Source organism: Paenacidovorax caeni (assembly GCF_001298675.1).
GTDB lineage: Bacteria > Pseudomonadota > Gammaproteobacteria > Burkholderiales > Burkholderiaceae_C > Paenacidovorax > Paenacidovorax caeni.
Genome location: NZ_CYIG01000006.1, coordinates 1 through 57,671 on the forward strand (window position 1 = coordinate 1; position 57,671 = coordinate 57,671).

General features: G+C 65.1%; 50 protein-coding genes and 1 pseudogene (1 of these 51 running past the window's edge). 25 read left to right on the forward strand and 26 right to left on the reverse strand.

Annotation, left to right across the window (positions count from 1 at the left end; genetic code table 11):
- The 4 genes and pseudogenes from BN2503_RS03635 to cobA form a co-directional block, all read right to left on the reverse strand.
- Positions 1–1,152: IS256 family transposase (locus tag BN2503_RS03635; protein ID WP_054255290.1), on the reverse strand; the 1,152-nt coding region annotated here is incomplete at its 3' end.
- Positions 1,153–1,222: 70 nt separating this feature from the next.
- Positions 1,223–1,834, reverse strand: a pseudogene (locus BN2503_RS03640) (IS5 family transposase); the annotation flags it as partial.
- A gap of 298 nt (positions 1,835–2,132) precedes the next feature.
- Complete coding sequence (gene rng / locus BN2503_RS03645; RefSeq protein ID WP_054255291.1) at positions 2,133–3,620, reverse strand: ribonuclease G; 1,488 nt, start codon at positions 3,618–3,620, stop codon at positions 2,133–2,135.
- A gap of 136 nt (positions 3,621–3,756) precedes the next feature.
- Positions 3,757–4,593 carry a uroporphyrinogen-III C-methyltransferase gene (cobA, locus tag BN2503_RS03650; protein WP_054255292.1) on the reverse strand — a complete coding sequence of 279 codons (837 nt, stop codon included), beginning with the start codon at positions 4,591–4,593 and terminating at the stop codon, positions 3,757–3,759.
- A 213-nt stretch (positions 4,594–4,806) separates the two neighbouring features.
- On the opposite strand from cobA, the gene BN2503_RS03655 reads away from it, so the two are divergent.
- From BN2503_RS03655 to BN2503_RS03725, 15 genes are all read left to right on the forward strand, one after another.
- Complete coding sequence (locus BN2503_RS03655) at positions 4,807–6,525, forward strand: nitrite reductase (RefSeq protein WP_054255293.1); 1,719 nt, start codon at positions 4,807–4,809, stop codon at positions 6,523–6,525.
- A 26-nt stretch (positions 6,526–6,551) separates the two neighbouring features.
- The gene (locus tag BN2503_RS03660; protein ID WP_054255294.1) at positions 6,552–6,908 is read left to right on the forward strand and encodes a c-type cytochrome; all 357 of its coding nucleotides are present in this window, start codon (positions 6,552–6,554) and stop codon (positions 6,906–6,908) included.
- Entirely contained in the window at positions 6,908–8,116 is a 1,209-nt protein-coding gene (locus BN2503_RS03665) for a cytochrome D1 domain-containing protein (RefSeq protein WP_054255295.1), read from the forward strand. Before BN2503_RS03660 ends, BN2503_RS03665 begins: the two co-directional genes overlap by 1 nt.
- A gap of 25 nt (positions 8,117–8,141) precedes the next feature.
- On the forward strand, positions 8,142–9,155 hold the full coding sequence (gene ahbB, locus BN2503_RS03670; protein WP_054255296.1) for a siroheme decarboxylase subunit beta: 1,014 nt from the start codon (positions 8,142–8,144) through the stop codon (positions 9,153–9,155).
- A gap of 53 nt (positions 9,156–9,208) precedes the next feature.
- Complete coding sequence (locus BN2503_RS03675) at positions 9,209–9,694, forward strand: Lrp/AsnC family transcriptional regulator (protein WP_054255297.1); 486 nt, start codon at positions 9,209–9,211, stop codon at positions 9,692–9,694.
- Positions 9,684–10,163 carry a siroheme decarboxylase subunit beta gene (gene ahbB / locus BN2503_RS03680; RefSeq protein ID WP_054255298.1) on the forward strand — a complete coding sequence of 160 codons (480 nt, stop codon included), beginning with the start codon at positions 9,684–9,686 and terminating at the stop codon, positions 10,161–10,163. The genes BN2503_RS03675 and ahbB (BN2503_RS03680) overlap by 11 nt, the downstream gene beginning before the upstream one ends.
- Positions 10,164–10,167: 4 nt before the next feature.
- On the forward strand, positions 10,168–11,388 hold the full coding sequence (gene nirJ, locus BN2503_RS03685) for a heme d1 biosynthesis radical SAM protein NirJ (protein WP_054255299.1): 1,221 nt from the start codon (positions 10,168–10,170) through the stop codon (positions 11,386–11,388).
- Positions 11,381–12,970 carry a nitrite reductase gene (locus tag BN2503_RS03690; protein ID WP_054255300.1) on the forward strand — a complete coding sequence of 530 codons (1,590 nt, stop codon included), beginning with the start codon at positions 11,381–11,383 and terminating at the stop codon, positions 12,968–12,970. The genes nirJ and BN2503_RS03690 overlap by 8 nt, the downstream gene beginning before the upstream one ends.
- Complete coding sequence (locus BN2503_RS03695; protein ID WP_074930178.1) at positions 12,967–13,578, forward strand: cytochrome c oxidase subunit 3; 612 nt, start codon at positions 12,967–12,969, stop codon at positions 13,576–13,578. Before BN2503_RS03690 ends, BN2503_RS03695 begins: the two co-directional genes overlap by 4 nt.
- Positions 13,579–13,647: 69 nt before the next feature.
- Positions 13,648–13,917: a cytochrome C oxidase subunit IV family protein gene (locus tag BN2503_RS03700; protein ID WP_054255302.1), complete on the forward strand. Its 270-nt coding sequence runs from the start codon at positions 13,648–13,650 to the stop codon at positions 13,915–13,917.
- A gap of 112 nt (positions 13,918–14,029) precedes the next feature.
- Positions 14,030–14,464, forward strand: coding sequence for a c-type cytochrome (locus BN2503_RS03705; protein ID WP_054255303.1), 435 nt, complete (start codon positions 14,030–14,032; stop codon positions 14,462–14,464).
- A 16-nt stretch (positions 14,465–14,480) separates the two neighbouring features.
- The gene (locus tag BN2503_RS03710) at positions 14,481–15,971 is read left to right on the forward strand and encodes a cbb3-type cytochrome c oxidase subunit I (protein WP_074930179.1); all 1,491 of its coding nucleotides are present in this window, start codon (positions 14,481–14,483) and stop codon (positions 15,969–15,971) included.
- A gap of 77 nt (positions 15,972–16,048) precedes the next feature.
- Entirely contained in the window at positions 16,049–16,855 is an 807-nt protein-coding gene (locus BN2503_RS03715; RefSeq protein WP_054255304.1) for a CbbQ/NirQ/NorQ/GpvN family protein, read from the forward strand.
- Positions 16,856–16,930: 75 nt separating this feature from the next.
- Complete coding sequence (locus tag BN2503_RS03720) at positions 16,931–18,772, forward strand: nitric oxide reductase activation protein NorD (RefSeq protein WP_054255305.1); 1,842 nt, start codon at positions 16,931–16,933, stop codon at positions 18,770–18,772.
- Positions 18,773–18,979: 207 nt separating this feature from the next.
- Positions 18,980–19,723 carry a Crp/Fnr family transcriptional regulator gene (locus BN2503_RS03725; RefSeq protein ID WP_054255306.1) on the forward strand — a complete coding sequence of 248 codons (744 nt, stop codon included), beginning with the start codon at positions 18,980–18,982 and terminating at the stop codon, positions 19,721–19,723.
- 6 nt (positions 19,724–19,729) lie between these two features.
- Here the strand turns inward: BN2503_RS03725 and BN2503_RS03730 are convergent, their stop codons facing one another.
- The 6 genes from BN2503_RS03730 to BN2503_RS03755 all read right to left on the reverse strand — a co-directional run bounded on the left by BN2503_RS03730 (position 19,730) and on the right by BN2503_RS03755 (position 24,861).
- Complete coding sequence (locus tag BN2503_RS03730; RefSeq protein ID WP_054255307.1) at positions 19,730–20,335, reverse strand: Maf family protein; 606 nt, start codon at positions 20,333–20,335, stop codon at positions 19,730–19,732.
- Positions 20,336–20,468: 133 nt separating this feature from the next.
- Positions 20,469–20,936 (reverse strand): 23S rRNA (pseudouridine(1915)-N(3))-methyltransferase RlmH, encoded by a 468-nt coding sequence (rlmH, locus tag BN2503_RS03735; protein WP_054255308.1) that lies wholly within the window; start codon positions 20,934–20,936, stop codon positions 20,469–20,471.
- 25 nt (positions 20,937–20,961) lie between these two features.
- Positions 20,962–21,717, reverse strand: coding sequence for a ribosome silencing factor (gene rsfS / locus BN2503_RS03740; RefSeq protein ID WP_054255309.1), 756 nt, complete (start codon positions 21,715–21,717; stop codon positions 20,962–20,964).
- A 180-nt stretch (positions 21,718–21,897) separates the two neighbouring features.
- Positions 21,898–22,842, reverse strand: coding sequence for an oxygen-dependent coproporphyrinogen oxidase (gene hemF, locus BN2503_RS03745; protein ID WP_054255310.1), 945 nt, complete (start codon positions 22,840–22,842; stop codon positions 21,898–21,900).
- Complete coding sequence (gene purD, locus BN2503_RS03750; protein ID WP_054255311.1) at positions 22,842–24,122, reverse strand: phosphoribosylamine--glycine ligase; 1,281 nt, start codon at positions 24,120–24,122, stop codon at positions 22,842–22,844. Before purD ends, hemF begins: the two co-directional genes overlap by 1 nt.
- Before the next feature lie 19 nt (positions 24,123–24,141).
- The gene (locus BN2503_RS03755; protein ID WP_054255312.1) at positions 24,142–24,861 is read right to left on the reverse strand and encodes a YebC/PmpR family DNA-binding transcriptional regulator; all 720 of its coding nucleotides are present in this window, start codon (positions 24,859–24,861) and stop codon (positions 24,142–24,144) included.
- A gap of 78 nt (positions 24,862–24,939) precedes the next feature.
- Between BN2503_RS03755 and BN2503_RS03760 the strand changes: the two genes are divergently transcribed.
- The 3 genes from BN2503_RS03760 (at position 24,940) to BN2503_RS03770 (ending at position 28,579) form a co-directional block, all read left to right on the forward strand.
- Positions 24,940–26,451, forward strand: a complete 1,512-nt coding sequence (locus BN2503_RS03760; RefSeq protein ID WP_054255313.1) for a helicase HerA-like domain-containing protein — start codon at positions 24,940–24,942, stop codon at positions 26,449–26,451.
- Between the two features lie 95 nt (positions 26,452–26,546).
- Positions 26,547–27,296 (forward strand): LytR/AlgR family response regulator transcription factor, encoded by a 750-nt coding sequence (locus tag BN2503_RS03765; RefSeq protein WP_054255314.1) that lies wholly within the window; start codon positions 26,547–26,549, stop codon positions 27,294–27,296.
- Positions 27,296–28,579 (forward strand): GHKL domain-containing protein, encoded by a 1,284-nt coding sequence (locus BN2503_RS03770; protein ID WP_233495003.1) that lies wholly within the window; start codon positions 27,296–27,298, stop codon positions 28,577–28,579. Before BN2503_RS03765 ends, BN2503_RS03770 begins: the two co-directional genes overlap by 1 nt.
- 77 nt (positions 28,580–28,656) lie before the next feature.
- On the opposite strand, the gene BN2503_RS03775 is transcribed toward BN2503_RS03770, so the two are convergent.
- Positions 28,657–30,042 (reverse strand): metallophosphoesterase, encoded by a 1,386-nt coding sequence (locus BN2503_RS03775; RefSeq protein ID WP_054255372.1) that lies wholly within the window; start codon positions 30,040–30,042, stop codon positions 28,657–28,659.
- Positions 30,043–30,342: 300 nt separating this feature from the next.
- Between BN2503_RS03775 and BN2503_RS03780 the strand changes: the two genes are divergently transcribed.
- Genes BN2503_RS03780 through BN2503_RS03790 form a run of 3 tightly spaced genes read left to right on the forward strand, consistent with a single transcriptional unit; the run spans position 30,343 to position 33,746 of the window.
- A complete protein-coding gene (locus tag BN2503_RS03780; RefSeq protein WP_054255316.1) occupies positions 30,343–31,317 on the forward strand; it encodes a threo-3-hydroxy-L-aspartate ammonia-lyase in 975 nt (324 codons plus the stop codon).
- 35 nt (positions 31,318–31,352) lie between these two features.
- Positions 31,353–31,982: a uracil phosphoribosyltransferase gene (gene upp / locus BN2503_RS03785; protein ID WP_054255317.1), complete on the forward strand. Its 630-nt coding sequence runs from the start codon at positions 31,353–31,355 to the stop codon at positions 31,980–31,982.
- Between the two features lie 30 nt (positions 31,983–32,012).
- On the forward strand, positions 32,013–33,746 hold the full coding sequence (locus tag BN2503_RS03790) for a Na/Pi cotransporter family protein (protein ID WP_054255318.1): 1,734 nt from the start codon (positions 32,013–32,015) through the stop codon (positions 33,744–33,746).
- A gap of 155 nt (positions 33,747–33,901) precedes the next feature.
- Here BN2503_RS03790 and yoaA read toward each other — a convergent pair whose 3' ends face one another.
- Positions 33,902–35,878 (reverse strand): DNA repair helicase YoaA, encoded by a 1,977-nt coding sequence (yoaA, locus tag BN2503_RS03795; protein WP_054255319.1) that lies wholly within the window; start codon positions 35,876–35,878, stop codon positions 33,902–33,904.
- A 110-nt stretch (positions 35,879–35,988) separates the two neighbouring features.
- On the opposite strand from yoaA, the gene BN2503_RS03800 reads away from it, so the two are divergent.
- The gene (locus BN2503_RS03800) at positions 35,989–36,786 is read left to right on the forward strand and encodes a PP2C family protein-serine/threonine phosphatase (protein ID WP_054255320.1); all 798 of its coding nucleotides are present in this window, start codon (positions 35,989–35,991) and stop codon (positions 36,784–36,786) included.
- Between the two features lie 27 nt (positions 36,787–36,813).
- Here the strand turns inward: BN2503_RS03800 and BN2503_RS03805 are convergent, their stop codons facing one another.
- From BN2503_RS03805 to BN2503_RS03825, 5 genes are all read right to left on the reverse strand, one after another.
- Positions 36,814–37,509, reverse strand: a complete 696-nt coding sequence (locus BN2503_RS03805) for a hypothetical protein (protein ID WP_074930181.1) — start codon at positions 37,507–37,509, stop codon at positions 36,814–36,816.
- A gap of 37 nt (positions 37,510–37,546) precedes the next feature.
- Entirely contained in the window at positions 37,547–38,644 is a 1,098-nt protein-coding gene (zapE, locus tag BN2503_RS03810; protein WP_054255322.1) for a cell division protein ZapE, read from the reverse strand.
- 82 nt (positions 38,645–38,726) lie between these two features.
- The gene (lpdA, locus tag BN2503_RS03815) at positions 38,727–40,154 is read right to left on the reverse strand and encodes a dihydrolipoyl dehydrogenase (protein ID WP_054255323.1); all 1,428 of its coding nucleotides are present in this window, start codon (positions 40,152–40,154) and stop codon (positions 38,727–38,729) included.
- A gap of 84 nt (positions 40,155–40,238) precedes the next feature.
- Positions 40,239–41,504: a 2-oxoglutarate dehydrogenase complex dihydrolipoyllysine-residue succinyltransferase gene (gene odhB / locus BN2503_RS03820; RefSeq protein WP_054255324.1), complete on the reverse strand. Its 1,266-nt coding sequence runs from the start codon at positions 41,502–41,504 to the stop codon at positions 40,239–40,241.
- A gap of 52 nt (positions 41,505–41,556) precedes the next feature.
- Positions 41,557–44,433 (reverse strand): 2-oxoglutarate dehydrogenase E1 component, encoded by a 2,877-nt coding sequence (locus BN2503_RS03825; RefSeq protein WP_054255325.1) that lies wholly within the window; start codon positions 44,431–44,433, stop codon positions 41,557–41,559.
- Positions 44,434–44,640: 207 nt separating this feature from the next.
- Here BN2503_RS03825 and BN2503_RS03830 point away from each other — a divergent pair, with 207 nt between their 5' ends.
- Positions 44,641–45,702, forward strand: a complete 1,062-nt coding sequence (locus tag BN2503_RS03830; RefSeq protein ID WP_054255326.1) for an AI-2E family transporter — start codon at positions 44,641–44,643, stop codon at positions 45,700–45,702.
- A gap of 25 nt (positions 45,703–45,727) precedes the next feature.
- Here the strand turns inward: BN2503_RS03830 and BN2503_RS03835 are convergent, their stop codons facing one another.
- The 5 genes from BN2503_RS03835 to BN2503_RS03855 form a co-directional block, all read right to left on the reverse strand.
- A complete protein-coding gene (locus BN2503_RS03835) occupies positions 45,728–46,228 on the reverse strand; it encodes a GNAT family N-acetyltransferase (RefSeq protein ID WP_082366491.1) in 501 nt (166 codons plus the stop codon).
- A 5-nt stretch (positions 46,229–46,233) separates the two neighbouring features.
- Positions 46,234–47,568: a phosphoglucosamine mutase gene (gene glmM, locus BN2503_RS03840; protein ID WP_054255328.1), complete on the reverse strand. Its 1,335-nt coding sequence runs from the start codon at positions 47,566–47,568 to the stop codon at positions 46,234–46,236.
- Positions 47,565–48,416: a dihydropteroate synthase gene (gene folP, locus BN2503_RS03845; RefSeq protein WP_054255329.1), complete on the reverse strand. Its 852-nt coding sequence runs from the start codon at positions 48,414–48,416 to the stop codon at positions 47,565–47,567. The genes glmM and folP overlap by 4 nt, the downstream gene beginning before the upstream one ends.
- A 71-nt stretch (positions 48,417–48,487) precedes the next feature.
- The gene (gene ftsH, locus BN2503_RS03850; protein ID WP_054255330.1) at positions 48,488–50,410 is read right to left on the reverse strand and encodes an ATP-dependent zinc metalloprotease FtsH; all 1,923 of its coding nucleotides are present in this window, start codon (positions 50,408–50,410) and stop codon (positions 48,488–48,490) included.
- Positions 50,411–50,532: 122 nt separating this feature from the next.
- Entirely contained in the window at positions 50,533–51,186 is a 654-nt protein-coding gene (locus BN2503_RS03855) for an RlmE family RNA methyltransferase (protein ID WP_054255331.1), read from the reverse strand.
- Positions 51,187–51,218: 32 nt separating this feature from the next.
- On the opposite strand from BN2503_RS03855, the gene BN2503_RS03860 reads away from it, so the two are divergent.
- Positions 51,219–51,692 (forward strand): YhbY family RNA-binding protein, encoded by a 474-nt coding sequence (locus BN2503_RS03860; RefSeq protein WP_054255332.1) that lies wholly within the window; start codon positions 51,219–51,221, stop codon positions 51,690–51,692.
- A complete protein-coding gene (locus tag BN2503_RS03865) occupies positions 51,692–52,453 on the forward strand; it encodes a hypothetical protein (protein ID WP_054255333.1) in 762 nt (253 codons plus the stop codon). Before BN2503_RS03860 ends, BN2503_RS03865 begins: the two co-directional genes overlap by 1 nt.
- Positions 52,454–52,757: 304 nt before the next feature.
- Here the strand turns inward: BN2503_RS03865 and BN2503_RS03870 are convergent, their stop codons facing one another.
- The 4 genes from BN2503_RS03870 to carA form a co-directional block, all read right to left on the reverse strand.
- A complete protein-coding gene (locus BN2503_RS03870; protein ID WP_054255334.1) occupies positions 52,758–53,168 on the reverse strand; it encodes a DUF4149 domain-containing protein in 411 nt (136 codons plus the stop codon).
- A gap of 16 nt (positions 53,169–53,184) precedes the next feature.
- Positions 53,185–53,661, reverse strand: coding sequence for a transcription elongation factor GreA (gene greA / locus BN2503_RS03875; protein ID WP_054255335.1), 477 nt, complete (start codon positions 53,659–53,661; stop codon positions 53,185–53,187).
- A gap of 130 nt (positions 53,662–53,791) precedes the next feature.
- Positions 53,792–57,037: a carbamoyl-phosphate synthase large subunit gene (carB, locus tag BN2503_RS03880; RefSeq protein ID WP_054255336.1), complete on the reverse strand. Its 3,246-nt coding sequence runs from the start codon at positions 57,035–57,037 to the stop codon at positions 53,792–53,794.
- Positions 57,038–57,671: the 3' portion of a glutamine-hydrolyzing carbamoyl-phosphate synthase small subunit gene (gene carA / locus BN2503_RS03885; protein ID WP_054255373.1), read on the reverse strand. Its footprint extends 530 nt past the window's final position; the window shows 634 of its 1,164 coding nt (coding positions 531–1,164); its start codon lies off the right edge, out of view; the stop codon is at positions 57,038–57,040.

The window sequence follows — 57,671 nt, forward strand, 5'->3', positions numbered from 1 at the left end:
GGTCCACTTCTGGCTGATGTTGCGCAGGGCCAGGTAGAACAGCTTGGTCAGCGCCTCGTCGCTGGGGAACGAGCCCCGGTTCTTGGTCAGCTTCCTCAGGCTCATGTTCACCGACTCGATGGCATTGGTGGTGTAGATGACCTTGCGGATTTCCGGCGGGTAGTCAAAGAACGGGGTCAAGCGGCTCCAGCTCCTGCGCCAAGACTGACCGATGGGCAGGTACTCGGCATCCCAGCGGTCCTCGAATTCACCGAGCATCAGCTCGGCCTCTTCGGCGGTGGCGGCCGTGTAGATGCGGCGCAGGTCGGCAGCCACCTCTTTGCGGCGCTTCCATGAGACGTAGTTCAGGCTGTGGCGCACCATGTGAACGATGCACAGTTGCACCACCGCCTTGGGAAAGACGGCCTCAATGGCGTCAGGAAAGCCCTTGAGCCCATCGACGCAGGCAATGAAGATGTCCTGCACGCCCCGGTTGCGCAGTTCGGTCACAACCTGCAGCCAGAACTTGGCACCCTCGGTCTGCGCCAGCCACAGGCCCAGCACCTCCTTGTCGCCCGTCATGGTGATGCCGATGGCCAGGTACACCGCCTTGACCCGCACCGCGCCCTCGCGCACCTTCACATGGATGCAGTCCAGATAGACGATGGGGTAAATCGGCTCCAGCGGCCGGGCCTGCCAGGCCTTGACCTCATCGGCCACGGCGTCCGTCACCGAGGAAATCAGACTGGGCGAAACTTCGGTGCCGTACATCTCTTCGAGGTGAGCCTGTATCTCGCGCACCGTCATGCCACGGGCGTACAGCGAGATGATTTTGTCGTCGAAGCCGGCCCAGCGGGTCTGGTGCTTGGGGATGAGCTGGGGCTCGAAGCTGCCGTGACGGTCGCGAGGCACCTCGATGGGCAACTCGCCGAAATCGCCCTTGAGGGTCTTCCTGCTCTTGCCGTTGCGGGTGTTGCCAGCGGGGTTGGCCACCGCCTCGTTGCGTTCATGGCCCAGGTGCTCAGTCAGCTCAGCGTCCAAAGCTCGCTCGACCAGCAGCTTGGTCAGTTGCTTGAGCAGGCCGTTCTCGCCGATGAGGTCTTCAGGCTTCTTGTAGTTAGCCAGCAGGCCAGACAGCAGTTCTTCGGGTACGTCGTGTTTCTTGGTACTCATGGTGCTTACGGACAGGCCGACTTGCGTCGGCGTTGGATTGACCGTTTACACAAAATTCTGCACACCCTCTGCGCACGGCCCGGCGCATGCGCTTGAACTGCTTGGCGTGTGCGTAGCGCCCGATCTGCGCGGCCAGCCGTGGGGCCACGCGGTTGTAGATCTGGCGCAGCTTGAGGCCGTTGTCCTCGGCCGCCTTGACCAAATGCTGGCGGCTCTTGTCTAGCAGCCGGCTGTCGGTGGGGTGCGCCACGGCCTTGGGCATGACGGTGGTGTCCACTATGACCCGCTGCACGCTGGCCTTGTTGATCAGCCCCGCAGCCCTGGCGGCCTCGATGGTTATCGCCAATAGCACCTCCACGCCTTCCTCGCCGATGCGCTGGCGCCAGCGCGTCACGCTTCTGGGATCGATGGGCAACTCAGTCTGCAGGTAGGTCTCGCCGCAGAAGAACTGCCAGTACGGGTTCTCCACCCAGGTGTTCACAACTGCCTCGTCAGAAGCATCGTTGGCGTGCTGCAAGTACAGCAAGCCGGCGACCAGACGCGGCGCCAGCGGCGGGCGGCCGCGGCCCGAGGTGAAGTGGCTGGCAAAGTGCCGCTCGATCTGCTCCCAGTCCATCAAGCCAGCCAGGCGTACCAGCGGGTGGCGCATGTTGATCTGCTCGTCCAGGCGCGGGCGGAACAACTCGCCGCTCTAGGGCTGGGAAGGCTTCGGGCGCATCGGACTCCTCGGAGGAATTTGCAAGAAAACAGGTACTGGCAAAACCATACCTTGCAAGTCCTGCGCCCATCAATCAGCAAAACTACGTGTCAGATCAACGGCTTGCGCGTTGTTCAGGGCGGACTAGCTACTCATGCAGCTACACATTTTAGGCTGAATGACAGTACATCAAAGCGCACCACATTGGATAGTTAATTTCACAAGCCAATGATTTAAAAGGAATTTTTTAGAAAAAATAGAACGTCACTGCACGTTAAAAAACTCACAGCAGCACAATGTCGTACTGCTCCTGCCCCATTGAGCTTTCGGCCTGCAGCGAGATAGGCTTGCCAATGAAGTCCGACAGCCCGGCCAGGTGCTGGCTTTCCTCGTCAAGGAACAGCTCCACCACCTTGGGCGAGGCGATGACGCGGAATTCGCGCGGGTTGAACTGGCGCGCCTCGCGCAGCACCTCGCGCAGGATGTCGTAGCACACGCTGCGCGCGGTCTTCACCTCACCGACGCCGTGGCAGGTGGGGCACGGCTCGCACAGCATGTGCGCCAACGATTCGCGCGTGCGCTTGCGCGTCATTTCCACCAAGCCGAGTTGCGAGAAGCCGCCCACCATGGTTTTGACGCGGTCGCGCGCAAGCTGCTTCTTGAACTCGGCCAGCACGGCGCTCTTGTGGTCCTCGCGCAGCATGTCGATGAAGTCGGCAATGACGATGCCGCCCAGGTTGCGCAAGCGCAGCTGGCGCGCGATGGCGCCCGCGGCTTCCAGGTTGGTCTTGAAGATGGTGTCGTCGAAGTTACGCGCACCCACGTAGCCGCCGGTGTTCACGTCGATGGTGGTCAGTGCCTCGGTTTGGTCCACGATCAGGTAGCCGCCCGACTTCAGGTCCACGCGCCGCCCCAGCGCGCGGGCGATTTCCTCGTCGATGGCGAACAGGTCGAAGATCGGGCGCTCCCCCTTGTACAGCTGCAGCTTGGCCGTCGCGGCAGGCATGAACTCGCGCCCGAACTGCTGCAGCGCAGCGAACTGCTCGCGCGAGTCGATGCGAATGCTCTGCGTCTCCTCGCTGGCGATGTCACGCAGCACACGCTGCAACAGGTTCAGGTCCTGGTACAGCAGCGACAGCGGCGGCAGGCGCATAGCGGCCTGGCGAATGCCGGCCCAGGTCTTGCGCAGGTAGGCGATGTCCTCGGCCAGTTCCTCGTCGCTGGCGTCCTCGCCATTGGTGCGCAGGATGAAGCCCCCGCCGCCGCCCGTGGCCTTGTCGCCGACCAGCGCCTGCAGGCGCGCGCGCAGCGCGTCGCGTTCAGCGGGTGGGATCTTTTGCGACACGCCCACGTGGTCGTCCTGCGGCAGGAACACCAGCAGCCGCCCAGCGATGCTGATCTGCGTGGACAGGCGCGCGCCCTTGCTGCCGATGGGGTCCTTGATGACCTGTACCATGAGCGACTGGCCCTCGAACACCTGCTTCTCGATGGGCACGGATGGCTCCCCCTTGCGCGCGAACATCGGCGCCTCGCCGCCCTCCTGGCGCTGCCACACGTCGGCCACATGCAGAAAGGCCGCGCGCTCCAGGCCAATGTCGATGAACGCCGACTGCATGCCCGGCAACACACGCGAAACCCTGCCCAGGTAGACGTTGCCGACCAGGCCGCGCTCCAGCGTGCGCTCGACGTGCAGTTCCTGCACCGCGCCGCTTTCGACCACCGCGACGCGCGTTTCCTGCGGGGACCAGTTGATGAGAATGTCTTGTTGCATGGCGGCGGAATTCCTTGAAGCAGCCATGATGCCTCAAAGCGTTGCGCCGCACGGGCCCGCAGAAAAATTAGGCACCCAATCGGCCTCCAGCCCTTTCTAGGAAAGCGCTGGCAGCTATCGAAAGAGAAGTACCCTGTTACAACGCCAGCGGCTGCGCCAGGCCGCGCATGCCGTGCAGCAGTTGCGGCTGCAGCGCGACCACGCCGCCGATGACGATGAGCGCCGGCGGGCGCACGCGGTGCTCCTGCGCCAACGCGGGCAGCGTCTGCAGAGTGCCGGTGATACAGCGCTGCGTGGGCAGCGAGGCCTGTTCGACCAGCGCCGCCGGCGTGTCGGCAGGCAGGCCGTGGCGCGCCAGCTCGGCGCAGATGGTGGGCAGCGTGCCGATGCCCATGTAGATCACCACGGTCTGGCGCGGACGTGCCAGCAGCTCCCAGTCGAGCGCCACCTCGTTGTCGCCGCGCAGGTGGCCGGTGGCGAACACCAGCGTGGCCGCGTGGTCACGGTGCGTGAGCGGGATGCCGGCGCAGGCCCCCGCGCCCTGGGCGGCCGTAATGCCGGGCACCACGTCGAACGGAATGCCCGCCTCGGCCAGGGCCTGGGCCTCCTCGCCGCCGCGGCCGAAGATGAAGCCGTCGCCGCCCTTGAGCCGCACCAGAGGACGGCCGCTGCGCGCCAGGCGCACCATCAGGTCGATGATCGACTCCTGCGGCAGCGTGTGGTGCGATGACTCTTTGCCGACGTAGATCAGGTCGGCATCCTCGGCCACGTAGCGCAGCACCTCCTTGCCGACGAGGTGGTCGTACAGCACCAGGCGCGCGCCGCGCAGCGCCTTGACGGCGCGCAGCGTGAGCAGCTCGGGGTCGCCCGGCCCGGCGCCGACCAGGCTCACGCGCCCGGGCGGCAGAGGGGTGTTGGCGCATTCCTCGCGGGGCGGGGCACGGAACCAGCGCGCATCTTCAACGAACTTCATGGCGGCCTTTCTTTGTCGGCATCGTGGTGCAGGCATTGTTCGGGCGCATGCATGGCGCCGTCCTTGAACCAGTTCAAGGACAGCCAGGCCCACCCCCAGCGACGATGCGGTTACTCGCAAGAAGAGGGGAATGGACAGCGACCTCGCGAGAAGTGCCGCGGCATCCGCCACGGACACTACCCATGTGCTGATCCCTGACGCAGAGGACCCACAATGACCGCAAAAAGAATTGCCAGGCTGGTCGCGCTAGCGGCCGCCACCCTGGTGTCGGCCACCGCCATGGCGCAAAAGCCTGTCGCGGAGGCGGAGAAGAACTACCAGGCCGGCGGCTCGCCGCTGGCCGAGGTGCCGATGTACCAGAGCACGAACCCCAAGGCGCCCAAGATGACGCAGGCCGAGTTCGACCGCGCGCGCCAGATCTACTTCGAGCGCTGCGCCGGCTGCCACGGTGTGCTGCGCAAGGGCGCCACCGGCAAGCCGCTCACCCCGGACATCACGCTGGGCAAGGGCACGGACTACCTGAAGGTCTTCATCGCCTACGGCTCGCCCGCCGGTATGCCGAACTGGCAGACCTCGGGCGAATTCGACGAGGCAACCGTGGACCTAATGGCGCGATATATCCAGCAAGACCCCCCCACCCCCCCCGAGTGGAGCCTGGCAGACGCCAAGAACACCTGGAAGGTCATCGTGCCGCCAGAGAAGCGTCCGACCAAGAAGATGAACAAGTACAACTTGGAAAACATCTTCTCCACCACGCTGCGTGACACCGGTGAGGTGGCGCTGATCGACGGTGATACCAAGGAAATCATCAACATCGTCAAGACCGGCTACGCGGTGCACATCTCGCGCATGTCGGCCTCGGGCCGCTACCTGTTCGTGATCGGCCGCGACGCCAAGATCAACATGATCGACCTGTGGATGGAAAAGCCCGACAACGTGGCCGAAATCCGCGTGGGCCTGGAAGCACGCTCGGTCGACACCTCCAAATTCAAGGGCTACGAAGACAAGCTGGCGATTGCCGGTTCGTACTGGCCGCCCCAGTTCACCATCATGGACGGTGACACGCTGGAGCCGCTGAAGATCGTCTCCACCCGTGGCATGGTCGTGGGCACACAGGAATACCACCCTGAGCCGCGTGTGGCGTCCATCGTGGCCTCGCACTACAAGCCCGAGTTCCTGGTGAACGTGAAGGAAACCGGCAAGACGCTGCTGGTGGACTACTCCAACCTGAAGGCATTGAAGATGACCGAGATTGGCTCGGCCCCCTTCCTGCATGACGGCGGCTGGGACTCCTCCAAGCGCTACTTCATGGTGGCGGCCAACAACAGCAACAAGATTGCTGCGATTGACGCCAAGGACGGCGAACTGGCCGGTCTGGTCGAAGTGGGCAAGATTCCCCACCCGGGCCGTGGTGCGAACTTCGTGCACCCCACCTATGGTCCGGTGTGGGCCACAGGTCACCTGGGCGATGAAACCATCTCCCTGATCGGCACCGACCCCAAGAAGCACAAGCAATATGCCTTCAAGGAAGTCGCCAAGATCAAGGGCCCGGGCGGTGGCGCTCTGTTCGTCAAGAGCCACCCCAAGTCCAAGAACCTGTGGTCTGACGCACCCCTGAACCCGGATCCGAAGGTGTCTCAGTCCATCGTGGTGTACGACATCAACAACCTGGACAAGGGCTACAAGACCCTGCCGATCGCCGAGTGGGCCGGCCTGCCCGACGATGGCGGCGCCAAGCGCGTGGTGCAGCCCGAGTACAACAAGGCGGGTGATGAAGTGTGGTTCGCCGTCTGGTCGGCCAAGGACAAGGCCAGCGCCCTGGTCGTCGTGGACGACAAGACGCTGAAGCTGAAGAAAGTCATCAAGGATCCGCGCCTGATCACCCCGACTGGCCACTTCAACGTGTACAACACCCAGCACGACGTCTATTGATGTAATGCTGCGATTGGAGACCTGACATGCCACGTTCCGCCGTCCTGTCCCTGGCTGGGGTGCTGCTGGCCACGGCGGCTGGCGCGCAAACCGCGCCAGCGCCCGTGCCTGGCCCCGAGCGCACCGCGCAGCTCGTGCGCATGGTGCGGCAGGACTGCGGCTCATGCCATGGCATGCGTCTCACCGGCGGCCTCGGGCCGGCGCTCACGCGCCAGGCCCTGGCCGGCAAACCCCCGGACTATCTGGCCGCAGTCATCCTGCACGGCATCCCCGGAACGCCCATGCCCCCCTGGAGTGCCATGCTCCAGGGCGCCGAGGCGCGGTGGATCGCCGAGCAACTGGCCAGCGGCTTCCCCGAAGAAAACAGGAGCTCCGCCCCATGATGAACCGGCGCACCCTGCTCTCCCTCAGTGCCAGCGCGCCGCTGCTCGCCAGCGGCTGCGCGGCCCCCTCTTCCCTGGCCACGTCCGCCCCGGCCCCTGCACTGCAGGGCACGGGTGATTTGGGCGTGGTCATCGAGCGCGCCCAAGGCGCGCTGACCCTGGTCAACACCAGCCGCCGCGAAGCCATTGGCCGCGTGACCGGCCTGGGCGACCTCTCGCACGCCTCGGTGGTGTTCTCGCGCGACGAGCGCTTCGCCTACGTCTTCGGCCGCGACGGCGGGCTGACCCAGGTGGACATCCTGACACAGCGCATCACCGCCCGCGTCATGCAGGCGGGCAACTCGATTGGCGGCGCCATCAGCGCCGACGGCAGCTTGGTCGTCGCGCAAAACTACACGCCCGGCGGCATCAAGGTGTTCGACGCCGCCACGCTGGAACTGCTGGCCGACCTGCCCGCCCTCACCCCCAGCGGCGAGCGCTCGCGCGTTGTGGGCCTGGCCGACCTGCCGCAGCGCCGCTTCATCTACAGCCTGTTCGATGCCGGTGCCATCTGCATCGCCGACTGTGCCGACCCGCGCAAGCCCCGCGTCACCACGCTGGAAGGCATCGGCAAGCAGCCCTACGACGCCCTGGTGTCACCCAACGGCCGCCACTACATCGCGGGTCTGTTCGGCGAAGACGGCCTGGCCATGGTGGATCTGTGGGAAGAGTCGCCACGCGCGCGCCGTATCCTGGGCGGCTACGGGCGCGGCCAGCAGCCCCTGCCCGTGTACAAGATGCCGCACCTACGCGGCTGGGCCGTGGCCGGGCGCCACGCTTACCTGCCCGCCATCGGGCGCCACGAGGTGCTCATCGTCGACACCGCCACCTGGGCCGAGGTCGGGCGCATCCCGGTCGCGGGGCAGCCGGTCTTCGTCATGGCACGCCCTGACGGGCGCCAGGTCTGGGTCAATTTTTCGGTCCCCGACTACAACCGCGTGCAGGTCATCGACACCCCGAGCCAACGCGTAGTGCAAACGCTTGAGCCCGGCAAGGCCGTGCTGCACATGGAATTCACGCCGCGCGGCGAATCGGTATGGATCAGCTGCCGCGACGACAACCGCGTGCAGGTCTACGACACGCACACGCTGCAAACGCAGGCCACGCTGCCTGTTGATGCCCCGAGCGGCATCTTCTTCACCGCACGCGCACAACGCATGGGGTTCTAACGACGATCTTCACATTGGGGCACGCATGCGCATTCATCCCCCCGAGCAGGCCCTGGACCTTGCCCTGCTCAACCCCTGGCAGCGCGGCTTTCCGCTGTTGCCCGAGCCGTTCGCGGCGATTGGCGCGCCCCTGGGCCTGGGCGCCGCCGAGGTTCTTGCCCACTACGCGCGGCTGCAGCGCGAGGGTACGCTCAGCCGCATCGGCGCGGTGTTCGCCCCCGGTGCGGGCGGCGCCTCGCTGCTCGCCGCCATGGCGGTCCCCCCCGAGCGGCTCGAGGCAGTGGCCGCCAGCGTCTCCAGCCATGCCGGCGTGAACCACAACTACGAACGCGAGCACACCACCAACCTGTGGTTCGTGGCCACCGGGCGCGACGACGCGCAGGTAGAACAGTTGCTGCGCAAGATCGAGGCCGACACCGGCCTGCCCGTGCTGCGCCTGCCCATGCTGCGCCCCTACCGCATCGACACCGGCTTCGACCTGCGCGCCAGCCAGTCCCAGGCCACGGGTGCCACGCACTGGGCGGCCACGCCGCTGCAGCCGCACGAGCAGCCCCTGGCAGCGTTGGCAGAACACGGCCTGCCGCTGACCGAGCGCCCCTACGACCTGTGGGCCGGACAGCTGGGCCAGAGCGTCGATGCCGTGCTGGCGCAGTTGCAGCGCTGGCTGACGCAGCGCACCCTGGCCCGATTCGGCGTGGTGGTGCGCCACCATGAGCTGGGTTACACCGCCAACGCCATGACCGTGTTCGACGTGCCCGACAGCGCCGTCGATGCCTGCGGCGAGGCACTGGCGCAGGTGCCCGGCGTCACGCTGGCCTACCAGCGCGCGCGGGCACCGGGCTGGCGCTACAACCTGTACTGCATGGTGCACGGCCGCGACCGCCAGGCCGTGCGCGCCACCGTGGCCCAGGCCACCGCGCAGGCCGGGCTAGCCAGTCGGCCCCAGGCGCTGCTGTTCTCGCTACGCCGCTTCAAGCAGACCGGGGCGCGCCGCTTTGCCCACCTGGCACCCTCAAATTCGATAGCTGCCAGCGCTTGACCAGCAAGCCCTAGAAGCCAATTTGACCCAAAAAATCAACCAAGGAACCCACGATGCTCACCCCAGAAGACGCCCGCCTCATCGACCGGCTGCACGGCGGCTTCCCGCTCGTGGACCGGCCTTTTGCCGCCGTCGGCGCGGAGCTTGGCTGGAGCGAGGAGCGCGTGATTGAGCGCCTGCACCAGCTGCTGGCGCAAGGCGTGCTCACGCGCTTCGGGCCACTGTTCCAGATCGAGCGCGCGGGCGGGCAGTTCGTGCTCGCCGCCATCGCCGTGCCCGAGGAACGCTTCGACGCCGTGAACGCCGTGGTCAACAGCTTTCCCGAAGTCGCGCACAACTACCGGCGCACGCACGCGCTCAACATGTGGTTCGTTGTCGCCGCCGAATCCCCCGCGCAGGCCGACAGCGCCCTGGCGCGCATCGAGGAGGCCATCGGCCTGCCCGTGCTCGCTTTCCCGAAGGAGCAGGAGTATTTCGTCGAGCTGCGCCTGCCCGCACTGGCCACCGCTGCCGCACCAGGAGAACACCATGGCGCTTGATGCCTTTGACCGCGCGCTGATCGCGGCCACCCAGGGCGGCCTGCCGCTGGTAGCGCGCCCCTACGAAGCCGTGGGCGCCATGCTCGGCGTGCCCGGCGAACAGGTACGCGAGCGCCTGGCACACATGCTGGCCCAGGGCCTGGTGCGCCGCATTGGCGCCGTGCCCAACCACTACCGCCTGGGCTACACCGCCAACGGCATGAGCGTCTGGGACGTGGCCGACGAACACGTGGCCACGCTCGGCCCGCGCGTGGCCGCCCTGCCAGGCGTGAGCCACTGCTACCGCCGCCCACGCCACCTGCCCGGCTGGCCCTACAACCTGTTTGCCATGCTGCATGGCACCAGCCGCGAGAGCGTGCAACAGCAGGCCGACGAGATCGCCGCCCTGCTGGGCGACGCCTGCCGGGGCCACGACATTCTGTATTCCACCGCCATCCTGAAGAAAACCGGCCTGCGCCTGAAGGAGTGAAGCCATGTTTCGCATCAGCCAGTACCTACGCGAACTCGCCCAGGCACAAGCCACCGGCAGCTACCCCACACCGCGCGAGCGCCATGCCAAAGGCCCCGTGGTCATCTGGAACCTGATCCGCCGCTGTAACCTGACCTGCAAGCACTGCTACGCCCTCTCGGCCGACCATGATTACGCAGGCGAGCTGTCCTTGCCGGAAGTCTTCACCGTGATGGACGACCTGAAAGCCTTCGGCGTGCCTGCGCTCATCCTCTCGGGCGGCGAGCCGCTGCTGCGGCCCGACCTGTTCGAGATCGCCGCGCGCGCGCGCGATCTGGGCTTTTACACCGGCCTGTCGACGAACGGCACGCTGATCGACGCTCCCATGGCCGCGCGCATTGCCGGCGCGGGCTTCGACTACGTGGGCATCAGCCTCGACGGGCTGAAGCCCACGCACGACAAGTTCCGCCGCCTCGACGGCGCCTTCGACCGCAGCCTGGCCGCCATCCGCCACCTGGCCACGCACAACGTCAAGGTGGGCCTGCGCTTCACCATGACGGCGCTGAACGCACACGACCTGCCCGCGCTGCTGCAGCTCATGCAGGACGAAGGCGCGAACAAGTTCTACTTCTCGCACCTGAACTACGCCGGGCGGGGCAACATCCACCGCGACAAGGACGCGCACCACCAGGCCACGCGCACCGCCATGGACCTGCTGTTCGACCACGCCTGGGCCGCCGCCCAGGCCGGCAGCCTGGACGACTACGTGAGTGGCAACAACGACGCCGACGGCCCCTACCTGCTGCAGTGGGTGCGCCAGCACCTGCCGCAATGGGAAGAAGCGCTGCGCCAGCGCCTGGTGGCCTGGGGCGGCAACGCCAGCGGCCAGATGGTGGCCAACATCGACAACCTGGGCCACGTGCACCCCGACACCATGTGGTGGCACCACGACCTGGGCAGTGTGCGCGCGCGTCCGTTCTCGCAGATCTGGAACGACACCAGCGACCCGCTGATGGCCGGTCTGAAGCAGCGCCCGCGCCCCGTACAAGGCCGCTGCGCGTCGTGCCAGTACCTGTCCATCTGCAATGGCAACACACGCGTGCGCGCCCAGCAGCTCACTGGCAACCCGTGGTTCGAGGATCCAGGCTGCTACCTCAGCGACGCCGAGGTGGGCGCCGTCAGCACGCCCTTCGAGACGCCTGCGAACAAGCATGCGCGCCGCACCATCGAGATTGCCCATGTTTAGCGCCCTCCGCCCCCTCTTGAGCGCCGCAGTTGCCCTGGCCTGGTTGCCCACGCTGCACGCCCAGGCGCCCGAAGCCGCCAAGCCCAACGCCCCCGCCCTGTACCAGCAGCACTGCGCCGTGTGCCACGGCGCGCAGCGCACCGGCCTGATGGGCCCGGCGCTGCTGCCCGAGAGCCTGGAGCGCGTGCGCCCCGCCGAGCTGCAGCGCGTCATCGCGCAAGGGCGCCCCGCCACGCAGATGGCGGGGTTCGCCAGCCAGCTTTCGGAAAGCGAAATCCAAGCCCTGGCCGCCTGGGTGCGCACGCCCGTGGTGCCCGCGCCGCGCTGGGGCGAGGCCGACATCCGTGCCTCGCGCAGCTTCACGCCCCTGCCGGCCGACGAACCCGTCAAGCCCAAGTGGGACGCCGACCCGATGAACCTGTTTATCGTGGTCGAGGGCGGTGACCACCACGTCTCGCTGCTCGATGGCGACCGTTTCGAGGTCATCACGCGCTTCGCCAGCCGCTACGCGCTGCACGGCGGCCCCAAGTTCACGCCCGACGGGCGCTACGTGTTCTTCGGCTCGCGCGACGGCTGGATCACCAAGTACGACCTGTGGCGCCTGGCCGTCGTGGCCGAGGTGCGTGCCGGCCTGAACATGCGCAACGTGGCCGTGAGCGGCGACGGGCGCTGGGTCATGGCCGCCAACTACCTGCCGCACACGCTCGCGCTGTTCGACGCCGACCTCAACCTGGTGAAGACCTACGACGCCGCCACGCTCGACGGCAAGGCCAGTTCGCGCGTCTCGGCCGTGTACGACGCCACGCCGCGCCACAGCTTCGTGGTGGCGCTCAAGGACATTCCCGAGCTCTGGGAAATTTCCTACGACAAGAAGGCCGAGCCCATCTACGACGGCCTGGTGCACGACTACAAAATGGGCGAAGCCATTGCCAAGCCCGGCTACCTGGGTGTGCGCCGCACGCCCTTGAGCGAACCGCTGGACGATTTCTTCTTCGACCAGAGCTACCGCCACGCGCTTGGCGCCACGCGCCCCAAGCAGGGCCAAGGCGCCGCCAGTGCCCAGGTGGTCAACCTCGACATCCGCCGCAAGGTGGCTGACCTGCCGATTGCCGGCATGCCCCACCTTGGCTCGGGCATCACTTTCGCGTGGAACGGCACCACCGTGCTGGCCAGCCCGAACCTGGGCGGCGGCGCGGTGGACGTGATCGACATGAAGACCTGGAAGACCGTGCGCACCATCAAGACGCCGGGCCCCGGCTTCTTCATGCGCAGCCATGAACAGACGCCTTACGCCTGGACGGATTCGATGATGAGCCCCAGCGCCAAAGACACGCTCACCATCATCGACAAGCGCACACTGGAGCCTGTCGCCCAGGTGCGTGAGCCGGGCAAAACGCTGGCGCACATCGAGTTCACGCGCGATGGGCGCTATGCGCTGGCCAGCGTGTGGGAGATGGACGGTGCCCTCGTCGTCTTCGATGCCACCACCTTCAAGGAGGTCAAGCGCCTGCCCATGAAGAAGCCGGTAGGAAAATACAACGTGTGGAACAAGATCACGCGCAGCGAGGGCACCTCGCATTGACCAGCGCCACTGCCGCGGCGGCCCTCCCGCGCACCCCGCCCCCGGATGCCCCCGCCCAGCACCTTCCGGGCGACTTGGTGGTCTGGCTGCTGGTGCTGCTGGAGTTGCTCACCTTCGGCATGCTGTTCGTGGCCTTCGCGGGAGCGCGCCTGCGCGACCCTGCACTGTTCGCCGCGGGCCAGGCGACACTGGACCTGAACTCGGGCGCGCTCAACACGGTACTGCTCGTCAGCGCCAGCGCCTGCGCGGCGCGCGCCCTGCACGCCGTGCGCGCCAGCCACAGCCGTGCAGGCGCGCGCTGGCTGCTGGCTGCACTGGCTTTTGGCCTCGGCTTTCTGGGCGTGAAAAGCCTGGAGTACCTGCACAAATGGCAGGAGGGACTGGACATTGCCGAAAACACCTTTGCCATGCTCTATGTCGGGCTGACGGGTTTTCACTTCCTGCACGCCGCCGTGGGCTGCCTGCTGTTCGCCCTGCTGTGGGCACCCACGCGGCGCGGCGCCTATGGCCCGGGCAACTGCCACGCGCTGGAGACCGTCACTGTGTTCTGGCACATGGTCGATCTGCTGTGGATGGTGCTGTTCCCGCTGGTCTACGTGCTGCGCTGATGAACTACTCATTTAATAGCTGCCAGCGCTTTCCAGATAAGCCTTAGAGCCCAAATACACCAAAAATCCATGACCGCACGCCGCATCAATGTTATCTGGGCCATCCTGCTGCTGGCCACGGCGCTGACGTGGTGGCTCGGCGAAAGCGGTAGCGCCACGCGTGCCGAGCTGGCCAGCGCCGCCATCGTGCTCGGGCTGTCGGCGCTCAAGGGTGCGCTCATCGTCCTCGACTACATGGAGCTGCGCCACGCTCCGGCGCTGTGGCGGCGGTTGCTGCTCGGGTGGCTGGCGGTGGTGGTACTGCTGCTGCTGGCCGCCTCGGCCTGGCACGCGCGCTGAACCACGCGCGGCAAGCCGCCGCCGGGGTGGCACTTTAATCTTGAACAAGGTCAAGGATTTCTCCTGCACAAAAGAAGAAGATAAAACTCCCATTTAAAAGGAGGGCTTACGAATGAGCCAGGTGCACAGCGGGTTTACCAAGCAAATGGCCCGCAATATGTTCTACGGCGGCACGGTGTTTTTCGCACTGCTGTTCGCTGCACTCATCTTTGACAGCGAGCGGCGCATCCCCGAACGATCCAACGCCCATGCCATCACCCCTGCGGTGGTGGCGGGCAAGAAGGTCTGGGAGACGAACAACTGCATCGGCTGCCACACGCTGCTGGGTGAAGGCGCGTACTTCGCGCCCGAGCTGGGCAACGTGTATAAGCGCCGCGGCCCCGACTTCATCAAGGCCTGGATGGCCTCGATGCCCTCCAACACCCCGGGCCGCCGCCAGATGCCGCAATTCAACCTGACCGAGGAGCAGACCAACAACCTGATCGAATTCCTCAAGTGGACCGGCGAGATCAATACCGAAAACTGGCCACCCAACATCGAAGGCTGACCCAGGAGCACAAGCCATGACCACCCAGGTTCTCAAATACCAAAGCCAGTCGGTTTCCCGGCTGTACTTCATCGCAGCCATGGTGCTGTTCGCCGGGCAGATCATCTTCGGCATCACGCTGGGGCTGCAGTACGTGATCGGCGACCTGTTCTTCCCGTACATCCCGTTCAACATCGCGCGCATGGTGCACACCAACCTGCTCATCGTGTGGCTGCTGTTCGGCTTCATGGGCGCGGCGTACTACATGGTTCCCGAGGAGGCCGAAACCGAGCTGCACAGCCCGGCGCTGGCCATCGCGCTGTTCTGGATCTTCCTGGCCGCCGGCGCGCTCACCATCCTGGGCTACCTGCTGGTGCCCTATGCCAAGCTGGCCGAACTGACGGGCAACAACCTGCTGCAAACCATGGGGCGCGAGTTCCTGGAGCAGCCGCTGCCCACCAAGGTCGGCATCGTCGTCGTCGCGCTGGGCTTCCTCTACAACATCAGCATGACCGTGCTCAAGGGCCGCAAGACCAGCATCACCCTGGTGCTGCTCATGGGCCTGTGGGGCCTGGCACTGATGTTCCTGTTCAGCTTCGTCAACCCCGAAAACCTGGTGCGCGACAAGATGTACTGGTGGTTCGTGGTGCACCTGTGGGTGGAAGGCGTGTGGGAGCTGATCCTGGCCGCGCTGCTGGCCTACGTGCTGGTCAAAACCACCGGCGTGGACCGCGAGGTGATCGACAAGTGGATGTACATCATCATCGCCTTCGCGCTGATGAGCGGCCTGCTGGGCACGGGGCACCACTTCTTCTTCATCGGCATGCCTGGCTACTGGCTGTGGATCGGCAGCGTCTTCTCGGCGCTGGAGCCCCTGCCCTTCTTCCTGCTGACCATGTTCGCCTTCAACATGGTGCAAAGGCGCCGCCGCAACCACCCGAACCAGGCCGCCGTGCTGTGGGCCGTGGGCACCTCGGTCATGGGCTTCCTGGGCGCGGGCCTGTGGGGCTTCATCCACACCCTGGCGCCGGTCAACTACTACACCCACGGCTCGCAAGTCACCGCCGCGCACGGCCACCTGGCCTTCTTCGGCGCCTACGTGATGGTCGTCATCACCATCATCAGCTACGCCATGCCCACGCTGCGCGGCCGCCTGGCCAACAGCCAGCGCTCGCAGGCCCTGGAGATGTGGAGCTTCTGGATCATGTGCATCGGCATGGCAGTGATGGTGCTGGCCCTGACGGCTGCGGGCACCGTGCAGGTCTGGCTGCAGCGCCTGCCCGAGACCAACGCCCTGGCCTTCATGGCCACGCAGGACGAACTGCGCATCTTCTACTGGGTGCGTGTCGGCGGCGGCGTGCTGTTCCTGATCGGCCAGTTCACGTACTTCGCCAGCTTCTTTGCCGGCGGCAACCACGTGCTGCCCGGTGATAAGCACCACAAGCACGGCCACGACGACCACGCCAGCGGCGCCGCCGTGAACCCTCTGCAGGCCAAGCCGGCCCAGCGCGTGCACCCACGCGTCTGATAGCGCAGCGCTGACCCAAGGCTTGCCCGGCCCTGCGGGGCCGGGCAAGCACTCCCCTAACCACCGAGACCATGCCCATGGACCACAGCGAACAAAAGCACCTGGAACAGGTGCCCTACTACGCCGAGCAAGGCGGCGAGGCCGCACTCTTCGCGCATGCGTTCGCGCAGCGCCTGCCGGTGCTCATCAAGGGACCCACGGGCTGCGGCAAGACCCGCTTCGTCGAGCACATGGCAGCGCGCCTGGGCCGCCCGCTCATCACCGTGAGCTGCCACGACGACCTTTCGGCGGCCGACCTCGTGGGCCGCCACCTGATTTCGGAACGCGGCACCGTGTGGGCCGACGGGCCACTGACCCGCGCCGTGCGCACGGGTGCCATCTGCTACCTTGACGAAGTGGTCGAGGCGCGCAAGGACACCACCGTCGTGCTGCACCCGCTGGCCGACGACCGCCGCGTGCTGCCCATCGAGCGCACGGGTGAACACATCGCCGCCGCCCCGGGCTTCATGCTCGTGGTGAGCTACAACCCCGGCTACCAAAACGTGCTCAAAAGCCTCAAGCCCAGCACGCGCCAGCGCTTCATCGCGCTCAACTTCGACTACCCCGTGCCCGAGGTGGAGCAGGCCATCGTCACGCGCGAATCGGGCGTGGACGCTGCCGTGGCCCAGCGCCTGGTGGCGCTGGCCCAGGCGCTGCGCCGCCTGACCGCGCAGGACCTGGAGGAAACCGTCAGCACGCGCCTGCTGGTGATGGCCGCACGCCTGGTGGTCAGTGGCATCACGCTGCCCACCGCCTGCCAGGCCGCCGTGGTCGATGCGCTGACCGACGACGCCGACACCGCCGCGGCGCTGGCCGAGGTGGTGGCTGCCGTCATCGGAAGTTAAGCATCTTTTTGGCCTCTAGCCCTTGCTGAGAAAGCGCTAGCAGCTATCGTTTTTGCAACCTCGCAGGAGAGCGGCATGGAAGAATGGGTCGGCCGCCAGTGGCACCGCTTCATCACGCGCGCGGCCGATGGCCGCGCCTCGCACGCCCCGGTACGGCTGGAGGAGATGCAGCGCACCATCGGCCTCATGTTCCGCGCCGGCGGCGGCGGCCAGGGCGTGCGCATTGCCCCGGCGGGCACCAGCCGCGTGGGCGGCGCGCGCTCGCTGCTGCAGCGCATCGCCGGCGGCGGCACCCACGCCGTGCTGGGTCAGTGGCAGGCCGATGTGCTGGCCCTGCCGCCCGAGATCGGCGTATTTGACGAAGCCCAGCACAACCGCGACCTGTACCTGTGGCTGGCCGCGCTGGCCGCGCACCTCGACCCGGCCCAGGGCTGGCTCGCCGGCCACGTTGCGGCCACCGAGGCGGCGCTGGCGGCCTTTCCCGGGCTGCGCCCGCGCTACGCGCGGCTGCGCGCCCAGCAGTTGGCGCAGCGCCCCGACCCGGCACGCCTGCGCGGCCGCGCTGCCACGGCCGAGCACGCCGTGCAGCAGGCCCTGCACGGCCACGCCCCCGACCTGGACATGGACCTGGACATCCGCCACGGCGACGTGGCCCCGCTGTGGCTGTGGCTGACCCTGCCCGCCGCCGACGCCACCCGCGCCGTGCCCACGCAGAAGAAGCAGGGCCAGGGCGCAGAGGAAGCCACCGTCCAGTCCCCGGCCGCGAGCGACCCGCGCCGCCGCGCCGCGCAGTCGGTGGCCGACGAGCGCAACAACGCGCCGCTGATGATGATGTTCCGCGCCGAGTCCATCCTGTCGTGGACCGAGTTCACGCGCGTCAACCGCGCCGACGACGACGATGACGACGGCACCGCGCTCAGCGCCGCCAACGACATGGACGAACTCGCCATCGCCCCCGATGGGCACGCCATGGCCTCGCGCGTGAAGTTCGACCTCGACCTGCCCAGCGCTGCGCACGACGACCTGCCCCTGGGCCCCGGCATGCGCTACCCCGAGTGGGACTACAAGCGCGCGCTGCTGCACCCCGACCACTGCGCCGTGCAGTGCTACGTGGCGCGCGACGCCGCCCGCTACACCGCGCCGCCGCCGCTGCGCGCCGTGGCGCGGCGCATGCGGCGCCGGCTCGAAGCCCTGCGCGCCGCGCCGGCCCGCCTGCGCGGGCGCACCGAGGGCGACGACATCGACATCGATGCCTGGGTGCGCCACCGGGTCGAGGCCGGCCAGGGACCGGCCAGCGAGGCGCCTCCGGTCTACGTCCAGCGCGTGCGCGCCGAGCGCAGCCTGGCCACCCTGCTGCTGGCCGATCTGTCGCTGTCCACCGACGCCTATGCCACACAGGATGCGCGCGTCATCGACGTGATCCGCGACGCGCTGCACGTCTTCGGCGAGGCACTGTCAGCCAGCGGCGACGCCTTCGAGATCCTGGGCTTTTCGTCGGTGCGCCGCCAGCACGTGCGCATCCAGCACCTCAAGGGCTTCAACGAGCGCTGGGACGCGGGCGCCATTGCGCGCGTCAACGCCATCAAGCCCGGCTACTACACGCGCATGGGCGCGGCGCTGCGCCACGCCACGGCCCGGCTGCTGGAACGCAACGAGCGCCAGCGCCTGCTACTCATCCTGACGGACGGCAAACCCAACGATCTCGACGTGTACGAGGGCCGCTACGGCCTGGAGGACACACGCCATGCCGTACACGCCGCGCGCGCAGCAGGCCTCACGCCGTTCTGCGTGACCATCGATGCCGAAGCACACGACTACCTGCCGCACCTGTTCGGTTCGCAAGGCTATGCGCTGGTGCACCGGCCGCAGGATCTGGTGCGGCGCCTGGCCACTGCGTATGCCGGGCTGACGCGCTGACACAACACCCCCGCGCGCCGCTTTTTCCCCCGTCACTGCGGCCCTGCCCACCACGTGCCGCCTTGCAGGCGCGCGGCGGGCAGGCGTTTTCCCGTATTCACAGCGTCATGGAATTGCGTGAGAACAGCCCTGTAATTGCCACAAGTCATGAAAATTCATACAGAATTCCCCTTTAATTGCAGGCAATACAAAAATCATCCCCACGCCATGGACACCCAGCAATTCGACATTCCCCGCTACCTGGCCGCCCTGCCGCTGTTCCAGGAAATGACCCCGTCCGAACTGCAGCGGCTGGCCACAGGCTGCCGCCTGCGGCGCTATGGGCGCGGCGACTGCATCTTTCGCGTGGGCATGCCCTGCGAGGAGTTCCACGTCACCGTCACTGGCCAGATCAAGCTGTTCGCCATCTCGCCCGCAGGGCAGGAGAAGGTGATTGAGCTGGCCGGCCCCGGCGTGAGCTTCGCAGAGGCGCTGATGTTCACCGACAAGCCCTACATCATCAATGCCCAGGCCCTGGCCGATGCCTTGATCCTTAGCGTGGGCAAGGCCGCGGTGGTGCGTGAGATCGAGGACGATCCGCGCTTCGCCATGCACATGCTGGCGGGCATCGCGCGCCGCTTGCACGGCTTGGTGCATGACGTACAGGCCTACTCGCTGCACAGCGGCATGCAGCGCGTGATCGGCTACCTGCTGCACTCGCTGCCCGAAGACAACGCCGTCAGCAACACCGCCAGTGCCAGCACGGGCAGTGCCATGGGCTGCACGGACGCGGTGGCGCTCAACGTCTCGCTGCCCGTAAGCAAGGCCACCATCGCCTCGCGCCTGTCGATCACGCCGGAGTACTTCTCGCGCGTGCTGCACGAGCTGGAAGTAGCCGGCCTGATCCGCATCGACAAGCGGGAAATCCACATTCCCAACCCCGCGCGGCTGGCCAGCCACACGCTGCAATAGGCCTGCTCAGCCGAGTACCCCGGCGGCGCGCAGCAGCCCCGCCGTCTCGAACAGCGGCAGCCCCATGATGCCGGTGTAGCTGCCGTCGAGGTTCTCCACATACTGCGCCACCGGGCCCTGGATGCCATAGGCCCCGGCCTTGCCCAGGGGCTCGCCACTGGCAACGTAGGCGGCGATCTGCGCCGGCGTGATCGGGCCGAAACGCACGCGCGAGACCGACAGCGCCGCCAGGCGCTGCCCATCCGCCTGCAGGGCCACGGCGGTGAGCACCTGGTGCTCACGCCCCGCCAGCTCGGCCAGCATGCGCGCGGCATCCTGCGCATCCGCGGGCTTGCCATAGATGCGCGGGCCCAACGCCACCGTGGTGTCGGAGCACAGGATGGGTGCCGGCGCCAGCCGCCGCTGGGCGTGGCGCACCACGGCTGCGTCGAGCTTGAGCGCCGTGACGCGCTGCACATAGTCCGCAGGGGCCTCGCCCGGCAGCACGGCCTCGATGGCCTCTGCGTCCTCTTCGGGGCCGGGCAGCAGCAGTTCGTAGCGCACCCCTAATTGCTCCAGCAGTTGGCGGCGTCGCGGGCTCTGCGAGGCGAGGTAGATGAATTTATGGGTCAAATTGGCCTCCGGGCCTTAACCATCAAGCGCTAGCAGCTATGAAAAAGATACCGCAGACTGCGCTGCAGCGCGGGTCACTGCCCCCAAGAGGGCTGCGTTTTGCCTTGGGGCGGCCCCGCGGCAAAACACGGGGTCACTCACGGTGGTACGGGTGCCCCGCATTCACGGACCAGGCGCGGTAAAGCTGCTCGATCAGCAACACGCGCACCATGGCGTGCGGCAGCGTCAAATCGGACAGGCGGATGCGCTCGTGCGCGGCCTGGCGAAACGCCGGATCGAGCCCATCCGGCCCGCCGATGACCAGCGCCACATCGTCGCCTCCAAGCTGCCAGCCCTTGAGGCGCTCGGCCAGCGCCTTGGTGGTCAGGCTGGTGCCACGCTCGTCCAGCGCCACGACCCGGGTGCCGCGTGGAATGGCGGCTTCAATGCGCTCGCGCTCCGCCGCGTAGAGGGTCTCCAATGTCTTGGAGCCGCGCGGCTCAGTCTTGACGGCCTTGAGCTCCACCTTGAGTTCCGGCGGAAAGCGCTTGGCGTAGTCGTCGTAGGCCGTCTGCGCCCAGTCGGGTACGCGCTGGCCCACGGCCACGATGAGCAGCTTCATCGCTCAGCCCCCGGGGTCTTCAAGATCAGGCCTTGGGCGCAGACTTCTTGGCGGCTGCCTTACGGGCCGGGGCCTTCTTCGCGGCCGGCTTCTTGGCGCTGGCAGCGGCCTTCGGCGCCGCCTTCTTGGCCACGGGCTTGTTCACCACCACGGTTTTCACGGGCGCCTTCTTGGCGGCGGCCTTGGCCGCGGGCTTCTTCGCTGCGACAGCGGTGGCCTTGGGGGCTTGCTTGGCGGGGGCCTTTTTGGCGGCAGCCTTCTTCGGCGCCGCTTCTGCGGTCTTGCGCGCCGGGGCCTTCTTCACGGCGGCGGACTTCTTGGCTGCAGCTTTGCCAGCAGGCTTTGCGGCGCCCTTGGCGGGTGCTTCGTCTTCCGACGCCGTCAGCTTGCGCGGCTTGGCGGCACCAAGCTTCAGACGCACGGGCGTGTCACCCCAGATTTCCTCCAGGCGGTAGTACTGGCGGATGGCCGGTTGCATGATGTGCGCCACGGCCTGGCCGCAGTCCACGATGATCCATTCACCGTTTTCCTCGCCCTCGGAGCGCGGCTTTGGAAAGCCCGCCTCGCGCACGGCGTCGCGCACGCTGGCGGCGAGGGCCTTGGTCTGGCGGTTGGAGCTGCCGGTGGCCACGATCACGCGCTCGAACAGCGGCGAAAGGTGCTCGGTGTTGAAGACCTGAATGTCTTGGGCCTTCACGTCCTCCAGCCCATCGACGATGGCACGCTGGAGCTTGGTGACGTCCTTCTTGGCTGCGGTTTCCGTTTTGGTGGAGGTGGTCATCGGGTATTGGGTGGTCAAAAGTGAAGGCAATATAGCGCGCATTGCGCCAGGACAGAGCCCCGCATGTTCCCGAACGCCAAGAGGCCGGAACGATGGCGGGGTCTGTTTTTTAAGAGTCTTTGAGGGCTTCAGGGCTTATGGAGCAAGCGCCAGCAGCTATCAAAAAGAGAGTTTGCAGCGTCAAATCCAGTTGCGCCGTACCAGGAAGCGCCGCGTCAGTTCGGCCTCGTGCGAGCCCGGGGGATCTTCACGCCGGTACTGCCACGACACCAGCGGCGGCATGGACAGCAAAATGGACTCGCTGCGCCCCCCCGACTGTAGGCCGAAGTGCGTGCCCCGGTCCCAGACCAGGTTGAACTCGACATAGCGGCCGCGCCGGTAGAGCTGGAAAGCACGCTCGCGCTCGCCGAACGGCAGCGCCATGCGGCGCTCGACGATGGGCAAGTAGGCGGGCAGAAAAGCGTCGCCCACGGCTTGCGTCATCGCCAGGCTGCGCTCAAAACCCAGGGCCGAGAAGTCATCAAAGAAGATGCCGCCCACGCCACGCTGCTCGTCGCGGTGCTTGAGGTAGAAGTATTCGTCGCACCAGCGCTTGAAGCGCAGGTACAGCCCCTCGCCAAAGGGCTTGAGGGTGTCATGGCAGATGCGATGGAAATGCACCGCGTCTTCCTCGAAGCCGTAGTACGGCGTCAAATCCATGCCGCCGCCAAACCAGCACACCGGCTCCTGTCCGGGCTGCCCCGCCGAGATCATGCGCACGTTCATGTGCACCGTCGGCACATAGGGGTTGAGCGGGTGGAACACCAGCGACACGCCCATGGCTTCGAACGGTGCGCCAGCCAGCTCGGGCCGGTGCTGCGTGGCCGAGGACGGCAGCTTGGCGCCACGCACGTGCGAGAAGCCGACGCCGGCGCGCTCGAACACGCGCCCGCCTTCGAGAATCTGCGTGACGCCATCCCCCTGCAAGGGCTCATCGGGGCTCTTGCGCCAGGGATCGACCAGAAAGCGCGCGCCGCGCGGCCCTTCGATGGCCTCGACCGCGCCGGTGATACGCGATTGCAGGTCGAGCAGGTAGCCACGCACACGCTCGGCCGTGCTGGGCGGATTGAATGCCGACAGTGCCATCAGCTCTTCACCGCCCGGTGGCCAATGTCGCGGCGGTATTGCGCGCCATCGAAGTGAATGCCGCGCGCCACGTCGTAAGCGCGCTGCTGCGCCTGGCGCACGTTGTCGCCCAGCGCCGTCACGCACAGCACACGGCCGCCGCTGGTGCGCAGCACGCCGTCCTGCAACTGCGTGCCCGCATGGAACACCATGGCGTCGTCGGCCTCGGGCGGCAGGCCCGTGATGGCGTCGCCCTTGCGCGGATCCTCGGGGTAGCCGTGCGCGGCCATCACCACACCGAGCGCAGTGCGGCGATCCCACTGCAGCTCAACCTGGTCGAGCTTGCCTTCGGTGGCGGCCAGCATCACGTCCACCAAATCGCTCTTGAGGCGCATCATGATGGGCTGCGTCTCGGGGTCACCCATGCGGCAGTTGAATTCCAGCGTCTTGGGATGGCCCTGGGCATCGATCATCAGGCCGGCGTAGAGGAAGCCGGTGTAGGGAATGCCGTCCTTTTCCATGCCGCGGATGGTCGGCATGATGATCTCGCGCATGGCGCGGGCGTGCACGTCGGCCGTAACCACGGGCGCAGGCGAGTACGCGCCCATGCCACCCGTGTTGGGGCCCTGGTCGCCGTCCTTGAGGCGCTTGTGGTCCTGGCTGGTGGCCAGGGCAGCGACGTTCTTGCCATCGCACAGCACGATGAAGCTGGCTTCCTCGCCGGCGAGGAATTCCTCGATGACGACGCGCGCGCCGCCTTCGTTGTGCGTCACGCCGTACTTGTTGTCCACCAGCATGAAGTCCACCGCGTCGTGGGCCTCCTGCAGCGTCATGGCCACCACCACGCCCTTGCCCGCCGCCAGGCCGTCGGCCTTGATGACGATGGGCGCGCCCAGGCGGTCCACGAAGGCGTGGGCCGCGGCCGGGTCGGTGAAGGTGTCGTAGTTGGCCGTGGGGATGCCGTGGCGGCGCATGAAGGCCTTGGAGAAGGCCTTGGAGCTTTCGAGTTGCGCGGCGGCCTTGGTCGGGCCAAAAACACGCAAGCCGTGGGCACGGAATTCATCCACCACGCCGGCGGCCAGCGGTGCCTCGGGGCCGACCACCGTGAGGCCCACCTTTTGTTCCTGCGCCCACTCGCGCAACTGCACCACACCGGTGATGGGCAGGTTCTCGAACTTGGGGTGGTGCGCCGTGCCGCCGTTGCCGGGCGCAAGATAGACCTTGGTGGCCCGGGGCGACTGGGCCAGCTTCCAGGCCAGCGCGTGTTCGCGGCCACCGCCGCCTATGACGAGTACTTTCATGGGATCCTTGCTGGTTCTTCTAGAGGGCGGCGTTGTGGTAAACGTCCTGCACGTCGTCCAGTTCTTCGATCATGTCGAGCAGCTTCTGCATGCGCGCGGCGTCGTCGCCCGCGAGCTCGATGGTGTTCTCGGCGCGCATGGTCACCTCGGCCACCTCAGGCTTCAGGCCCGCGGCCTCCAGCGCGTCGCGCACGGCCTCGAAATCGCCCGGCGCGGTGAGCACCTCGATAGCGCCGTCGTCATCGGCGATCACATCCTCGGCACCGGCCTCCAGCGCCACTTCCATCACCTTATCCTCGCTCGTGCCGGGGGCAAAGATGAGCTGGCCGCAGTGCTTGAACTGGAACGCCACCGAGCCTTCGGTGCCCATGTTGCCGCCGTACTTACTGAAAGCGTGGCGCACCTCGGCCACGGTGCGCACGCGGTTGTCGGTCATGGTGTCGACGATGATGGCCGCGCCGCCGATGCCGTAGCCCTCGTAGCGGATTTCCTCGTAGACCACGCCTTCGAGGTTGCCTGTGGCCTTGTCCACGTTGCGCTTGATGTTGTCGGCCGGCATGTTGGCCGCTTTGGCCTTGTCGATGGCCAAGCGCAACCGCGGATTGGCCGTCGGGTCGCCCCCGCCCTGGCGTGCGGCAACCATGATTTCACGGATGATGCGGGTCCAGACCTTGCCGCGCTTTTCGTCCTGGCGGCCTTTGCGGTGCTGGATATTGGCCCATTTGCTGTGTCCTGCCACGAAGCGTCCTTTGTATTGAATTACCCTATTGCCCCCGATTTTACTTTTGCCCGCCAAAGCCCCCCGAGGAAACCCGAAATGGCCGACCCGATCCTGATTGCGCAGCACGCCACCACCACCTGCCACCTGCTCCCGGGCCTGGCCAACCGCCACGGCCTCATCACCGGCGCCACGGGCACGGGCAAGACCGTGACGCTGCAAACCCTGGCGGAGCGCTTCTCGCGCATCGGCGTGCCCGTATTCATGGCCGACGTGAAGGGCGACCTCACCGGCATCAGCCAGCAGGGCAGCCTGGCGCCCAAGCTCGCCGCCACGCTGCAAGAGCGCGGCTTGCCGCTGCCCACGCCCACGGCCTGCCCAACGCAGCTGTGGGACGTGTTCGGCGAACAGGGCCACCCGGTGCGCGCCACCATCTCCGACATGGGGCCGCTGCTGCTCGGGCGCATGCTCAACCTCAACGATACGCAGATGGGCGTGCTGAACCTGGTGTTCAAGATCGCCGATGACAATGGCTTGCTGCTGCTCGACCTGAAGGACCTGCGCGCCATGCTCGCCTACGTGGGCGACAACGCCAAAGAGTTCACCACCGCCTACGGCAACATCAGCGCCGCCAGCGTGGGCGCCATCCAGCGCGGCCTGCTGCAGATCGAACAGCAGGGCGGCGACAAGTTCTTCGGCGAACCCATGCTCGACCTGAACGACTTCATGCAGACCGTGGACGGCCAGGGCATGGTCAACATCCTCGCGGCCGACAAGTTGATGAACGCGCCGCGCCTGTACGCCACCTTCCTGCTCTGGATGCTGTCGGACCTGTTCGAGCGCCTGCCTGAGATTGGCGACCCCGAGAAGCCCAAGCTGGTGTTCTTTTTCGACGAAGCCCACCTGCTGTTCAACGAGGCGCCGAAGGTACTGGTCGAGCGCATCGAACTTGTGGTGCGCCTGATCCGCTCCAAGGGCGTGGGTGTGTACTTCGTCACGCAGAACCCCCTGGACATCCCTGACACCGTGCTGGCCCAGCTCGGCAACCGTGTGCAGCACGCGCTGCGCGCTTTCACCCCACGCGACCAGAAGGCCGTGAAGGCCACGGCCACCACCATGCGCCAGAACCCTGGTCTGGACATCGAGGCGGCCATCACCGAGTTGGCCGTGGGCGAAGCACTGGTGAGCTGCCTGGACGAAAAAGGCCGCCCCGGCGTGACCGAGCGCGTTTATGTGCTGGCACCGGGCAGCCAGATTGGCCCGATCACGCCGCAGCAGCGCCAGGCGCTGATCGCGGGCTCACTGGTGGCGGGCGTGTACGAGAAGATGGTGGACCGCGAATCGGCCTACGAGAAGCTGCAGGCGCGCGCTGGCGCACCCGCCGCAGGCACAGCGGTGGGCGGCGCGCCCGCGCAGGGCACCGACGGCGGCCTGCTAGGCGGGCTCAACGACGTACTCTTTGGCACCACGGGCCCACGCGGCGCCAAGCACGATGGCCTGGTGCAGACCATGGCCAAGACGGCGGCGCGCACCGTCGGCTCCAGTCTGGGCAAGGAAATTCTGCGCGGCGTCATGGGCAGCCTGTTCGGGGGCAACGGCAAGCGCCGCTGAACGCTGGCGCCCCACACGGGGCGCCCAGTCTGCCCTGCCCCTTCGCCCACAAAGCGAACGTGACACCTTCCCGCTGTCTTGCTGAAGAACGATCCATGGTGCGTATAGCGATCTGCGACGACATGTCGCATGAACTGCGACACCTCGTCGCACTCACCGAGCAGTACGTATCCCGCAACGGCGTCGACGCGGAAGTGATCGGCTTCAACCATCCGGATGCACTACTGACGGCCATGGAGGCAGAGCGCTTTCATGTCTACGTGCTGGACATCGTCATGCCGATGGTCAGCGGACTGGAATTAGGCAAGGCAATCCGCCGCATCGACCGTGAAGCGCAAATCATCTATGCCTCCACGGAGCCGCAATTCGCCTTGCAGGCCTATGCCGCCCATCCGTTGTCTTATCTGGTCAAGCCGATCGGCGCGCCGCAGCTGTTCGATGCCTTGGCACTGGCCCTCGCCAGGGTCGCCACCGCCGAAGAGCCCTGCTTTGCCGTCAAAACCCTCGACAGCCTGCGTGTAGTCAACATGGCACACATCATCTGCTGTGAATACAGCAACCACGCCGCCATCTTCAACATGGCGAGTGGCGAGACAGTGCGCAGCCGCACCTTTCGGGAAAATTTCTCGGAATACTGTGCCCCCCTCTTGCGGGAAAGGCATTTCCTGCAGTGCCACGCCTCGTTTGTGGTCAACATGCGCCGGATTGAGCGCTTTGCCAAGGGCGACTTCACGCTCCACGGCGGAAAGACCATTCCGATTGCCCCGAAACGATACGCAGTGGTCCGTGACACTTATATGAATTACCTGATGGCAAGAACGGGCGGCCAGGTAAACGCGAGATGATGGCGCATTTTCCCGATTTACTCAGGGCCGTGGTCACCGATGCCATGCTGGTCCTCCTGCTCTGCACCATGGCCACACCCAAGTACAAGAGCAAGGCCGTTTACGCTTTGGCAATCGCACTCATATTAAGCATAAACATCAGTGCGAACTATTACTTTTACCGCACCCAAAACTACACGGCCGTTTTTTATGTCGACCTCGCGATGCTGCTGGTGATCGGAATCACCCTAAAGCCCCTGTTCACAGACACGATCATGCAATGGTGCTTCAGCTATGTCACCATGATCAACATCTACTCCGCCGTTGTATTTCTGAGTTATTTCTTGCGAAATATCTTCCCCAATCCACTGTACGGCAATTCAATCGCACGTTTTTTGCTTTTTACAGCCTTCATCCTGGCATTTAAAAAATGGGTGTCTGCACCGTACCGCAAGGTGCTGGACTACTGGCATATCCACCTGCTGCCTATCGTTGCATTGCTGGCCTGTCTGCTGGGGTACTTCTTTGGCGGCGACATTCGCGACACACTGACCAGGAATCAACTGCCTTTATTCCTTCTCATCTTCCTGGGGTTTGCGGTCTACACCTCCATCATTTACTCCCTCAAAATCATCACCCGACAGCATGCCATGCGCGAAGAAAATGCGCTCATGCGTGTTGAGAAAGAATATCTCCAGCTGGCGACAAATGGAATGACAGAGCGAATCAAGCTGATGGAAGACGCATCGGCACAGAACAGCCGCGCAGCACATGATCGCCGCCATTTCCACAACGTGCTACTGGGACTGCTGGAACGAGGGCAAACCAGAGAAGCTGCGGCGTTGCTGCAAGCCGACAGACACGCAACGCCAACGACCAGCACTGCCTATTGCGAGAACCCGGCCATCAACGCCGCCGTCTGCCACTACGCAAGCATGGCGGAACAAGCGGGCATCCGCACGGAAATATGCCTGGATATCCCTGACAACCTGGACGTCGACCCCATCGGTTTCTCCATGGTGATTTCCAATCTCATGGAAAATGCCATCCATTCCTGCCAGAACCTGCCGCAAGGCAAGACACCCTACCTTCTGCTCACCTGCCACCATGTTGGACGGCTGCTGCTGGAAATAGAAAATCCCTGCAGCCCCGACACCACGCTGGACGGCAACGGTCTTCCCGCGGTTCGCAGCGAGGGGCATGGCATCGGCAGCAAAAGTGTTGCCGCCTTCGCCAAAAATTACGATGCCGAACTACTCTATGAAATCGCAAATGGCGTCTTCCGGGTGCGACTGCTGGTGTAGCAGCGCAGCGAAGGCGTGATTCTCCCGACCTTTTGCAAGGACTGCTGAAAACCACCCTCAGCCCCGGAAGATTGCCATCACGCACTGACGCTGGCCGTGATGTCTGCGACCTCCCCCTCTTTGACGAACTGGCGAATCGCTGTCGCATCCTTGCCGGTCGATCCGGTCGTGATGACCACGAAAGTACGGGTGGCCGGGTGCTCGGTATTCTCGTCGATCCAAGTTCCGGAATTCAAATAGCATTTACCGCCATCCACATAGCGGCACATGGGCACATGGGTGTGGCCAAAAACAACCACCTCCACATTCTTCTCATTTGGATTCTCCAAATAATTTGCCTTTGCCCTGGAGAAGAATGAATCAGGGAATGCTGGAGGAACCGCGCCAGCGACCGACACTGCAAAGGGAGCCTCGGGAACTTTGACCTTATTAGCCACCTGGCGCGCCTGCCAAGAAAGCTGAATATTTCTGAACAGCGTAGGAGCAGAAATATACTTCTTACCCGTCTGCTCATCCGTCAACATGGCGGGGTAAAAATCCTTATAAGTGTAATCCCCATTAAAACCAGAGATACGGATCTTGAATATTTTATTGGTCGCAAAGTGATCCTCGCCACTCTCATAGGGCGTCATCTTTTTTGAGATATTATCCAAGATACTGTAGTACGCGTATGCACCCGCTTGGTCTACATAAGCAGAATCCTTCAGGCCCGCATAATCGCCGGGACTGATGACGGGCAGATTCTGGGCCACCTTGGGTTTTCCTTCCAGCACCCAGGTTGCGGCATAACGGGCATAAAAATAGCCTGCTGGCAAGATTGTCTTGCCCTGATTGCCACACAACGCTTCATTGGTTACCGTATCGGGTGCCGAGAATACGTCATAGCGATGGCCGTGCTCGATGACAATTTCGTTTCGGTCACCGGTATAGTACGTGCCGAGCCCTTGAGGCTCCGCGCTCCCAGCCTGCACCAGTTGGGGAATGGCCTCCTGCAACACGCTTGGCTTGAGTGTCAAATCATGGTTTCCAGGGACATAGACCAGTTTGATCCCACTGGCAATGACCCTGTTCAGCTCATCAATGACACCTTGGTTGTTCGCGATGACATTCCTGTAGAACTGGTCCTGGTCGGTATACAGCGGATAGTAGTAAACCGGCAAAAACCACTCATCGAGAAAATCACCGGCAATCACCAGTTCACGCACATCTTTTGTGTTTTGCAGACATTGCAAAAACTTGATGAGCAGCGGCCGGTTTTTCAGCGTCTCGGTGTAGCGGTCTTCGATACCGAGGTGGATATCGCTGATGACGACGATTTTGTTCCGGACCGCATCAGCCGCCCACAGAGGCGCAGCGTCGGAATACGCGCTACTACTGCTCCCGCAGCCGGAAGCATTCAAGGCTGCCAGCGCGCCAGCGCCCGTGCCCATGCTCTTGACAAAATCTCTCCGGGAAAACTTCATTTTGACTCCAGTGAACCCGTGGTGGTTGGTGGGTGTATCCCTCACAGGGTACTGTGGAAACAGTAAAAAACGTCTGCCTACACTCAAAGGCGTCGTTTTTGCACTTATCTGACACGACGAGAAACGGTTCGAGTGAGCCCGCAGGCATGGCATGCCGCCGCCTTCAGCAGCCATTGCATTGCTCTTTAATTGATAGCTAATAGCGCTTGATAGACAAGCGCTAGCTGCCTTTTCAACCAAGATTCCCGGTAAGATGCAGACCCATCGCCGCACAGCACTCGTGCCCCCGAGGACGCCGCCATGAACCCCATCGCCCTGCCCCCTCCCACCGCCGCCGACGTGGCGGCCGCCGCGCTCCGCCTGCAGAACGTGGCGCACCGCACGCCGGTACTGCGCTCGGGCATGGCCGATGAGCTGCTCGGCGCCCAGGTGTTCTTCAAATGCGAGAACCTGCAGCGCACCGGTTCGTTCAAATTCCGTGGCGCGTACAACGCCCTCGCCCAGCTTGATGCCGCACAGCGCGAGCGCGGCGTGCTCACCTTCTCGGCCGGCAACCATGCCCAGGCCATCGCGCTGGCGGCGCGGCTGCTGGACATCCCGGCGCTGATCGTCATGCCCGAGGACGCGGCCGCGTCCAAGATGGCGGCGACGCGCCACTATGGCGCCCAAGTCGTCACCTACAACCGCTTTACCGAAGACCGCGAAGCCATCAGCCAGCACATCGCGCAGGAGCGCGGCATGGCGCTGGTGCCGCCGTCAGAGCACGCGCACGTCATCGCGGGCCAGGGCACCGCAGCGCTGGAGCTGCTGCAGGAAGTGCCACGCCTGCACTACCTGTTTGTGGCCGTGGGCGGCGGCGGCCTGTTGGCTGGCAGCCTGCTGGCCTCACAGTCAGCGGGCAGTGCCTGCGAGGTGTACGGCGTGGAGCCCGAGACCGCCAACGACGCACAACAGTCGCTGCGCAGTGGGCAGATCGTCACCATTGCCCAGCCGCGCACCATCGCCGATGGCGCGCTGACCACGGCACTGAGCCCGCTGGCGTTCGAGGTCATCCGGCGCCATGCCGACGGCATCGTCACCGCCAGCGACCTGCACCTGGTGCACGCGCTGCGCTTTTTTGCCGAGCGCATGAAGATCGTGGTCGAGCCGACGGGCGCGCTGGCCTTTGCAGGCGCGCGCCACGGCGGGGTCGATCTGCGCGGCAAGCGTGTGGGCATCATCATCAGCGGCGGCAACGTCGACCTGGCGCGCTATGCGCGCTTTCTGGCAGACTGAGCGCCCTTCTTTTTCTCTGCTCCCAAGAACAACCCATGAGCAACGTCCACGTCATAGACCACCCCCTGGTACAGCACAAGCTGACCCTGATGCGCAAAAAGGACGCCAGCACCAACAGCTTCCGCCGCCTGCTCGGCGAGCTGTCCACGCTGATGGCCTACGAAGTCACGCGCGACATGCCCCTGCAGGACGTGACCATCGAAACCCCGCTGGAGACCATGACCGCGAAGATGATCGACGGCAAGAAGTTGGTGCTCGTCTCCATCTTGCGCGCGGGCAACGGCTTCCTTGACGGCATGCTCAACGTGGTGCCCGGCGCGCGCATCGGCCACATCGGCCTGTACCGCGACCCGGCGACGCTGCAGCCGGTCGAGTACTACTTCAAGATGCCCTCGGAAATGGCGGAGCGCGACATCATCGTTGTCGACCCCATGCTGGCCACCGGCAACTCCGCCGCCGCCGCCGTGCAGCGGCTCAAGCAGCTGCAGCCGCGCTCCATCAAGTTCGTCTGCCTGCTGGCAGCCCCCGAAGGCGTGGCCACGCTGCAGAAGGCGCATCCCGAAGTGCCTATTTACACCGCCGCCATCGACCGCGAGCTTAACGACCATGGCTACATCCTGCCGGGTCTGGGCGATGCGGGCGACCGCATCTTCGGCACCAAGTAAGAAGGCCGCGCGGGCGCCGCAACCTATCCGTTGAGCACCACCGCCACGCCCCTGCTCGCCGCCGGCACGCTGCTGGGCGGCATCGGCCTGTTTCTGCTCGGCATGACCATGCTGACCAACGGCCTCAAGCTCGCTGCCGGGCGCGCGCTGGAGCGCATCCTCGCCGCCTGGACGCGCACGCCGCTGCACGGCCTGGTGACCGGGGTGGCGCTCACGGCGCTGGTGCAGTCATCCACCGCCATGACGGTGGCGGCCATCGGGTTCGTCAACGCCGGGCTGCTCAGCTTCAGCTCCGCGCTGTGGGTGGTGTTTGGCTCCAACCTCGGCTCCTCCGTTACCGGCTGGCTCGTGGCCTGGCTGGGCTTTTCCGTCAAGGCCGATGCCTTCGCCCTGCCCTTCATCGGGCTCGGCATGGGCCTGTACATCAGCGGCAACGGCACACGCCGCGGCGCGCTGGGCCAGGCCATCGCAGGCTTTGGCGTGCTGTTCCTGGGCATCGAGCTGCTGCGCCAGGGCTTCAGCGGCCTGGGACCGCAGGCCCTGCCGGCGCTGGCCAGCGACCTACAGGGCCTGGCGCTGGCCGTGCTGATCGGCCTGGGCATGACGGTGGTGCTGCAAGCCTCCTCGGCCACGCTGGCGGTGGTGCTCACCGCCGTGGCCGGGGGCTCGCTGGCCGTGGAGGTGGGCGCGGCCATGGTGATTGGTGCCAACGTGGGCACCACGCTCACCGGCATCCTGGCGGCCATCCAGGCCACGGCCAACGCACGGCGCCTGGCTGCCGCGCACGTGCTGTTCAACGTTGTCACCGCCGTGGTGGCGCTGGCGCTGCTGGGGCCGCTGCTGGCACTCATCGACACCGTGGGCCAGTGGCTCACGGGCCACAGCGATGCGGTGACGCAGCTCGTCATCTTCCACACGGCCTTCAACCTGCTGGGCGTGCTGCTGATGTGGCCGCTGGCCAAACCACTGGCGCGCTTTCTGCTCGCACGCTTTCGCTCAGCGGAGGAAGATGAGGCGCGCGCCCGCTTTCTTGACCGCAACGTCAGCGCCGTGCCCGCACTGGCGCTGCAAGCCCTGCGCCGCGAGATGACGCGTGTCGGCCACCTGGCCATGCAGCTCGCCGCAGACGCCACGCGGCTCGCCCCCCCATGGCCCGCGCCCGCAGCCCAGGCAGGCGCACAGCTGGCACGCCAGCTACAGACGCTGGAGCAACTGCTGCAACAGGTCGGCACCTTCGTCAGCGACGTGAGCCGCCAGGCCCTATCGCGCGACGTGGCCGAACAGATGCCGGAGCTGCTGCGCATCGCCGGCTACTACGACACGCTGGCGCGCGTCATGGCCCAGGCTGGCCAGCAGGTGCTGCGCACGCCACGCACACAGGCGCTGGAGGCCGGGCACGCCAGCCCGCTGGATGCCCTGGCCCCGGCCTGCGCCGCTGCCCTGGCGTTCTTCGAGGCCGCCGACCCGCAAGCCGCCGTGCCCGAAAGCAGCCCAGGTGCCAGCGATGCCCTGGCCGCCGTAGACGCAGCCCATGCCATCTTCGACGCCACCTACGAAGATGCCAAGGCGGCCCTGTTGCGCGCCGGCGCCCTGGGGCAACTGGAAGTGGCCGCCGTGCACGAGTGGGCCGGCCTGCTCGGCGATATGCGCCGCGCCGTGGAGCAAGGCCACAAGGCGGCCGCGCGCCTGGCCATGCTGCCGCCGCTGCTGCCGCTGCCGAATGGCAGTGCCGAGGCCCCCATACCGTCGCCCGCCGGCCAATGAGCTGGGGCACTCTTGGCTTACGCCGCACAGGCGCTTGGCACGAGCTCCTCTTTTGATAGCTGGTTGCGCTTGGCTAGCAACGGATAGGGCATCAAAAACACCCGAAAAACCCAAGTAGCAAGCGCTGGAAGCTATCAGAAAAATAGCATTCACCGTCACCCGGAACCTAGCCCCTGTAAGGCCTGGGCAAATTCCGCCTCGGATGCCAGCCACTGCATGGGCGGCAGCGCCGCGCGCAGGCGCTTGCCGTAGCCCATGGTGCGCAGGCGCGTATCACACACCACGAGCACGCCCCGGTCGGCCTCGTGCCGTATCAAACGCCCTGCGCCTTGCTGCAGGGCCACGGCGGCCTCGGGCAAGGCGTGCTCACGGAAGGCGCTGCGGCCCGCAGCCTCCAGGCGCTGGGCGCGCGCCTGGGCCAGCGGGTCGTCTGGCGGGGCAAAAGGCAGCTTATCGATCACCAGCAACTGCAGCGCGTCACCGGGCACGTCCACCCCCTCCCAGAAGCTGCCTGCGCCCACCAGCACGGCACCGCCCTGGCGCAGGCGCTGCAGCAGCAGGTGGCGCGGTTGCTGGCCCTGCACTAGCACGGTAAGGCCCTGCCCCGCCAGGCGCTCCTGCAGTGCCGCGCCAATGGCGTGCAGTGCACGGCGCGTGGTGGTCAGCACCATGGTGCGCCCGCCCAGGCGCAGCGCGGCATCGCCCGCGAGTGCCGCCACGGCCTGGCTGTGCGCAGCGCTGGAAGAAGGCGGCGGCATATCCGGCGGCACGTACAGTGCCGCCTGGCGCGCATAGTCGAAAGGGCTCTCCACCCGCAGGATACGTGCATCCTCCACGCCACACGGCCCGGTGAACCAGCGCAGCGTGGCATCGCCGCCCAGGGTGGCCGAAGTAAAAATCCAGGCCGTGGCAGGCGTGCCAGCCACCGGCTGCATCAGCGCACGCATGGTGTCGGCAATGTCCGGGGGCGACTCGACGAAGCGCAGTTGCGTGCCCACGTCGAGCCAGCGCACCGCGCCGGGCACGCCCGGCACCGCGAAGTGCGCCATGCGCTGCATCAGCCCTGTGCCGCGCACATGCAGCTGCGCCAGTGCGGGAGCCTTGTCCTGCAGCATGCCCAGGGCAGCCACCAGGCTGGCGCACGCCTGCCCCAAGCATTGCATGGCCTGGTGCCAGGCGCTGGCGGGCACGCCCTGGGGCAGTGCCTCCTGCCAGGGCAGGCGGGCGCCTTCGGGCTGCACGCCAGCGGCCTGGCGCAGGCCGCGCACAGCATCCTCCAGCGCCGTGGCCAGGGGCAGCCAGGGGGCCAGGCCACGTGCCTGGGCCAGCCCTTCAGCCAGGGCATCGCGCGCGAAGGCGCGCAGCGCGCCCGTACCCACCTGCAGGCCGGTGAACTGCAGGCCAGTGTCACAGAGCTGGTGCGCCTCATCGAACACCACCACGCGCGCGCGGGGCAGCAGCTCGGCCACGCCCGCCGTGCGCAACGCCAGGTCAGCGAAGAACAGGTGGTGGTTGACGACCACCACGTCGGCCGCAAGAGCGTCGGCACGGGCGCGGTTCACATGGCAGGTGCTGGCATGCGGGCAGGCGGCGCCCAGGCAGTTGTCGCGCGTAGAGGTGATGAGCGGGAGCACGGGCGTGGCCTCGTCCAGGCCGGGCAGCTCATCCAGGTCACCGCTGCGGGTGCCGCGCGCCCACTGCTGCACACGGGCCAGTGCACGCAGCCACTGCGGATCGAGCAGTTGCCCGGGCACGCCCCGGCAGGCACGCTCCAGACGCTCCAGGCACAGGTAGCTGGAGCGCCCCTTGAGCAGCGCCGCACGGACGGGCACGCCCAGGGCGGCCTGCACGCGCGGCAGGTCGCGCAGGAAAAGCTGGTCCTGCAATGCCTTGGTGGCGGTAGACACCAACAGCCGCTGGCCGCTGAGCAACGCGGGCACCAGGTAGGCAAAGGTCTTGCCCACGCCGGTGCCGGCCTCGGCGACGAGCGCGCCACCGTCCTGAATAACCTGCGCCACGGCCTGGGCCATGGCCACCTGGCCCGCGCGTGGGCGAAAATGCGTGTCGGCCTGCGCCAGCGGCCCTTGCCCGGCGAAGGCCTGCGCCACAGCCTGCGCAAGTGCGCTGGTCACGGCGGGAGCGGCAACAACATCAGACACAACACAGGGCGCACGGGCGGGCAAGACAAAGATGGCAAGCCATCATAATGACTGCCCATGCGCCTACGCGACACGACCACAGCATGAGCAAACCATTTCGCCTCATCGCATCGACCGGCATCCACAAAGGAGACCGCGATTACCAGCAAGACCAGGTGGCGGTACTCGCGCACCCGCGCTTCAACGGCTGCGTGCTGGGCGTCGTGGCCGACGGCATGGGCGGGCGCAGCGGCGGCCGCAAGGCGTCAGACCAGGTGATGATGACGGCACGCCAGCTTTTCGAGCGCTATTCGCCCGAGACGGACGACGCCACCAGCATGCTGAAGAACCTGGTGAACGAAGCGCACATCGTCATCCGGCTCACAGCAATTTCGGCCGAGCAGGAGCCGCACAGCACGATTGCGGCCTTCCTCATCAACCCGCGCGGCGACTGCCACTGGGTGCACGCGGGCGACTCGCGCGTGTACCACTTCCAGCATGGCCGTCTGCTGCACCGCACGCTGGACCACTCCTACGTGCAGGCACTGGTGGACCGCGGCGAGATCACAGAAGCCGAGGCCAACGTGCACCCCCACTCCAACATCCTGGTGGGCTGCCTGGGCGCTGAAAGCGACCCGCCCGCCACCACGCACTTCATTCCCCAGCTGCAGCCCGGCGACGTCATCCTGGCCTGCAGCGATGGCGTGTGGCACTACTTCTCGCCCAATGAGCTGGCCTCCGTCATCGAGGGCCTGTCGCCGCGCGAAGCCACGGAGTTCCTGATCGACAAGGCGCGCTCACGCGCGCGCGGCGGCGGCGACAACCTGTCGCTGGCGATCGTCAAGATCGAGCCGCTGGAGGATGAGAAAAAACCGCCGCGCATCGTCTTCCCCGGCGGTTAAGGCCCACGCCCTCAAGCACTCAAGCACTCAAGGCTGGCCGCCAGGAACCGGCAGGCTCGCGGCTGGCTTGCGCCCCTGGGCAGCGTCTTCGGCGGCCTCCTGGCGGTGCTTCTCGCGGCGTTCCTGCGCTTGCTTTTGCTTGGCTTCGTAGCGTTCGCGCGCCTCGGCTTCGCGCGTGCGGGCGGCCGCGGCGCGCTGGGCGTTTTCGGCCGCCTTGGACTGGGCATGGGCCTTTTGGCGCTCGGCGCGCTCACGCGCTTGGGCATCGCGGTTTATGCGCTCCTGTACCGCCATCCTGGGCGCTGGTGCGCGCGGCACGGCGCCGGCTGCGGCGTCCTGCGCGGCCCGCTGTTTTTCCTCGATGGTGCGTAGGCGATCGGCCGTGCGCTCGCGGCGCTCGGCATCACTGATGGCTTGCTCCTCGCGGCGCAAGCGCGTCTGCGCCTCACGGTCGCGTGCCCGCACCTGGGACAGGCAATCCTCCACGGCAAAGCGCTGGTAGCACGCGGCCTCAGCTGCCTGCCGCTCTTGCGCCAGGGCCTCGCGCTCGCTGGCGATGCGCGCACGCGTCTGCGCGCGCTGCGCCTGGAGGGCTGACGGCGCGGCTTGCGCCGCTTCGCCCGGGGCTGCCCCCTGCTGCGCACGCACCGGCGCGGCGGCCAGCAGGCAGGCGGCAAGGCAGACAACCAGCACGCGGGGTGAGAAAGGGAGAAAACGTTTCATAACGGCATTTTCCCTGCTCCGCACACAGCCTGCCGCCTCACGTCAAACCGGTGTCCACCACGCGCCGCTCCAGCTGCAGGTATTCCTTCGACTGCATTTCGTTGAGGCGCGATACGGTACGCGGAAACTCGTGGGCCAGCGGGCCTTCGGTGTAGATGTCTTCGGGCGGCACGGCCGCTGACACGACGAGCTTGACGCGCCGGTCGTAGAGTACGTCCACCAGCCAGGTGAAGCGCCGCGCGGGCGAGGCCATGTTGACCGGCAGGTGCGGCACGCCCGACAGCAGCACGGTGTGGAACTGCGTGGCAATTTCCAGGTAGTCGTTCTGCGAGCGCGGCCCGCCGCAGAGCTCACGGAAGTCGAACCACACCACGCCGCCAGCCCGGCGCAGGGCACGGATCTCACGCGCCTCGATGTGCAGCACCGGATCCTCGTCATGGACTTCGGCCAACTGGTCGAACATGGCGGCCATGGCGGCGTCGGCTTCAGGCCCTAGCGGGCAGTGGTAAAGCTTGGCGTTTTCCAGCGTACGGCGGCGGTAGTCGGTGCCGTTGTCCACATTGATCACTTCCATGCGCTCGTTGAGCAGCGCAATGGCGGGCAGGATCCGGTCGCGGTGCAGTCCGCCGGGGTACAGCCCGTCGGGCTCGAAGTTGGACGTGGTGACAAAGCCAACGCCGTTATCGAACAACGCCACCAGCAGGCGGTGCAGGATCATGGCGTCGGTGATGTCGGCGACGTGGAATTCATCGAAGCAGATGAGCTTGTAGCGCTTGGCGATGCGCGCGCCCAGCACGTCGAGCGGATTCTGCGTGCCCTGCAGCACGGCCAGCTCGCGGTGCACCTCGCGCATGAATTCGTGGAAGTGCAAACGCACCTTGCGCTTGAGCGGCACGGCGTTGAAGAAGCAGTCCATGAGAAAGCTCTTGCCGCGCCCCACGCCGCCGTACATGTACACGCCACGCGGAATCTCGGGGCGGTTGATGAGTTTCTTCAGGGCGTTGGAGCGGCGCTGCTTGTAGCCGCGCCACTCCTGCGCACAGCGCTCCAAGGCATCGACGGCGCGCAGCTGCGCCGGGTCGCTGTGAAAACCCTTGGCGGCCAGTTCCGCCTCGTATGCCTGCCTGACGTTCACCCGCAATCTCCTTGTTTATCAAAAAGAATAGCTGCCAGCGCTTGTCTGGCAAGCGCTGGCAGCCATTTTCATCATGAACTTATCAGAAGTTCAGGGTGCGCTTGTCAACGGCCAGGGCCGCTTCCTTGGTAGCTTCCGAGAGCGAGGGGTGGGCATGGCAGATGCGCGCGATGTCCTCGGCGCTGGCCTTGAACTCCATGGCCACCACGGCCTCGGAGATCAGTTCGGAGGCCATCGGGCCCACGATGTGCACGCCCAGGATTTCGTCGGTGGCGGCATCGGCCAGGAACTTGACCATGCCGGTCGTGTCGCCCAGCGCGCGCGCGCGGCCGTTGGCCAGGAACGGGAACGTACCGGCCTTGTACTTCACGCCGTCGGCCTTGAGCTGCTGCTCGGTGCGGCCCACCCACGCGATCTCGGGGCTGGTATAGATCACCCAGGGGATGGTGTTGAAGTTGACATGGCCATGCTGGCCCGCGATGCGCTCGGCCACGGCCACGCCCTCTTCCTCGGCCTTGTGCGCCAGCATGGGGCCGCGCACCACGTCGCCCACGGCCCAGACGCCCGGCAGGTTGGTCTTGCAGTCAGCGTCGACCACGATGGCGCCGCGCTCGTCGAGCTGCAGGCCCACAGCTTCGGTGTTCAAGCCAATCGTGTTGGGCACGCGGCCGATCGAAACGATGAGCTTGTCAACTTGAAGCGTCTGGGCTTCGCCCTTGGCGTTGGTGTAGGCAATGCTGACGCCCTTCTTGGCCGACTTGATGTCGCCAATCTTCACTCCCAGCTCAATCTTCAGGCCTTGCTTGTCGAACGCCTTCTTGGCTTCCTTGGCAATTTGCTCGTCCACGGCACCCAGGAAGGTCGGCAGGCCTTCGAGGATGGTGACGTCGGCACCCAGACGGCGCCACACGCTGCCCATTTCCAGGCCAATCACGCCCGAGCCGATCACACCCAGCTTCTTAGGCACGGCGCCCACGCGCAGCGCGCCGTCGTTGGACAGCACGTTGACTTCGTCAAATGCAACGCCCGGCAGCGCGCGGGCGTTGGAGCCGGTGGCCACGATGACCTGCTTGCCTACCAGGGTTTCGCTGGCTGCACCCTCGACCTTGATTTCGTAGCCGCCTTCGACGGCCTTGGAGAACGCGCCACGGCCATGGAAGAAGCTGACCTTGTTCTTCTTGAACAGGTACAGGATGCCGTCGTTGTTCTGCTTCACAACGGTGTCCTTGCGGCCGATCATGGTGGCCACGTCCATGGTCACCTTGCCGGTGCTGATGCCGTGCTCGGCAAAGTGCTTGGTGGCATGCTCGAAGTGCTCGGACGACTGCAGCAGCGCCTTGGAGGGAATGCAGCCCACGTTGGTGCAGGTGCCGCCCGGAGCGGGGCCGCCGTTGTCGTTCTTCCACTCGTCGATACAGGCGACCTGCATGCCCAGCTGGGCCGCGCGGATGGCGGCGATGTAGCCGCCAGGGCCTGCGCCGATCACGATGACGTCGAATTGCTTGCTCATGGTTACTTCAGTGTGAGATGAGAAAAAACCCACCGCAGGGCTTGGCCGAGGGTGGGTTGGGAGACGTGAACCCTGCTTTCAGGATTACAGGTCGAACAGCAGGCGCGAAGGATCTTCCAGCGCATCCTTCATGGCGACGAGACCCAGCACGGCTTCGCGGCCGTCGATGATGCGGTGGTCGTAGGACATGGCGAGGTAGTTCATCGGGCGCACGACGACCTGGCCGTTTTCGACCACGGCGCGGTCCTTGGTGGCGTGCACGCCCAGAATGGCCGACTGCGGCGGGTTGATGATGGGGGTGGACATCATCGAGCCGAAGGTGCCGCCGTTGGAGATGGAGAAGGTGCCACCGGTCATTTCTTCAATGCCCAGCTTGCCTTCAGCAGCCTTCTTGCCGAACTCCGCGATCTTCTTCTCGATGTCGGCGAAGCTCATCTGGTCGGCGTTGCGCAAAATGGGCACCACCAGACCACGGGGCGAGCCCACGGCGATACCGATGTCGAAGTAGCCGTGGTACACGATGTCGGTGCCGTCCACCGAGGCGTTGAGCACCGGGTACTTCTTCAGGGCATGCACGGCAGCCTTCACGAAGAAGGACATGAAGCCCAGCTTGACACCGTGCTCCTTGGTAAACGCGTCCTGGAACTTCTTGCGCAGGTCCATCACCGGGGCCATGTTCACTTCGTTGAACGTTGTCAGGATGGCGTTGGTGGACTGCGATTGCAGCAGACGCTCGGCCACACGGGCACGCAGGCGGCTCATGGGCACGCGCTGCTCGGGGCGCTCGCCCAGGTCTTGCGCGGCAGACGGTGCAGCCACCTGGGGCAGTGCCTTGGTGGGCACGCCGGTTGGAATGACTGCAGCCGTGGACTTCACGCCACCGGCCACGGCGGCCAAGGCGTCGCCCTTGGTCACGCGGCCATCTTTGCCGGTACCGGCAACAGCAGAGGCAGGGATGTTGGCTTCGGACAGGATCTTGGCGGCGGCAGGCATGGCCACGCCGCCCTTGTTGCCACCCGCAGCGGCCGCTGGTGCAGCCGCAGCAGCAGTTGCAGGAGCTGCTGCCGCAGGCGCGGGGGCAGCCGCCGGGGCAGCAGCACCCGCCACAGCCTCGGTGTCGATCTTGGCGATGAGCTGGTCGGCGGCCACGGTGGCGCCATCGGCCTGCACGATCTCGGCCAACACGCCAGCAGCGGGCGCGGGCACTTCGAGCACAACCTTGTCGGTCTCGATTTCGATCAGGATTTCATCGGCTGCCACAGCTTCGCCGGGCTTTTTCTTCCACTGCAGCAGGGTGGCCTCGGCCACGGATTCAGACAGCTGGGGGACCTTGACTTCAACGATTGCCATTTTGAATTCTTTCCAATGCGATGTTTTGTACTGAGAACGTGGGTTCGCGGCCTTACTTGGTCAGCACAAAACCCTTGAGCTTGGCGAACGCGGCTTCCACCAGGTTCTTCTGCTGCTCGGCGTGCAGGTGGGCGTAGCCAACGGCAGGCGAAGCCGAGGCGGCACGACCAGCGTAGCCGAGCTTCTGGCCGGCCAGCATGTTCTCGTGGATGTTGTGCTGGATGAAGAACCAGGCACCCTGGTTCTGCGGCTCGTCCTGGCACCACACGATCTCGGTCGCCTTGGCGTACTTCTTCACCTCGGCAGCGAATGCCTTGTGCGGGAACGGATAGAGCTGCTCCACGCGGATGATGGCCACGTCCTGCGCGCCCTTCTCGGCACGCTTCTTCACCAAGTCGTAGTACACCTTGCCCGAGCAGGCGATCACGCGCTTAACCTTGGCGGCGTTCTTGACGATGGCTTCGTCCTGCTCGCCAATCACGGTCTGGAAACCGCCCTTGGTGAATTCGGACAGCGGCGACGTGGCGTCCTTGTTACGCAGCAGCGACTTGGGCGTCATGATGACCAGCGGCTTGCGCAGGTTGCGCACCATCTGGCGGCGCAGCACGTGGAAGATCTGGCTGGCCGTGGTCGGCTGCACGATCTGCATGTTGGTGTCAGCGGCCAGCTGCATGAAGCGCTCCAGGCGGGCCGAGCTGTGCTCGGGGCCCTGGCCTTCGTAGCCGTGCGGCAACATCAGCGTGATGCCGTTGACACGGCCCCACTTGACTTCGCCCGAGGCGATGAACTGGTCGATCACCACCTGCGCGCCATTGGCGAAATCGCCGAACTGCGCTTCCCAGATCACCAGGGTATTGGGGTCGTTCGAGGCGTAGCCGTATTCGAAGGCCAGCACGGCTTCTTCGGACAGGATGGAGTCGATGACGACGAACGGCGCCTGGTTTTCGGCCACGTTCTGCAGGGGCACGTAGGAGCCCACATCCCACTTCTCGCGCTTTTGGTCGTGGATCACGGCGTGGCGGTGCGTGAAGGTGCCACGGCCGCAGTCCTCGCCAGACAGGCGCACGGGGTAGCCCGATGCGACCAGCGACGCGAACGCCATGTGCTCGCCCATGCCCCAGTCCACGTTGACCTCGCCACGGCCCATGGCGGCGCGGTCGTCATAGACCTTCTTCACCAGGGTGTGCGGCGTAACGCTTTCGGGAATGGTGGTGATCTTCTCAGCCAGACGCTTCCACTCGGTCAGAGGAATCGCGGTGTCGGCTGCGTCGCTCCACGTCTGGCCCAGGAACGGGCTCCAGTCCACGGCGTACTTGCTCTTGAAATTGGTCAGCACAGGATCAACCGTGTGCTTGCCTGCATCCATGGCGGCACGGTAGGCCTTGGCCATGTCGTCGCCCAGGCTCTCGCCCAGGCCCTGGGCGGCGAGCTTGTCGGCGTACAGCTTGCGCGTACCGGGATGCTGGGCGATCTTCTTGTACATCAGCGGCTGGGTGAGCATGGGGGTGTCCTGCTCGTTATGGCCCAGCTTGCGATAACAGACGATGTCCACCACCACGTCCTTGGAGAACTCCATGCGGTACTCCAGCGCCAGCTGCATGGCCAAGCACACGGACTCTGGATCATCGCCGTTCACGTGCAGCACAGGCGACTCGATCATCTTCACGATGTCCGTGCAGTACAGCGTGGAGCGCAGGTCACGCGGATCAGAGGTGGTGAAACCGATCTGGTTGTTGATGATGATGTGCACCGTGCCGCCCGTGGTGTAGCCACGGGTTTCCGACAGTGCCAGGGTTTCCTGGTTCACGCCCTGGCCAGCGAACGCGGCGTCGCCGTGCACCAGCACGGGCAGCACCTGCTTGCCCTTGGGATCGCCGCGACGGTCCATGCGCGAACGCACCGACCCCTCGACCACGGGGTTGACGATTTCAAGGTGCGAGGGGTTGAACGCCAGGCTCAGGTGCACAGGGCCACCGGGGGTGGACACATCGGAGCTGAAGCCCTGGTGGTACTTCACGTCGCCTGCGGGCAGGTCCTCAGGCGCGGTGTGGTCGAACTCGGCGAACAGATCCTTGGGCATCTTGCCCAGGGTGTTGACCAGCACGTTCAGACGGCCGCGATGGGCCATGCCGATCACCACCTCCTGAACGCCCTTGGAACCAGCATCCTGGATCAGCTCGTCCATGGCCGCGATGAAGCTCTCACCGCCCTCGAGAGAGAAACGCTTCTGGCCGACGTACTTGGTGTGCAGGTAGCGCTCAAGGCCCTCGGCGGCTGTCAGGCGGTCAAGGATGCGCTTCTTCTTGTCGGCATTGAATGCCGGCTTGCTGCGAATGCTCTCCAGCTTCTGCTGCCACCAGCGCTTCTGGTTCTGGTTGGTGGCGTACATGTACTCGGCGCCGATGGTGCCGCAGTAGGTCTCGCGCAGCGCGTTGATCAGCTCGCGCAGGGGCATCTTGTCCTTGCCGAAGAAGGTGTTGCTCGTGTCGAACACCGTTTCTTGGTCGGCATCGCTGAAGCCGTAGAAGGACGGCTCCAGTTCGGGAATCTGGGGGCGCTCGGCGCGCTTGAGGGGATCGAGGTCGGCCCAGCGCGCACCGACGTTGCGGTAGGCGGCGATGAGTTGTTGCACGGCGGTGCGCTTACGCCCCATCTCGGCATCGGCACTGGCCACCACCACCTTGGTTCCGCCTTGCTTGGCACGCTCGGCAAAAGCGTTGATCACGGGCTGGTGGGGCACATCCCGCGCATCCGTCCCATCCGAAGCGGGAACATGTTGCAATGCATCAAAGTACTCGCGCCAGGAGTCGGGCACGCTGCCCGGATTGGCAAGGTAGTTCTCGTACATCTCTTCGACATAGGGCGCATTGCCGCCGAAGAGGTAGGTGTTGCCCTGGTAGGCTTGGTAAACGGACGTTGTCTCGCTCATATTTCGCTGACCTCCGTCTCCCTGAAGGAGACATGAGCTGGTTGGTAAACCTTCCGCGACACGGCTGAACCGGTTGGCGGATGCGACTGTGGCTGGGGAAGGGCCTTGGGTTGCAGCAGATATTGTGCCACCGAACGCAGCTACGGGTCAGGGATGATCGCAGGCCAGGTCGCGTACAGTCGGGTACTCGCAACTCTCAGCTGGTCCATGCCCTTCTCCAAGCTGCAAAACCGCACTTTTCTGGCGCTGCTGATCGCAGTCACCATCGCATTCCTTGCGATCCTTTGGCCATTCCATGGGGCAGTGTTCTGGGCCATGGTGCTGGCCATCCTGTTCATGCCACTGCACCGGCGCCTCCTACAGCGCATGCCGGGGCGCCCCAACATGGCCGCGCTTTGCACGCTGTGCCTGTGCCTGCTCCTGGTGATCCTGCCCATGGCGCTGATCAGCCTCTCACTGGTTCAGGAAGCGGCGCAGGTGTACGAGCGCATGCGCTCCGGCCAGCTCAACTTCGGCAGCTATGCGCAGCAGATCTTCAGCGCATTGCCCGAATGGGCCACCCAACTGCTGGCCCACTTCCACCTGTCCTCGCTGTCGGAGCTGCAGGAGAAGTTCTCAAGCGCTGCCGTCCAGGCCAGCCAGTTTCTGGCCACCAAGGCACTGAACATCGGCCAGGACACACTGGGATTCATCGTCAGCGTCGGCATCATGCTCTACCTGCTGTTCTTCCTGCTGCGCGACGGCGTGGCACTGGGCCGGCGGGTGCGCCAGGCGATCCCACTGGACGAAGCGCACAAACGCAACCTCGCGAGCAAGTTCACGACCGTGGTGCGCGCCACGGTGAAGGGCAACATTGTGGTCGCGGCATCGCAGGGCGCACTGGGCGGCCTGATCTTTTGGGTACTGGGCATCCAGGCGCCGGTTCTCTGGGGCGTGCTCATGGCCTTCCTCTCGCTGCTGCCAGCGGTGGGGGCCAGCCTGATTTGGATGCCGGTGGCGCTGTACTACCTGGCCACCGGCGCCGTCGCCCAGGGTGCGATCCTGATTGCCTACGGCATCTTTGTCATCGGGCTGGTGGACAACCTGCTGCGCCCGCTGCTGGTCGGCAAGGACACCAAGCTACCCGACTACATGGTGCTGATATCGACCCTGGGCGGCATGTCGCTGTTCGGTCTCACAGGCTTCGTCATCGGCCCCGCGATTGCGGCACTGTTCGTAGCCACTTGGGGCCTATTCACCCAGGATGTGGGGGAAGATAGGCAGGAGTGACACGCGCGCCCCATGCCGTAGCCGGTCAGTCCAGCCACTTCTGCATGAACTGCGCCTGCCCCATGGCGGGGTCGAGGGTATAGCCCGCGAAGCCTTCACGCTCGTAAGCACGGACCGCGGGCAGGTTGCCCTGCAGCACTTCCAGCGTGAGCTTGCACGCGCCGCGCTCACGCGCCACGCGCTCCACGACTGCCAGCATCTGCTGCGTCACGCGGCGCCCGCGCCATGCCTGCAACACCGCAACATCGTGCACGTTGACCAGCAGCCGGCAAGCAAAGGTGGAGAACCCTTCCAGGCAGTTGATCAGTCCGACCGGCAACTCTTCGGCATCAGCACCATCCCGCGCCCAGGCAATGACACTGAAAGCCCCTTGGCGCTGCCGCAGGGCCTGTGGCAAACACGCCTTCACCTCGGGCGCCAGGGGCTCACCACCCCCCGCAGGATCGCGGGCATAGGCGTCAAGTAACGTCACCAACGCCTGCGCATCACGCGGGTTGGCATAGTCCACAACACGCACATCCACCATGGCCGTCATCCGGCACGGGCCGCATCGGCCAGACGTTGAGCACAAGCACTGGCCTGCGTCTGATCCTGCGCCTCGACCATGACACGCAGCAGCGGCTCGGTCCCGCTGGCCCGGATCAGCACGCGTCCGCAACCGTCCAGCTCTGCCTCCACTGCGGCAGTTTCCCGTGCCAGCAATGTGTTGGCACGCCAGTCCTGGCCGGGCTGCAAGCGCACATTGAGTAGCACCTGCGGGAACAACTCCACACCCGCCAGCAGCTCAGCCATCCCCTGCCCACTGCGCACACAAGCTTGCAGCACCTGCAGGGCGCTGATCAAACCATCGCCGGTGGTGTGCTTGTCCAGCGCCAAAAGGTGGCCCGAGCCCTCGCCACCCAGCAGCCAGCCATGGCGCGACAGTTCCTCCAGCACGTAGCGGTCGCCAACCTTGGCTCGCACCAGCTTCACACCCTGGGCGCGCAGTGCCAGCTCCACGGCCATGTTGGTCATCTGGGTACCCACCACGCCAGGCACCAGCTCATCGCGCACCATGCGCTCGCGCGCCAGCAGGTACAACAGCTCGTCACCATTGAACAGGCGCCCGCTGCCATCAACCATTTGCAGGCGGTCCGCATCGCCATCCAGGGCGATACCGAAGTCCGCATGGTTGGCGCGCACCGCACGCACCAGCGCATCCGGGTGGGTCGCACCCACCTCCTGGTTGATGTTCAAGCCATCAGGCGCACAGCCAATCGGCACCACGTCGGCACCCAGCTCGTGGAACACCTTGGGCGCGATCTGGTAGGCCGCGCCATGTGCCGCATCCACCACGATGCGCAGGCCCTTGAGCGTAAGGTCATTGGCAAACGTGCTCTTGCAGAACTCGATGTAGCGGCCTGCCGCATCGTCCAGGCGGCGCGCCTTGCCCAGGCTTGCCGAGTCGACCCACACCGGCGGTTCGTCCATGGCTGCTTCGACCGCAAGCTCCCATGCATCAGGCAGCTTGGAGCCAGAAGCACTGAAAAATTTGATGCCGTTGTCCGCATACGGGTTGTGGCTGGCGCTGATAACCACGCCCAGGCTGGCGCGCTGGGCACGCGTCAGGTACGCCACACCAGGCGTAGGCAACGGGCCAAGCAGCACCACATCGACCCCGGCCGAGTTGAAGCCAGACTCCAAGGCGGCCTCCAGCATGTAGCCCGAGATGCGAGTGTCCTTGCCAATCAGCACCGTGGGGCGCTCCTCACTGCGACGCAATACACGCCCGACGGCGTGGGCCAAGCGCAGCACAAAATCCGGTGTAATGGGCGGCTGCCCTACGGTGCCTCGAATGCCGTCGGTGCCAAAGTATTTGCGTGTCATTGGGGTTCCCCTCCGTTTGCTTCTTGTTCCTGCATGGCCTGCCACACGGCCAGTGCCGCCACGGTCTCACGCACGTCATGCACCCGTACGATGGGTGCGCCTTGCTGCACTGCCAACAGAGCTGCGGCCACGCTCGGGATCAAGCGTTCACCCACCTCCAGCCCCGTTACAGCACCCAACGACGACTTGCGCGACCACCCCGCCAGCACCGGGTAGCCAGACGCCCGCAGTGCCTGCTGCCGCGCCAACAGTGCGAAGTTCTGCGCCACGGTCTTGCCAAAGCCGATACCCGGATCCAGCACAATACGGGCCTTTTCAACCCCCAGCCCTTGCAGGGCCTGCGCCTGCAGCTCTAAAAACGAGAGCACCTGGGGGAGCACATCGCCCTCCATGGGTACCGCCTGCATGGTCTGCGGATCGCGGTGCATGTGCATCAAGCACACGCCGCAGGTTGGGTGCGCCGCAACGGTCTGTGCCGCACCAGGCTGGCGCAGGGCCCAGATGTCATTGACGATATCGGCCCCCAGGTCGAGCACCTGCTGCATCACGGCGCTTTTGTAAGTGTCAACCGAAACCGGAACCCCCAGGCGCACGGCCTCGCGCACAACAGGGAGCACACGCGCCAGCTCTTCTTCCAGCGGTACGGCCGGGCTGCCGGGGCGCGTTGATTCGCCACCGATGTCCAATATGTGGGCCCCCTCCTGCAGAAGACGCTCACAGTGGCGCAACGCAGCCTGCACGCCTGCATGGCGCCCGCCATCGGAAAACGAATCCGGAGTGGCATTGACAATGCCCATGACCTGCGGACGCGCCAGATCGATACGGAAGCGGGAGGTTTGCCAGAACATGGACACGAGAAACCAAAAACGGGGCCTTCAAAGCCCCGTTGGATGGAAGGTTGACAACCTTGGAAGGTGTTTCAGGCCGCCGTGGGGGCCGGGTCGGTCTTCACAGCAGGTGTTCCGCCACTGGGGCCATCACCCCCCGAAGACGGGGTGCGCGGCGTCCAGTCCTTGGGCGGACGGGGCTCGCGGCCTGCCATGATGTCTTCCAGCTGCTCGGCATCGATGGTTTCCCAGTCGAGCATCGCCTTCGCCATGGCGTGCATCTTGTCGGAATGTTGCTCGATCAGGCGACGCGCCAGGGCATACTGCTCGTCGATGATGCGGCGCACCTCGGCATCGACCTTCTGCATGGTCTCTTCCGAGATGTTGGTGGTCTTGGTCACCGAGCGGCCCAGGAATACTTCGCCTTCGTTTTCGGCATAGACCATAGGCCCCAGTGCTTCGCTCATGCCATAACGCATGACCATGTCACGTGCAATGTGCGTGGCGCGCTCGAAGTCATTGCTGGCACCCGTAGTCATCTGGTGCATGAACACTTCTTCAGCGATACGGCCACCAAACAGCATGGCGATCTGGTTCAGCATGTACTCCTTGTCGTAGGAGTAGCGGTCCTTCTCGGGCAGGCTCATGGTCACGCCCAGGGCACGGCCGCGCGGGATGATGGTGACCTTGTGGACCGGATCGCACTTGGGCAGCAGCTTGCCGATGAGGGCGTGGCCGGCCTCGTGGTAAGCCGTGTTGCGGCGCTCCTCCTCGGGCATGACCATGCTCTTGCGCTCGGGGCCCATGATGATCTTGTCCTTCGCCTTCTCGAAGTCCTGCATCTCGACCACGCGCGCATTACGGCGCGCTGCCATCAAGGCAGCCTCATTGCACAGGTTGGCCAGATCAGCGCCGCTCATACCCGGAGTACCCCGGGCAATGATGGCCGGATTTACATCCTGCCCAGCGGGAATTTTGCGCATGTGCACGCCCAGGATCTGCTCACGTCCCCGAATGTCGGGCAGTGTCACGTAGACCTGGCGGTCGAAGCGTCCGGGGCGCAGCAGGGCCGCGTCCAGGATGTCGGGGCGGTTGGTGGCGGCCACGACGATCACACCCAGGTTGGTCTCGAAACCGTCCATCTCGACGAGCATCTGGTTCAGCGTCTGCTCACGCTCATCGTTTCCGCCGCCCAGGCCAGCGCCACGCTGGCGGCCCACCGCGTCAATTTCGTCAATGAAAATGATGCAAGGGGCGTTCTTCTTGGCGTTCTCAAACATGTCCCGCACACGGGCCGCGCCCACGCCGACGAACATCTCCACGAAGTCGGAGCCCGAGATACTGAAGAACGGCACCTTGGCCTCGCCGGCAATGGACTTGGCCAACAGCGTTTTACCCGTGCCGGGGGGGCCAACCAGCAGCAGACCGCGCGGAATGCGGCCACCGAGTTTCTGGAACTTCTGCGGATCTTTCAGAAAGTCGACGACCTCCTTCACCTCTTCCTTGGCTTCGTCACAGCCCGCGACGTCTGCGAAGGTAACGGTGTTGTTGTTCTCATCGAGCATGCGCGCCTTGCTCTTGCCGAAGCTGAAGGCGCCCCCCTTGCCGCCGCCTTGCATCTGGCGCATGAAATAAATCCACACGCCGATCAGCAACAACATCGGGCCCCAGCTGACGAGCAACGTCATCAGCAGGGAGCCCTCCTCGCGCGGCTTGACGTCGAACTTGACGTTGCTGTTGATCAGGTCACCCACCAGGCCACGATCGAGATAGGTGGCCGTCGTGCGAACCTTGCGGTCATCGTTGGTGGTGGCGACGATCTCGGTGCTGCCGCCAGGTCCTTCTTGGATGATGGCGCTCCTGATGCGGTTGTTACGAACCTCGTCGAGGAACTCCGAATAGGCCATGTGGCCCGCATTGGCACCCACACGGGTGTCAAACTGTTTGAACACCGTGAACAGCACCATGGCGATAACCAGCCATACGGCAACTTTAGAAAACCACTGATTGTTCAAGCGGGAGCTCCAGAATTCAAAGAAGATGGGCAGACATGCCCTGATTCAGCTGAGGTTCTATTCTAGGGTTTCAAGCCCAACCCCACCCCTTTACCCTAGCAAGGGCCATGGGCACAACATGCCTATTTGAGGCCAATGCCAACCAGAAAAGTTTCCGACGATTTGTCGCGCGAGGCCTTGGGCTTGATCGGCTTGACCACCTTGAAGCTATCCTTGAACAGTTGCACCAACTGTGTGTAGCCGCTGCCATGGAACAGCTTGACCACCAGCGCGCCTTCAGGCTTCATGTGGTGCTGCGCAAAATCGACCGCCAATTCGATCAAGTGGGCAATGCGCGCCGCATCGATCGAATCCACACCTGAGAGATTCGGCGCCATATCGGACACGACGGCGTCCGCCAGCCGGCCTTGCAGGGCCTGCTGCAGCTGCGCAAGCACACTGTCTTCACGGAAATCGCCCTGGATAAAGGCCACCCCTTCGATCGGCTCCATGGGCAGTAGATCCAGGCCAATGATGGTGCCATTGAGCTGCCCAGCCGCAGCCCCCCCGGGCGACAGGCGACGGCGCAAGTACTGGCTCCATGCGCCTGGCGCACACCCCAGATCGACCACCGTATCACCCGGCCGAATCAGTCCGAGCTGCTCGTCGATTTCCTTAAGTTTGTAGGCGGCGCGGGCGCGGTAGCCGTCTTTCTGAGCGGCTTTCACATAGGGGTCGTTGACATGCTGGTTCAGCCACGCCTTGTTGACCTTCTTACTCTTGGTCTTTACTTTCATTGCAATTACGTCCTCACGGGATAATACGCTCCATGCCCCAAATTCAATTGACCCCTGCCGAGCGCCGGGAACACCGCGCCAACGCCCATCATCTTGACCCAGTGGTCATGATCGGAGGCGATGGCCTCACGCCCGCCGCCCAGAAGGAAATCGACGCTGCACTGAACGCCCACGGCCTCATCAAGGTACGTGTATTCGGCGATGACCGTGCTGCACGCGAGGCGATGTACCAACAGCTCGCTGACGACCTCAACGCCGCTCCCATCCAGCATATCGGCAAGTTACTGGTGTTCTGGCGTCCCCAGCCTGACAAGGAAAAAACGCTCGATGAAGACCGCAAGCCCGGCCCGCGTGACGTCAAGGTGCTCAAGTTCGGCCGCCCCGGCCAGCGGCCGGAAGTCAAGCAGCTGCGCGTACTCGGCAACCAGCGCCTGACCGCCGGCGGCCAAATCAAACGCGCCAAAAAACCCAAGAAAAAATCCATCAAGAAGGGCCAGGCCGACTGATGGGCGCTTCCGAAACAGCGCAGCGCCATGTGCTGTGCATGAAGTGGGGCACCAAGTACGGCCCCGAATACGTCAACCGCCTCTACGCCATGGTGCGCCGCCACCTGAGCGGCAGCTTCAACTTCGTCTGCCTGACTGACGACGCCACCGGCATTCGGCCCGAGGTACAGTGCTTGCCTATCCCGCCGCTGAACCTGCATCTGAAGCCAGGCCAACGCGATGGTGCATGGAAGAAGCTCACCACCTTCGAGGCAGACCTGCACGGCCTGCGCGGCACGGCGCTGTTCCTTGATGTGGACGTGGTCATCGTCGGCTCGCTCGACGCATTTTTCGAGTACCCGGGCGATTTCCTCATCATCCACGACTACCCGCGCTTCTGGCGCTTCGGCAAGCGCATCACGGGTAACTCGTCGGTTTACCGCTTCCAGTTGGGCGCACATGCCGACGTGCTCGAATACTTTCGCACCCACATGGAAGAAGTGCAGGCAAACAATCGCAACGAGCAAACCTTCCTCTCGCGCTACCTGCACAAGCAGGGCAAGCTGGCCTACTGGCCCACAGGCTGGTGCCCGAGCTTCAAGTACCACGGCATACCCTCCTGGCCACTGAACTACTGGCGCGAGCCCTGCGTGCCAGAGGGAGCGCGCATCATGATCTTCCACGGCGAATGCAACCCGCCTGACGCGCTCGCCGGGCGGCGCAACAAGCGCCTGGGATTCATCCGACCCGCACGCTGGGTGGCGCAGCACTGGCGCGAATGACGCTGTGCCAGATGGCAGGGGACTGAAAAAAGCGCCCTGCCCAGCACGGCAGGGCTTGGTCTTCAGCACAAAGCACGCCCTTGTCCTCGAAAGCCCGCCCTTGCGACCGCCATCCAGCACTGGACTGCCACCATGCGCACTGGAATCACGGATGCTGGCGCACAGAAGGTATTCCCTGCTCGGGCAACGCGAAGGCAAGCAAGGGGACCCGCCACAGCTTGCCAACCTGCACGGCTGCAGGCCGTTCGGGGCAATCCTGGATTGAGGATCTGTCGGACGAAATGGGTTCTCCAGGCTTTTGCTATCACCTTCGCGGTGTCAGGCGCCACAGCACCACCGCCGCACAGGCCCACTGCAACACGTACAGCACCGACCCGAGGCTGTGCCATAGCTTGAGGCTCTCTCGCGCGACGATGCGGGGAGCCACGCCGTACTGAACCAGCAAGGCGAACAACAACCCGGCAACTACAAAACCGATAGCTTCCCGCGCCCACTCCTCAAGCGTTTCAACCCCTTTTTTCCTTGAAAGCACAAGCAGGGCAAGGCAGCAAACCACGGACACCCAGGTCTGTGCAGCGAACAATTGGGCCGCCATATTGCCCGCCATAGCGGGCGTAGGCAGGTGGACGAACAACAACGGCACAGCCATGAAACCAATCGCCGAGAGGCTCCCCCACCACAGGGCAGCTGCGAATTGGGGCAGACGCTGGGCCATGCTGCGACTTTACGCTTCAGAGATAGCTGACCGACACCACTTCGTAGCGGCGCAGACCGCCGGGTGCCTGCACTTCTGCGGTGTCACCCTCCTCCTTGCCGATCAGCGCACGCGCGATCGGGCTGGAGACGTTGATGAGGCCGAGCTTCAGGTCGGCTTCATCCTCGCCAACGATTTGGTACTTCACGGTCTCGCCGCTGTCCTCGTCTTCCAGCTCCACCGTGGCGCCGAAAACCACACGGCCGCCAGCGTCGAGCTGCGAGGGGTCGATGATCTGCGCGGCCGAGAGCTTGCCCTCGACTTCCTGGATGCGGCCCTCAATGAAGCCCTGGCGGTCCTTGGCGGCTTCGTACTCGGCGTTCTCACTCAGGTCACCCTGGGCGCGCGCCTCGGCGATGGCGGCGATGACGGCGGGGCGGTCCACGGTCTTAAGGCGGTGGAGCTCTTCCTTGAGCTTCTCGGCGCCGCGCTTGGTGATGGGAATGGTGGCCATTGCAAAGTCTCCATGCTCAACAAACCGGCCGCTTCCTTGATGGAGCGGCCCGAAAAAAAAGGGAAACCGCCGCGCGTTGCCGCGCGGCGGTTTCAGTTCAGCGGCAATTATGCCCGATTAGCCCAAGGGCTCAGGCCTGTAGCTGGGCGTGCATTTCTTGCACAGAAATCACGTTCAACTGCCCCATGGCCTTCATGCCATCAACGGCAGCCTCGGCCCCGAAGATGGTGGTGAAGGTCGTCACGCGTGCCAGCAACGCATTGGTACGAATCGCGCGCGAATCAGCAATGGCATTGCGACGCTCTTCCACCGTGTTGATGACCATGGCAATTTCATTGCTCTTCATCATGTCCACGATGTTCGGGCGGCCTTCCGTCACCTTATTGACCACCGTGACTGGCACGCCCGCTGCGGCAATGGCCGCAGCCGTGCCGCGCGTCGCCAGGAGCTCGAAGCCCATCGCTACGAGCTCGCGCGCAATGGCCACCGCGCGCGGCTTGTCAGCATTCTTCACCGTAAGGAACACCTTGCCCGAGGTGGGCAGTCGCGTCCCGGCGCCGAGCTGGCTCTTGACGAAGGCCTCGCCGAAAGTCTTGCCCACACCCATGACTTCGCCGGTGGATTTCATCTCAGGGCCGAGGATGGTGTCCACGCCCGGGAACTTGACGAAGGGGAACACGGCCTCTTTCACGCTGAAGTACGGCGGCGTCACTTCCTTGGTAATGCCCTGTGCAGCCAGCGTCTGACCGGCCATGCAGCGCGCAGCCACCTTGGCAAGCTGGATGCCTGTGGCCTTGCTCACAAAAGGCACGGTGCGCGAAGCACGCGGGTTCACCTCCAGCACGTAGATGACGTCGCCGCCCTCGGTTTCCTGGATGGCGAACTGCACGTTCATCAGGCCCACCACGCTCAGGCCCTCGGCCATGGCAGCGGTCTGGCGTTTGATCTCGGCCACGGTCTCAGGTTTGAGGTAGTACGGCGGCAGGGAGCAAGCCGAGTCGCCCGAGTGCACGCCAGCCTGCTCGATGTGCTCCATCACGCCGCCGATGAAGACCGCGCCGGTGGCGTCGCGCACGCAGTCCACGTCACACTCGATGGCGTTCGACAAGAAATGATCTAGCAGCACGGGCGAGTCGTTGCTGACCTTGACGGCCTCGCGCATGTAGCGCTCCAGGTCGCGCTGCTCGTGCACGATTTCCATGGCGCGGCCACCCAGCACGTAGCTGGGCCGCACCACCAGTGGGTAGCCCAGTGCAGCCGCCTTTTCCAAGGCCTCGGCCTCGGTGCGCGCAGTGGCATTGGGCGGCTGGCGCAGGCCCAGCGAGTGCAGCAGTTGCTGGAAGCGCTCACGGTCCTCGGCGGCATCGATCATGTCAGGCGTGGTGCCGATGATGGGCACGCCTTCCTTTTCCAGGCCCAGCGCAAGCTTGAGTGGCGTCTGGCCACCGTACTGCACGATCACGCCCTCGGGCTTTTCCTTGTCCACGATTTCCAGCACGTCTTCGAGCGTGAGCGGCTCGAAGTACAGGCGGTCCGAGGTGTCGTAGTCGGTCGACACGGTCTCAGGGTTGCAGTTGACCATGATGGTCTCGTAGCCATCCTCGCGCATCGCCAGCGCAGCATGCACGCAGCAGTAGTCGAACTCGATGCCCTGGCCAATGCGGTTCGGGCCGCCACCGAGCACCATGATCTTCTTCTTGCTGGTTGGCGCCGCTTCGCATTCCTCGTCGTACGTGGAATACATGTAAGCGGTGTTGGTGGGGAACTCGGCGGCGCAGGTGTCTACCCGCTTGTAGACCGGGCGCACGTTCAAGGCGCGGCGCGCCTCGCGCACGGCCTTGTCGCTGGTCTTGAGCAGCTTGGCCAGGCGGCGGTCGGAGAAGCCCTTCTGCTTGAGCGTGCGCAGCGTGGCGGCATCGAGTGCGGCCAGCGCTTGCGCGCCCTTCTCGGCCACCAGCTTGTCCAAGTCGAGTTCAATCTTCACGATCTCCTCGATCTGCACAAGGAACCAGCGGTCGATCTTGGTCAGCTCAAACACTTCATCCACCGACAAGCCCATGGCGAAGGCATCGCCCACGTACCAAATGCGCTCGGGGCCGGGCTCACCCAGCTCCTTTTCCAGCACTTCGCGGTCCTGGGTCTTCTCGTTCAGACCATCCACACCCACTTCCAGACCGCGCAGTGCCTTCTGGAACGACTCCTGGAAAGTGCGGCCCATGGCCATGACCTCGCCCACGCTCTTCATCTGCGTGGTCAGGCGGTCGTCGGCAGCGGGGAATTTCTCGAACGCGAAGCGCGGGATCTTGGTCACCACGTAGTCAATCGAGGGCTCGAACGACGCGGGCGTCGCGCCGCCAGTGATGTCGTTCTTCAGTTCGTCCAGCGTGTAGCCCACGGCCAGCTTGGCCGCCACCTTGGCGATGGGGAAGCCCGTGGCCTTGGAGGCCAGTGCCGAGGAACGCGACACGCGCGGATTCATCTCGATGACGATCATGCGGCCGTCCTTCGGGTTCACCGAGAACTGCACGTTGGAGCCACCTGTGTCCACACCGATCTCGCGCAGCACCGCCAGGCTGGCGTTGCGCATGATCTGGTATTCCTTGTCGGTCAGCGTCTGCGCCGGTGCCACGGTGATCGAGTCGCCGGTGTGCACACCCATGGGGTCGAGGTTTTCGATGGAGCAGACGATGATGCAGTTGTCCTTCTTGTCCCGGACAACCTCCATCTCGTACTCCTTCCAGCCGAGCAGCGACTCTTCGATCAGCAACTCGTTGGTGGGCGAAGCCTCCAGGCCGCGCTTGCAGATGGTTTCGAACTCTTCCGGGTTGTAGGCAATGCCGCCCCCCGTGCCGCCGAGCGTGAAGCTGGGACGGATGACGGTGGGAAAGCCCACGTTCTTCTGCACAGCCCATGCCTCTTCCATGGAGTGCGCGATACCCGAGCGCGCCGAGCCCAGGCCGATGCGGGTCATCGCATCCTTGAACTTCAGGCGATCCTCGGCCTTGTCGATGGCCTCGGGCGTGGCGCCAATCAGCTCAACCTTGTACTTGTGCAAAACCCCGTTGCGCCACAGATCAAGCGCGCAGTTCAGCGCGGTCTGCCCGCCCATGGTGGGCAGGATGGCGTCGGGGCGTTCCTTGGCGATGATCTTCTCGACCGTCTGCCAGGTGATGGGCTCGATGTAGGTGACGTCGGCCGTGGCCGGGTCGGTCATGATCGTCGCGGGGTTGCTGTTGATCAGGATGACCTTGTAGCCCTCCTCGCGCAGCGCCTTGCAGGCCTGGACGCCCGAGTAATCAAACTCGCACGCCTGGCCGATGATGATCGGGCCGGCGCCAATGATGAGGATGCTCTTAATGTCGGTGCGCTTGGGCATTTACTTCTTCTCCATCAGCGCGGTGAAGCGGTCAAACAGGTAGGCGATGTCATGGGGCCCGGGCGAAGCCTCGGGGTGGCCCTGGAAGCAGAACGCAGGCTTCTCTCTGAATTCCAGGCCCTGCAGGGTGCCGTCGAACAGGCTGACGTGCGTAGCACGCAGATGGGCAGGCAGCGAATCCAGCGCCACGGCGAAGCCGTGGTTCTGGCTGGTGATGCTGACGCGCCCCGTGTCCAGGTCCTTCACGGGATGGTTGCCGCCGTGGTGGCTGTTGGCCATCTTGAAAGTGCTGGCACCGGCCGCAAGCGCCATGATCTGGTGCCCCAGGCAGATACCGAAGGTCGGCACGCCGCTGTCCAAAATTTGCTGCACTGCCGTAATGGCGTAACCACAGGCCGCCGGGTCACCTGGGCCGTTGGACAGGAAAATGCCGTCGGGATTCATGGCCAGCACCTCGGCAGCCGGCGTCTGGGCCGGCACCACGGTGAGTGCACAACCGCGGCTGGCCAGCATGCGCAGGATGTTGTGCTTGACGCCGAAGTCATACGCCACCACCTTGAAACGCGGAGCGGTCTGCTGGCCATAGCCCTGGCCGAGTTGCCACTCGGTCTGGTCCCAGGTGTAGGGCTGCTTG

Coding starts and splice junctions, on each gene's coding strand:
- BN2503_RS03800 (WP_054255320.1), top strand. CDS start 35,989: ATGAGCAAACCATTTCGCCTCATCGCATCGACCGGCATCCACAAAGGA.
- BN2503_RS03870 (WP_054255334.1), bottom strand. CDS start 53,168: ATGGCCCAGCGTCTGCCCCAATTCGCAGCTGCCCTGTGGTGGGGGAGC.
- BN2503_RS03855 (WP_054255331.1), bottom strand. CDS start 51,186: ATGAAAGTAAAGACCAAGAGTAAGAAGGTCAACAAGGCGTGGCTGAAC.
- hemF (WP_054255310.1), bottom strand. CDS start 22,842: ATGGCACTGTCGGCATTCAATCCGCCCAGCACGGCCGAGCGTGTGCGT.
- BN2503_RS03725 (WP_054255306.1), top strand. CDS start 18,980: ATGGACACCCAGCAATTCGACATTCCCCGCTACCTGGCCGCCCTGCCG.
- purD (WP_054255311.1), bottom strand. CDS start 24,122: ATGAAAGTACTCGTCATAGGCGGCGGTGGCCGCGAACACGCGCTGGCC.
- cobA (WP_054255292.1), bottom strand. CDS start 4,593: ATGAAGTTCGTTGAAGATGCGCGCTGGTTCCGTGCCCCGCCCCGCGAG.
- lpdA (WP_054255323.1), bottom strand. CDS start 40,154: ATGAGCAAGCAATTCGACGTCATCGTGATCGGCGCAGGCCCTGGCGGC.
- BN2503_RS03770 (WP_233495003.1), top strand. CDS start 27,296: ATGGCGCATTTTCCCGATTTACTCAGGGCCGTGGTCACCGATGCCATG.
- rsfS (WP_054255309.1), bottom strand. CDS start 21,717: ATGACCACCTCCACCAAAACGGAAACCGCAGCCAAGAAGGACGTCACC.
- BN2503_RS03780 (WP_054255316.1), top strand. CDS start 30,343: ATGAACCCCATCGCCCTGCCCCCTCCCACCGCCGCCGACGTGGCGGCC.
- BN2503_RS03675 (WP_054255297.1), top strand. CDS start 9,209: ATGCTCACCCCAGAAGACGCCCGCCTCATCGACCGGCTGCACGGCGGC.
- BN2503_RS03805 (WP_074930181.1), bottom strand. CDS start 37,509: ATGAAACGTTTTCTCCCTTTCTCACCCCGCGTGCTGGTTGTCTGCCTT.
- BN2503_RS03760 (WP_054255313.1), top strand. CDS start 24,940: ATGGCCGACCCGATCCTGATTGCGCAGCACGCCACCACCACCTGCCAC.
- rng (WP_054255291.1), bottom strand. CDS start 3,620: ATGCAACAAGACATTCTCATCAACTGGTCCCCGCAGGAAACGCGCGTC.
- BN2503_RS03705 (WP_054255303.1), top strand. CDS start 14,030: ATGAGCCAGGTGCACAGCGGGTTTACCAAGCAAATGGCCCGCAATATG.
- BN2503_RS03825 (WP_054255325.1), bottom strand. CDS start 44,433: ATGAGCGAGACAACGTCCGTTTACCAAGCCTACCAGGGCAACACCTAC.
- ahbB (WP_054255296.1), top strand. CDS start 8,142: ATGCGCATTCATCCCCCCGAGCAGGCCCTGGACCTTGCCCTGCTCAAC.
- BN2503_RS03700 (WP_054255302.1), top strand. CDS start 13,648: ATGACCGCACGCCGCATCAATGTTATCTGGGCCATCCTGCTGCTGGCC.
- BN2503_RS03720 (WP_054255305.1), top strand. CDS start 16,931: ATGGAAGAATGGGTCGGCCGCCAGTGGCACCGCTTCATCACGCGCGCG.
- folP (WP_054255329.1), bottom strand. CDS start 48,416: ATGTTCTGGCAAACCTCCCGCTTCCGTATCGATCTGGCGCGTCCGCAG.
- BN2503_RS03835 (WP_082366491.1), bottom strand. CDS start 46,228: ATGGTGGATGTGCGTGTTGTGGACTATGCCAACCCGCGTGATGCGCAG.
- BN2503_RS03865 (WP_054255333.1), top strand. CDS start 51,692: ATGGGCGCTTCCGAAACAGCGCAGCGCCATGTGCTGTGCATGAAGTGG.
- glmM (WP_054255328.1), bottom strand. CDS start 47,568: ATGACACGCAAATACTTTGGCACCGACGGCATTCGAGGCACCGTAGGG.
- nirJ (WP_054255299.1), top strand. CDS start 10,168: ATGTTTCGCATCAGCCAGTACCTACGCGAACTCGCCCAGGCACAAGCC.
- rlmH (WP_054255308.1), bottom strand. CDS start 20,936: ATGAAGCTGCTCATCGTGGCCGTGGGCCAGCGCGTACCCGACTGGGCG.
- BN2503_RS03830 (WP_054255326.1), top strand. CDS start 44,641: ATGCCCTTCTCCAAGCTGCAAAACCGCACTTTTCTGGCGCTGCTGATC.
- BN2503_RS03860 (WP_054255332.1), top strand. CDS start 51,219: ATGCCCCAAATTCAATTGACCCCTGCCGAGCGCCGGGAACACCGCGCC.
- greA (WP_054255335.1), bottom strand. CDS start 53,661: ATGGCCACCATTCCCATCACCAAGCGCGGCGCCGAGAAGCTCAAGGAA.
- BN2503_RS03765 (WP_054255314.1), top strand. CDS start 26,547: ATGGTGCGTATAGCGATCTGCGACGACATGTCGCATGAACTGCGACAC.
- BN2503_RS03715 (WP_054255304.1), top strand. CDS start 16,049: ATGGACCACAGCGAACAAAAGCACCTGGAACAGGTGCCCTACTACGCC.
- carB (WP_054255336.1), bottom strand. CDS start 57,037: ATGCCCAAGCGCACCGACATTAAGAGCATCCTCATCATTGGCGCCGGC.
- ahbB (WP_054255298.1), top strand. CDS start 9,684: ATGGCGCTTGATGCCTTTGACCGCGCGCTGATCGCGGCCACCCAGGGC.
- BN2503_RS03690 (WP_054255300.1), top strand. CDS start 11,381: ATGTTTAGCGCCCTCCGCCCCCTCTTGAGCGCCGCAGTTGCCCTGGCC.
- BN2503_RS03655 (WP_054255293.1), top strand. CDS start 4,807: ATGACCGCAAAAAGAATTGCCAGGCTGGTCGCGCTAGCGGCCGCCACC.
- BN2503_RS03775 (WP_054255372.1), bottom strand. CDS start 30,042: ATGAAGTTTTCCCGGAGAGATTTTGTCAAGAGCATGGGCACGGGCGCT.
- BN2503_RS03660 (WP_054255294.1), top strand. CDS start 6,552: ATGCCACGTTCCGCCGTCCTGTCCCTGGCTGGGGTGCTGCTGGCCACG.
- upp (WP_054255317.1), top strand. CDS start 31,353: ATGAGCAACGTCCACGTCATAGACCACCCCCTGGTACAGCACAAGCTG.
- odhB (WP_054255324.1), bottom strand. CDS start 41,504: ATGGCAATCGTTGAAGTCAAGGTCCCCCAGCTGTCTGAATCCGTGGCC.
- BN2503_RS03665 (WP_054255295.1), top strand. CDS start 6,908: ATGAACCGGCGCACCCTGCTCTCCCTCAGTGCCAGCGCGCCGCTGCTC.
- BN2503_RS03710 (WP_074930179.1), top strand. CDS start 14,481: ATGACCACCCAGGTTCTCAAATACCAAAGCCAGTCGGTTTCCCGGCTG.